This is a genomic window from Flavimarina sp. Hel_I_48 (genome assembly GCF_000733945.1).
Taxonomy (GTDB): Bacteria; Bacteroidota; Bacteroidia; order Flavobacteriales; family Flavobacteriaceae; genus Leeuwenhoekiella.
Map to the genome: position 1 here is coordinate 288,357 of NZ_JPOL01000003.1, position 57,671 is coordinate 346,027.

The 57,671-nt window shown below is 40.2% G+C and carries 53 protein-coding genes (2 of these 53 cut by a window edge); 30 read left to right on the forward strand and 23 right to left on the reverse strand.

Annotation, left to right across the window (positions count from 1 at the left end):
• From corA to P162_RS17145, 3 genes are all read right to left on the reverse strand, one after another.
• Window positions 1-466, reverse strand: partial view of a magnesium/cobalt transporter CorA gene (corA, locus tag P162_RS17135; protein WP_031429173.1) — the 5' portion only. The gene continues 641 nt to the left of window position 1, outside the view; the window shows 466 of its 1,107 coding nt (coding positions 1-466); the start codon lies at window positions 464-466; its stop codon lies beyond the left edge, outside the window.
• A 243-nt stretch (window positions 467-709) separates the two neighbouring features.
• Complete coding sequence (locus tag P162_RS17140; protein ID WP_031429174.1) at window positions 710-1,258, reverse strand: type 1 glutamine amidotransferase domain-containing protein; 549 nt, start codon at window positions 1,256-1,258, stop codon at window positions 710-712.
• A gap of 167 nt (window positions 1,259-1,425) precedes the next feature.
• Entirely contained in the window at window positions 1,426-2,211 is a 786-nt protein-coding gene (locus P162_RS17145; protein WP_031429175.1) for a tRNA pseudouridine synthase A, read from the reverse strand.
• A gap of 247 nt (window positions 2,212-2,458) precedes the next feature.
• On the opposite strand from P162_RS17145, the gene epsC reads away from it, so the two are divergent.
• From epsC to P162_RS17165, 4 genes are all read left to right on the forward strand, one after another.
• Entirely contained in the window at window positions 2,459-3,250 is a 792-nt protein-coding gene (gene epsC / locus P162_RS17150) for a serine O-acetyltransferase EpsC (RefSeq protein WP_031429176.1), read from the forward strand.
• Window positions 3,251-3,283: 33 nt separating this feature from the next.
• On the forward strand, window positions 3,284-4,168 hold the full coding sequence (gene cysM / locus P162_RS17155; protein ID WP_031429178.1) for a cysteine synthase CysM: 885 nt from the start codon (window positions 3,284-3,286) through the stop codon (window positions 4,166-4,168).
• A 20-nt stretch (window positions 4,169-4,188) separates the two neighbouring features.
• Window positions 4,189-5,031, forward strand: coding sequence for a DUF1853 family protein (locus P162_RS17160; protein ID WP_031429179.1), 843 nt, complete (start codon window positions 4,189-4,191; stop codon window positions 5,029-5,031).
• A 179-nt stretch (window positions 5,032-5,210) separates the two neighbouring features.
• Window positions 5,211-5,720, forward strand: coding sequence for a peroxiredoxin-like family protein (locus P162_RS17165; protein ID WP_031429180.1), 510 nt, complete (start codon window positions 5,211-5,213; stop codon window positions 5,718-5,720).
• 84 nt (window positions 5,721-5,804) lie between these two features.
• Here P162_RS17165 and P162_RS17170 read toward each other — a convergent pair whose 3' ends face one another.
• Together P162_RS17170 and gyrA are read right to left on the reverse strand one after the other, a co-directional pair.
• Window positions 5,805-7,079 carry a tetratricopeptide repeat protein gene (locus P162_RS17170; RefSeq protein ID WP_031429181.1) on the reverse strand — a complete coding sequence of 425 codons (1,275 nt, stop codon included), beginning with the start codon at window positions 7,077-7,079 and terminating at the stop codon, window positions 5,805-5,807.
• A 27-nt stretch (window positions 7,080-7,106) separates the two neighbouring features.
• Window positions 7,107-9,644 (reverse strand): DNA gyrase subunit A, encoded by a 2,538-nt coding sequence (gene gyrA, locus P162_RS17175; protein ID WP_031429182.1) that lies wholly within the window; start codon window positions 9,642-9,644, stop codon window positions 7,107-7,109.
• Between the two features lie 240 nt (window positions 9,645-9,884).
• Between gyrA and P162_RS17180 the strand changes: the two genes are divergently transcribed.
• The 3 genes from P162_RS17180 to P162_RS17190 all read left to right on the forward strand — a co-directional run bounded on the left by P162_RS17180 (window position 9,885) and on the right by P162_RS17190 (window position 13,966).
• The gene (locus P162_RS17180) at window positions 9,885-12,431 is read left to right on the forward strand and encodes an ATP-dependent Clp protease ATP-binding subunit (RefSeq protein ID WP_031429184.1); all 2,547 of its coding nucleotides are present in this window, start codon (window positions 9,885-9,887) and stop codon (window positions 12,429-12,431) included.
• Window positions 12,432-12,748: 317 nt separating this feature from the next.
• Entirely contained in the window at window positions 12,749-13,777 is a 1,029-nt protein-coding gene (locus P162_RS17185; RefSeq protein WP_031429185.1) for a hypothetical protein, read from the forward strand.
• A gap of 36 nt (window positions 13,778-13,813) precedes the next feature.
• Window positions 13,814-13,966, forward strand: coding sequence for a YqaE/Pmp3 family membrane protein (locus P162_RS17190; protein WP_031429186.1), 153 nt, complete (start codon window positions 13,814-13,816; stop codon window positions 13,964-13,966).
• A gap of 72 nt (window positions 13,967-14,038) precedes the next feature.
• Here the strand turns inward: P162_RS17190 and P162_RS17195 are convergent, their stop codons facing one another.
• The 9 genes from P162_RS17195 to P162_RS17240 all read right to left on the reverse strand — a co-directional run bounded on the left by P162_RS17195 (window position 14,039) and on the right by P162_RS17240 (window position 27,013).
• On the reverse strand, window positions 14,039-15,793 hold the full coding sequence (locus tag P162_RS17195) for a hypothetical protein (protein WP_031429187.1): 1,755 nt from the start codon (window positions 15,791-15,793) through the stop codon (window positions 14,039-14,041).
• A complete protein-coding gene (locus P162_RS17200; RefSeq protein WP_031429189.1) occupies window positions 15,786-17,945 on the reverse strand; it encodes a hypothetical protein in 2,160 nt (719 codons plus the stop codon). The genes P162_RS17195 and P162_RS17200 overlap by 8 nt, the downstream gene beginning before the upstream one ends.
• Window positions 17,942-19,222, reverse strand: a complete 1,281-nt coding sequence (locus P162_RS17205) for a BatA domain-containing protein (protein ID WP_031429191.1) — start codon at window positions 19,220-19,222, stop codon at window positions 17,942-17,944. Before P162_RS17205 ends, P162_RS17200 begins: the two co-directional genes overlap by 4 nt.
• Window positions 19,219-20,115: a DUF58 domain-containing protein gene (locus P162_RS17210; protein ID WP_031429192.1), complete on the reverse strand. Its 897-nt coding sequence runs from the start codon at window positions 20,113-20,115 to the stop codon at window positions 19,219-19,221. The genes P162_RS17205 and P162_RS17210 overlap by 4 nt, the downstream gene beginning before the upstream one ends.
• Window positions 20,116-20,126: 11 nt before the next feature.
• Window positions 20,127-21,128: an AAA family ATPase gene (locus P162_RS17215; RefSeq protein ID WP_031429194.1), complete on the reverse strand. Its 1,002-nt coding sequence runs from the start codon at window positions 21,126-21,128 to the stop codon at window positions 20,127-20,129.
• Window positions 21,129-21,137: 9 nt separating this feature from the next.
• Complete coding sequence (locus P162_RS17220) at window positions 21,138-21,758, reverse strand: DUF4159 domain-containing protein (RefSeq protein ID WP_031429196.1); 621 nt, start codon at window positions 21,756-21,758, stop codon at window positions 21,138-21,140.
• A 298-nt stretch (window positions 21,759-22,056) separates the two neighbouring features.
• Complete coding sequence (locus P162_RS17230; protein ID WP_031429200.1) at window positions 22,057-23,376, reverse strand: TldD/PmbA family protein; 1,320 nt, start codon at window positions 23,374-23,376, stop codon at window positions 22,057-22,059.
• A 29-nt stretch (window positions 23,377-23,405) separates the two neighbouring features.
• Window positions 23,406-25,046, reverse strand: coding sequence for a TldD/PmbA family protein (locus P162_RS17235; RefSeq protein WP_031429202.1), 1,641 nt, complete (start codon window positions 25,044-25,046; stop codon window positions 23,406-23,408).
• A 248-nt stretch (window positions 25,047-25,294) separates the two neighbouring features.
• Complete coding sequence (locus P162_RS17240) at window positions 25,295-27,013, reverse strand: kelch repeat-containing protein (protein WP_164076285.1); 1,719 nt, start codon at window positions 27,011-27,013, stop codon at window positions 25,295-25,297.
• A gap of 204 nt (window positions 27,014-27,217) precedes the next feature.
• Here P162_RS17240 and P162_RS17245 point away from each other — a divergent pair, with 204 nt between their 5' ends.
• The 3 genes from P162_RS17245 (at window position 27,218) to P162_RS17255 (ending at window position 29,462) form a co-directional block, all read left to right on the forward strand.
• Window positions 27,218-28,438 (forward strand): sulfite oxidase, encoded by a 1,221-nt coding sequence (locus P162_RS17245; protein WP_031429205.1) that lies wholly within the window; start codon window positions 27,218-27,220, stop codon window positions 28,436-28,438.
• Window positions 28,438-28,917 (forward strand): hypothetical protein, encoded by a 480-nt coding sequence (locus tag P162_RS17250; RefSeq protein ID WP_035917604.1) that lies wholly within the window; start codon window positions 28,438-28,440, stop codon window positions 28,915-28,917. Before P162_RS17245 ends, P162_RS17250 begins: the two co-directional genes overlap by 1 nt.
• A gap of 179 nt (window positions 28,918-29,096) precedes the next feature.
• Window positions 29,097-29,462, forward strand: a complete 366-nt coding sequence (locus tag P162_RS17255; protein ID WP_051908155.1) for a hypothetical protein — start codon at window positions 29,097-29,099, stop codon at window positions 29,460-29,462.
• Between the two features lie 121 nt (window positions 29,463-29,583).
• On the opposite strand, the gene P162_RS17260 is transcribed toward P162_RS17255, so the two are convergent.
• Both P162_RS17260 and P162_RS17265 read right to left on the reverse strand, forming a co-directional pair.
• Complete coding sequence (locus tag P162_RS17260) at window positions 29,584-30,303, reverse strand: DUF3307 domain-containing protein (protein WP_031429211.1); 720 nt, start codon at window positions 30,301-30,303, stop codon at window positions 29,584-29,586.
• Window positions 30,300-30,899, reverse strand: coding sequence for a SatD family protein (locus P162_RS17265; protein ID WP_031429213.1), 600 nt, complete (start codon window positions 30,897-30,899; stop codon window positions 30,300-30,302). Before P162_RS17265 ends, P162_RS17260 begins: the two co-directional genes overlap by 4 nt.
• Window positions 30,900-31,270: 371 nt before the next feature.
• Here P162_RS17265 and udk point away from each other — a divergent pair, with 371 nt between their 5' ends.
• The 4 genes from udk (at window position 31,271) to scpA (ending at window position 35,982) form a co-directional block, all read left to right on the forward strand.
• Complete coding sequence (gene udk, locus P162_RS17270) at window positions 31,271-31,879, forward strand: uridine kinase (RefSeq protein ID WP_031429214.1); 609 nt, start codon at window positions 31,271-31,273, stop codon at window positions 31,877-31,879.
• Window positions 31,880-31,987: 108 nt separating this feature from the next.
• Window positions 31,988-32,263 carry an FtsB family cell division protein gene (locus P162_RS17275; RefSeq protein ID WP_051908170.1) on the forward strand — a complete coding sequence of 92 codons (276 nt, stop codon included), beginning with the start codon at window positions 31,988-31,990 and terminating at the stop codon, window positions 32,261-32,263.
• Entirely contained in the window at window positions 32,256-33,629 is a 1,374-nt protein-coding gene (locus P162_RS17280) for a methylmalonyl-CoA mutase subunit beta (protein WP_031429217.1), read from the forward strand. Before P162_RS17275 ends, P162_RS17280 begins: the two co-directional genes overlap by 8 nt.
• Before the next feature lie 199 nt (window positions 33,630-33,828).
• Window positions 33,829-35,982 (forward strand): methylmalonyl-CoA mutase, encoded by a 2,154-nt coding sequence (gene scpA / locus P162_RS17285; protein WP_031429218.1) that lies wholly within the window; start codon window positions 33,829-33,831, stop codon window positions 35,980-35,982.
• 32 nt (window positions 35,983-36,014) lie between these two features.
• Here scpA and P162_RS17290 read toward each other — a convergent pair whose 3' ends face one another.
• Window positions 36,015-37,157, reverse strand: coding sequence for a polysaccharide pyruvyl transferase family protein (locus tag P162_RS17290; RefSeq protein ID WP_031429219.1), 1,143 nt, complete (start codon window positions 37,155-37,157; stop codon window positions 36,015-36,017).
• Window positions 37,158-37,570: 413 nt separating this feature from the next.
• Between P162_RS17290 and P162_RS17295 the strand changes: the two genes are divergently transcribed.
• The 6 genes from P162_RS17295 to lepB all read left to right on the forward strand — a co-directional run bounded on the left by P162_RS17295 (window position 37,571) and on the right by lepB (window position 43,753).
• The gene (locus P162_RS17295) at window positions 37,571-38,479 is read left to right on the forward strand and encodes an SDR family oxidoreductase (RefSeq protein WP_031429220.1); all 909 of its coding nucleotides are present in this window, start codon (window positions 37,571-37,573) and stop codon (window positions 38,477-38,479) included.
• Between the two features lie 287 nt (window positions 38,480-38,766).
• Entirely contained in the window at window positions 38,767-39,534 is a 768-nt protein-coding gene (locus P162_RS17300) for a ParA family protein (RefSeq protein ID WP_031429222.1), read from the forward strand.
• Window positions 39,534-40,436, forward strand: coding sequence for a ParB/RepB/Spo0J family partition protein (locus tag P162_RS17305; RefSeq protein WP_031429224.1), 903 nt, complete (start codon window positions 39,534-39,536; stop codon window positions 40,434-40,436). The genes P162_RS17300 and P162_RS17305 overlap by 1 nt, the downstream gene beginning before the upstream one ends.
• Window positions 40,437-40,449: 13 nt before the next feature.
• Window positions 40,450-41,025, forward strand: coding sequence for a DUF5683 domain-containing protein (locus P162_RS17310; RefSeq protein ID WP_031429225.1), 576 nt, complete (start codon window positions 40,450-40,452; stop codon window positions 41,023-41,025).
• Window position 41,026: 1 nt separating this feature from the next.
• Window positions 41,027-41,722: a 4-hydroxy-tetrahydrodipicolinate reductase gene (gene dapB, locus P162_RS17315; RefSeq protein WP_031429227.1), complete on the forward strand. Its 696-nt coding sequence runs from the start codon at window positions 41,027-41,029 to the stop codon at window positions 41,720-41,722.
• Window positions 41,723-42,181: 459 nt separating this feature from the next.
• Window positions 42,182-43,753 (forward strand): signal peptidase I, encoded by a 1,572-nt coding sequence (gene lepB / locus P162_RS17325; protein WP_031429231.1) that lies wholly within the window; start codon window positions 42,182-42,184, stop codon window positions 43,751-43,753.
• A 77-nt stretch (window positions 43,754-43,830) separates the two neighbouring features.
• On the opposite strand, the gene P162_RS17330 is transcribed toward lepB, so the two are convergent.
• The 3 genes from P162_RS17330 to msrA all read right to left on the reverse strand — a co-directional run bounded on the left by P162_RS17330 (window position 43,831) and on the right by msrA (window position 45,335).
• Window positions 43,831-44,085, reverse strand: coding sequence for a hypothetical protein (locus P162_RS17330; RefSeq protein WP_051908171.1), 255 nt, complete (start codon window positions 44,083-44,085; stop codon window positions 43,831-43,833).
• 97 nt (window positions 44,086-44,182) lie between these two features.
• A complete protein-coding gene (gene folE / locus P162_RS17335; RefSeq protein ID WP_031429234.1) occupies window positions 44,183-44,779 on the reverse strand; it encodes a GTP cyclohydrolase I FolE in 597 nt (198 codons plus the stop codon).
• Between the two features lies 1 nt (window position 44,780).
• Window positions 44,781-45,335: a peptide-methionine (S)-S-oxide reductase MsrA gene (gene msrA / locus P162_RS17340; RefSeq protein ID WP_031429235.1), complete on the reverse strand. Its 555-nt coding sequence runs from the start codon at window positions 45,333-45,335 to the stop codon at window positions 44,781-44,783.
• A 311-nt stretch (window positions 45,336-45,646) separates the two neighbouring features.
• On the opposite strand from msrA, the gene P162_RS17345 reads away from it, so the two are divergent.
• The 7 genes from P162_RS17345 to P162_RS17375 all read left to right on the forward strand — a co-directional run bounded on the left by P162_RS17345 (window position 45,647) and on the right by P162_RS17375 (window position 53,023).
• Entirely contained in the window at window positions 45,647-46,318 is a 672-nt protein-coding gene (locus tag P162_RS17345) for an ABC transporter ATP-binding protein (protein ID WP_031429237.1), read from the forward strand.
• Window positions 46,311-47,081 (forward strand): TIGR02757 family protein, encoded by a 771-nt coding sequence (locus P162_RS17350; RefSeq protein ID WP_031429238.1) that lies wholly within the window; start codon window positions 46,311-46,313, stop codon window positions 47,079-47,081. The genes P162_RS17345 and P162_RS17350 overlap by 8 nt, the downstream gene beginning before the upstream one ends.
• Before the next feature lie 232 nt (window positions 47,082-47,313).
• The gene (locus P162_RS17355; protein WP_241077820.1) at window positions 47,314-48,552 is read left to right on the forward strand and encodes a sensor histidine kinase; all 1,239 of its coding nucleotides are present in this window, start codon (window positions 47,314-47,316) and stop codon (window positions 48,550-48,552) included.
• Between the two features lie 225 nt (window positions 48,553-48,777).
• On the forward strand, window positions 48,778-50,691 hold the full coding sequence (locus P162_RS17360; RefSeq protein WP_031429242.1) for a BatA domain-containing protein: 1,914 nt from the start codon (window positions 48,778-48,780) through the stop codon (window positions 50,689-50,691).
• On the forward strand, window positions 50,688-51,941 hold the full coding sequence (locus P162_RS17365) for a dihydroorotase (RefSeq protein ID WP_031429244.1): 1,254 nt from the start codon (window positions 50,688-50,690) through the stop codon (window positions 51,939-51,941). Before P162_RS17360 ends, P162_RS17365 begins: the two co-directional genes overlap by 4 nt.
• A gap of 4 nt (window positions 51,942-51,945) precedes the next feature.
• Complete coding sequence (locus P162_RS17370) at window positions 51,946-52,275, forward strand: membrane protein (protein WP_031429245.1); 330 nt, start codon at window positions 51,946-51,948, stop codon at window positions 52,273-52,275.
• A gap of 85 nt (window positions 52,276-52,360) precedes the next feature.
• Complete coding sequence (locus P162_RS17375) at window positions 52,361-53,023, forward strand: alpha/beta hydrolase (protein WP_031429246.1); 663 nt, start codon at window positions 52,361-52,363, stop codon at window positions 53,021-53,023.
• On the opposite strand, the gene P162_RS17380 is transcribed toward P162_RS17375, so the two are convergent.
• The gene (locus P162_RS17380) at window positions 53,020-53,517 is read right to left on the reverse strand and encodes a hypothetical protein (protein ID WP_031429248.1); all 498 of its coding nucleotides are present in this window, start codon (window positions 53,515-53,517) and stop codon (window positions 53,020-53,022) included. The genes P162_RS17375 and P162_RS17380 overlap by 4 nt on opposite strands.
• Window positions 53,518-53,557: 40 nt before the next feature.
• Window positions 53,558-54,325: an MBL fold metallo-hydrolase gene (locus tag P162_RS17385; protein WP_031429250.1), complete on the reverse strand. Its 768-nt coding sequence runs from the start codon at window positions 54,323-54,325 to the stop codon at window positions 53,558-53,560.
• 104 nt (window positions 54,326-54,429) lie between these two features.
• On the opposite strand from P162_RS17385, the gene P162_RS17390 reads away from it, so the two are divergent.
• Entirely contained in the window at window positions 54,430-55,878 is a 1,449-nt protein-coding gene (locus P162_RS17390) for a nicotinate-nucleotide adenylyltransferase (protein ID WP_031429252.1), read from the forward strand.
• A gap of 475 nt (window positions 55,879-56,353) precedes the next feature.
• Here the strand turns inward: P162_RS17390 and P162_RS17395 are convergent, their stop codons facing one another.
• On the reverse strand, window positions 56,354-56,608 hold the full coding sequence (locus tag P162_RS17395; RefSeq protein ID WP_031429254.1) for a type B 50S ribosomal protein L31: 255 nt from the start codon (window positions 56,606-56,608) through the stop codon (window positions 56,354-56,356).
• 167 nt (window positions 56,609-56,775) lie between these two features.
• Between P162_RS17395 and P162_RS17400 the strand changes: the two genes are divergently transcribed.
• Together P162_RS17400 and P162_RS17405 are read left to right on the forward strand one after the other, a co-directional pair.
• Window positions 56,776-57,306, forward strand: coding sequence for a DUF4199 domain-containing protein (locus tag P162_RS17400; RefSeq protein WP_031429255.1), 531 nt, complete (start codon window positions 56,776-56,778; stop codon window positions 57,304-57,306).
• A 7-nt stretch (window positions 57,307-57,313) separates the two neighbouring features.
• On the forward strand, window positions 57,314-57,671 hold the beginning of the coding sequence (locus P162_RS17405) for a glycosyltransferase family 2 protein (protein WP_031429257.1). It continues 599 nt past the right edge of the window; 358 of the gene's 957 nt are visible here — the first part of the coding sequence; the start codon lies at window positions 57,314-57,316; its stop codon lies beyond the right edge, outside the window.

Sequence of the window (57,671 nt, forward strand, 5' to 3'; positions counted from 1 at the left end):
GAAAGGTTATTACATAATCTTTGCCCAGTACCAGACTGATATGCTCATTGACAAAATTGCCTTCTTTATCAAAATACAGCATTTTAAAAACGACGAAAAGATAGTCAGGATATTCATCAATTTTAGGGCGCTGGTTCGTGTCAACGATATCTTCCAGAATAAGCGGATGCAGCCGGAAATTCTTTCCAAGTTTCTCGATCTGGTCTATGTGACTAAGTCCATTTGCGTTGATCCAGGTAACCCCGTTTATTCTGGGCTTTTGCATCGCTTCGTCAACAGAATTGCTCTTGGAACTCTTATGGCTGGTAGGGGAATATTCAATAATCTCTACATGAATATCCTTTTGCTCTTTTGTCCCGGTATAGGTAAGTGTGCCCGGTATGTCATTTTTTAATCGTTTTTCAACCCTGCTGATCAAAGGGATCTTTGGCATTCTGGGTTTCTTCAATTTGATTTTCCTACGCATAGCTTTGCTTTATCCATTCAAATATAATACAGACGTTATATATTCTAAGAAGAATGCCGACAAATGACATCTAAAGATTTACAATGCAAACAGCAAGTCTTTTTTAAACATAACATTTTACATTCAGAGACGTAAATTAAAAACCTGCTGGAAATGAAACATAAAAAAAGCCCGCTTAAAGCAGGCTTTTTTTGAAAATTTCAAATGCATATCATTAAAAAATCATGATATTACAGTAACTATTTAAGCATGTTGACGCTCGTGCTTACCTTCTCTGATTTCTTCTACTAATTTTGCATTAAAGGCAGGCAAGTCATTAGGATTACGGCTGGTTACAAATCCCTGATCAACTACTACTTCGCTATCTTCCCATTTTGCACCTGCATTGATTAAATCTTGTTTGATTGATTTAAAGGAAGTCAATTTACGTCCTTCTACAACGCCTGCATTAATTAACATTTGCGGTGCGTGGCAGATTGCTGCAACTGGTTTCTTAGTGTTAAAGAAATCCCTTATAAAGCTTAGGGCATCTTCATTTACCCTTAGTGTATCTGGATTGATAACACCACCAGGTAGCATTAATGCATTGTAATCTTCAGCATTTACCTCATCAATGGTTTTATCTACGTCATATTCTTCAGACCAGTGATCTGTGTCCCAAGCTTTGATTTTACCTTTTTTATCGCTTACTATATGTACGTCGAAACCAGCATTTTTCATGGCTTCTAATGGAGAAGTAAGTTCTACTTCTTCAAATCCGTCTGTTGCTAATATTGCTATCGTCTTATTCATAATATATCTACTTTTTTAATTCAGTACAAATATAGGCAGCAACAGTGTTTATTTGGGTTAAATAAGGGTTAATCCTAGTGTCAGTAAGGGTTAAAGCTTGTTAATACTCGGTGTTTTTTGTTAATTTACCATAGTTTTTAAGACTTTTCATTAAGTTTTTCTGCTCATTACTCTTCTAAAGTTGAACTGTGCAGGATCAATCCCGAAGCTGGAGCAATATGGGTAAGTTTAATGTGTTCCTTTGCTTCAAGAACCTGCTGAAAATACTCCCAGTCCATTTCCCCTTTTCCAAGATCAATAAGCGCGCCCATCATGAGACGTATTTGATGCCTTTTAAACCCGCTTCCTTTTACACGCAAGAGAAAACTTTCCTTCGGAAAAAAATTTGCAGTGTAAACAGTGTTTTGCACAATCTCACAGCATGTGATGGTAACCACGGTTTGCGTTTCCGGCTTAGGTTTAAACGTGAAATTTATAAAATCATGTGTTCCCTCCATACATTTCGCAGCGTTTTGCATTAAACTGATATCTAAGCTTTCAAGTATATTCACCATAAATGGCGCACAAAATGGATGGTTTTTTTCTCCGAACGAAAAAAGGAATAGATATTCTTTCTCCTTGGGATGTTGAATAATATTAAAGTCCGCTGTGGTTTCATTAATGGAAAGAGCACGTATATCTGGCGGTAGGTTTTGATTCAGTACCGGTAAAAATGCTTCGACATCAATAGTGTCATTGTCTATAAAAAGTTCAACAAAGGTCTCATTCACCGAAACTTTCGCATCGGTACGGCCTGCCGCCAGCAACTTGAAATTGCTATGTTGCAGCACATATTGTAACGTGCGCTGCATCATACGCTCTACCGTAAGCACTTCAGGTTGTTTTTGCCAGCCGTGATACCTAAAACCCAGGTATTGTATTTTAAGTAAATAATAATAGCGTTTTCTGATCATGAGGTAAAATTAGCCATTTATGCCTTGAAATAGCCGTATTTACTCTGTTTCGAAGCCATTTTAAACAGATTTCGATCTCTGTTACTCCATATCAATTATAAAGAGAAGTTTGATACCAAGACTTTTGAGATGTATTGTGAAAATGGAATTTATGGATCAGTACTATTAAGAAGCCTTCAATTTTAAAAGCCTTTAAGACTAAATGAAGTCTTTAATCATTAAATTTGACCCTTCAAATATATTTCCCTTGGAGAAAGATAGGATTATAGACCAGATTAAGGAGCACAAACAATTATCGCACCTTAATTATAAACTCAAAGAAGACGCTCAGCGCTTTACAGATACGCTTTTCTATACGCTATTTGATTACGCGACAGATCTTGAGAAAAATCTGGGTATCCTGGAAGGACTTTTTACAGAACTGGTAGATCTTGCGTGCTGGGAAACAGATAAGCGCTGCTCAAAAGTTTGGGAAGATTATGTAGAAGGCCTGCCTAAAATCCTACGCACACTCAATCTTGATGCCGCGGCTATTTTTAAAAACGATCCCGCAGCACGTTCCCTTGAAGAAGTTTATCTCGCTTATCCCGGTTTTTATGCCATTGCTATTTTTAGGTTAAGTCACGAGCTGCATATCAAAGGATTTCCCATCGTCCCCCGACTAATGACTGAATATGCGCATCAAATTACCGGCGTGGATATTAATCCTGGCGCACAGATAGGAGAACATTTTTTTATGGATCATGCCACGGGTATCGTCATTGGTGAAACTGCGGTCATCAAAGATCACGTTAAGCTGTATCAGGGGGTGACGCTGGGAGCCCTAAGTGTAGATAAAGACATGCGGGATATCAAACGCCACCCCACGATTGAAAATGGTGTTACCATTTATGCAAACGCAACAATACTTGGCGGAAATACTGTCATAGGTGAGAACAGTACCATAGGTGGGAATGTCTGGCTTACAAGTTCTGTACCCGCTTATTCCCTTGTCACACACCGTCCAGATATTCACATTAAAGAGCTCAAAAAACGGTAAAAAAGGCCGTTTTTTTATGTAAAATACCCATTTATGAACTATAATTTAGAACGGCTAATTGGCAATACGCCTTTAGTGGAATCAAAAGTGCTACAGCAAAACCCCAATGTAAAACTCCTCTTTAAATTGGAAGGTGACAATCCTGGTGGTAGTGTTAAAGATCGCGCGGCTTTCAATATGATCACAAGCGCGCTTGAACGCGGTGCTATTGATAAAAACTCAAAACTGATAGAAGCCACCAGCGGTAATACCGGTATTGCCCTGGCGATGATCGCGAGTATTTATGGCCTGGACCTGGAAATCGTTATGCCAGAAAATGCTACTAAAGAACGTGTACAAACCATGCGGGCCTATGGCGCGAAAGTAACATTGACTTCAAAAGATATAGGAATAGAAGGCGCCCGGGATTTTGCTGAAAACAAAGTGAAGCAAGAAGGTTTTTATATGTTTGATCAATTCTCTAATCCAGACAACTGGAAAGCGCATTATAAAACCACCGGACCAGAAATTTGGCGTGATACAGAGCACAAAGTAACGCATTTTGTTTCTTCCATGGGAACAACCGGCACCATCATGGGAACCTCTACTTTTCTCAAAGAGCAAAATAAAGACATACAGATTGTGGGGGTTCAACCTACAGATGAAAGCAGTATTCCAGGAATACGTAAATGGCCAGAAGAGTACCTGCCTAAAATCTTTGACGCAAGCAGGGTAGACCAGATCATTGAAGTTAGCGAAGATGAAGCCCGTGTCATGGCAAAAGAACTGGCTCGTAAAGAAGGTATTTTCTCGGGTATGAGTAGCGGTGGGGCTACCGTCGCGGCCTTAAAACTCTGTGAACAGTTGGATCAAGGTGTAGTTGTATCAATTATTTGCGATAGGGGCGATCGCTACCTTTCCTCAGATCTTTTTGATTAGAAGATCATTTATAAAAAACGATGAACCGCTCCCATAAATATATTTTACAGCAGCAATATGAAGGATTTCTGAATACGGAGGTTTTGTTTAAAAATACATTTGACGGAGTTGATTTTTTTGAGCTGAACAAAGCCAAAATAATGTCCGGGCAACTTCCGGAAGATTTTGAGATGCCCCAGAATATACGCTTGGGACAACGTATGGAATATTTTATGGAAGTAGCGCTCAAGCGTTCCTCTTATGAAATTTTGGCCAAAAACCTTCAGATTATACATGAGAAAACCACAATAGGGGAACTGGATTTTATTGTAAAAAATCCGGTTGATACGACCCTGTTCCATCTGGAAATGGTCTATAAATTCTACCTTTTTGATCCTGCGGTTGAAGGGGATTGGACAGCGCAGTGGATAGGCGGTAACAGGCGGGACAGTCTAAATTTAAAACTTCAGAAGCTAAAAAATAAACAACTACCGCTGCTATTTGCTCCAGAAACTGCCCAATATTTAGCCCAATTGGAGCTAAAAAGTACCGAAATTAACCAGAAAATATGCTTTTTAGGCCAATTATTCCTTCCCTACGGTCAAAAATTACCTATTGATCAGAATATAAATTCTGCTGCAATAAAAGGGTTTTGGCTCAATATAACGCAGTTGGAATCAATAAGCGTAACTGTGAATAGCTTGCTAATACCTCCTAAAAATGACTGGGTGACCGTACCTGCTATAGACGATTTGAACTGGAAAAGTTATAAGGAGCAAATTCCGTTATTCGAATCTTTTACGGAAAAAAAACAAAGTTCGCTGTTTTGGATTATAGATCAGGACGGAAAACTACACCGTTTTTTCTTTGTGTGGTGGAGCTAAGAAGAAAACAACTTTTACGTTGATTTACGCTAAATAGTAATTTTTTTGTTTTAAGACATATTAAAGCGTATCTAATGTGTCATTCATAAATATTTCATATTTAGGCAATTTAATTGTTTTGGCACATTGTTAATATAGTACCGTCCAGATGTTTTTTACCTTTATTAAAAATTGAAACTATGATAAAACCAACAGAAAAAGTACCAAATCTTGAACTGGATCTCATCAATGATACCAAGTGGGATCTAAGCAAACAAAACGCAGAACAATTTACACTGGTAGTATTTTACCGTGGCCTGCACTGCCCCGTTTGTAAAAAATACCTTGAAGATTTAAAAACTAAGTTAGAGGATTTTGAAGAGCGTGGTGTAAATGTTATCGCTGTAAGTATGGATACGGAAGAACGTGCCAAGAAAACAGGAGATAAATGGGCAATTGAATCCCTTCCCATAGGATATGATCTTACGGAAGATGCAGCCAGGGAATGGGGTCTTTACATTTCTAACGCCATTAAGGATACAGAACCGGATGTCTTTTCAGAACCTGGATTGTTTTTGATAAAACCCGACGGAACGTTGTACTGTTCTGCCGTACAGAGTATGCCCTTTGCACGTCCTGATTTTAAGGCTTTATTAAAGGCAATAGATTTTATACAGGAAGAAGACTACCCTGCACGCGGTAAAGCTTAATTTGTAAATTCCTCAAAATGAATAAGCATAAAAAAAGCCTGATCAATTGATCAGGCTTTTTGTGTTTATATTATGGGCGAAATATTATTTTCCGCTTGCTCCTTCTAAACTATCCAGCTTTTCTTTGAAAGTGGCCGCTTTTTCAGTATTACCCAATTGACTGTGGATATTGAAAAGTGTACGTGTAACTTCTAAGTTATCAGGATCACTCTCTGCTGCTTTTTCTAAATAGGGTATTGCATCTTTATAAACATCCATACGTTCCTTTTTAAAGGCTTCGTATTTTTTATTGTCTGCTGCAGATGTTCCCAGGCTGTTCATTTGATCAACGAGTTCTTTATCTTTAGCTAAAAGTGCAACAGCGGTATTCAGGTTGGCAATTGCATTAGATGGATCTATTTCTAAAGCTTTCTTGTAATATTCCATTGCTTTTTCAGGATTCCCAGCATTGTTTGCGCTGATTCCCAGATTTACCAAAAGATCAGGATTATTAGGATCTTTAGCGATGATTTTGTCCATTGCTGCCTCGTATTCAGCAGTCATATCCAGCTTGCGGTAAAGTTCAGCCTCATTTTTCATCAAATCCACATTATCAGGATTTTGCTCGCGGGCATCAGCCATAGCGTCAAGCGCTTTCTGGTCTTCACCTTTTTGCATGTAGATCAATGCAATTTTTTCTGTAATCTCTGGACTTTTTGCAGGAGTGGTTTCCATTTTGGGATCTTCATGTGATCCTGCTTTTACCATAAGGTCACGCTGAGCTTCTGAACCAAAGTTTTCTACTTCACCGCTCTCTTTGTTAAGGGCAGTATATTTAGTTTCAACACCTTCGTATCCTAAATCTTTAAGTTGATTGTAATATTCTAAAGCCGTGTCAAAATCCTGACCGTTTACTGCATTAGAAGCTGCGTAATACAGATAAATGGTATCTTTAGGGCTAAGGTTATAAAGTTTGTTCAACTTTGAAGCAGCAGCATCATAGCGCTCTGCATTCTGATCTTCAACAGCACTGTTAATGGTTTTGTTCATAGCTTGTTGCTTTAATTCTGCAACCTCGTCGCCATAATCATCACCATCATTCGTTTTTGAAGCCATGTCCAACGCTTCTAAAGCAGTATCAAGACCAGAAAAATCATCTTCTTTACCTAAATAAGCCTTCGCTTTATAGTAATAGAACTCTTCTTTATCGTCCTCATCCATTTCTCCCATCATACCTTCCAGTGTACTGATGTCAGTCTTCGCTTGCGCATACTCCTCATCTTCTACGGAGCTCTTTAAATTTCTAAGTTCCTTGCGCTGTGCAGAAACTATGGCCGTTATTGAAAGGGCGGCGCCCACTATAAATAATTTGGTTTTCATTTTAATTACTATTTAAATTTAACTTGGTTATTCCTCTTCGTCAGAGGTGTTATCGTTGGTTTTTTTATCTTCTATAGGTTTCTTGGGTACTTCTTCCGTGGTGTCTTCCAGATCATCAATAGCATCGTCGTCATGTTTAACTTTGGTGACTGCTGCAATTGAATCATTGTTTTTTAGATTGATCAATTTCACACCCTGTGTAGCCCTTCCCATTACCCTAAGATCTGCAACTGCCATACGTATGGCAATCCCAGATTTGTTGATAATCATCAGATCATCGCTATCGGTAACGTTGTTAATGGCTACAAGACCACCGGTCTTTTTAGTAACGGAGATTGTTTTAACACCTTTACCACCACGGTTTGTAATTCTGTAATCTTCCACAAGGCTACGTTTACCATAACCATTTTCCGAAACGACAAGAATATTGGACTCTGAATCATTCACAGCAACCATTCCTATAACTTCATCCATATCATCTGCAAGTTTTATGCCACGAACACCAGAAGCTCCACGCCCCATTGGTCTGGTTTTACTTTCTTCAAAGCGAATCGCCTTACCGGATTTAACGGCAAGCATGACCTCGCTCTCCCCATTTGTAAGCTTGGCAGCTAGAAGTTCATCACCATCCTTAATGGTAATGGCGTTAATACCGTTACTTCTTGGCCTGCTGTATTGCTCGAGTGAAGTTTTCTTGACCTGACCTTTTTTAGTAGCCATAATCACAAAATGACTGTTGATATATTCCTCATCTTTGAGGTCATTTGTACAGATGAATGCCATTATCTTATCCTCTGGCTCAATGCTTATAAGATTTTGGATCGCTCTTCCTTTAGAAGTCTTACTTCCTTCCGGTATTTCAAAAACGCGCATCCAAAAACATTTACCATTTTGGGTAAAGAAAATAAGGTATTGGTGATTCGTTCCTATGAACAGGTGTTCCAGAAAATCTTCATTACGGGTAGTAGATCCTTTTTGACCTACACCTCCCCTATTCTGGGTTTTGTATTCATCCAGTGAAGTACGTTTGATGTAACCGGCATGAGATATAGTTATAACAACTTTCTCATCAGGGATCAAATCAGTGATATCCATATCACCACCAGCATATTCTATATTCGTCCTGCGCTCATCGCCATACTTTTCCCTAATTTCTATAAGTTCGTCATGGATGATCTGCATCCTACGTTCCTTTTTAGCGAGAATATCTTTCAGATCTTCAATTGTAGCGAGTAAATCATCATATTCCGCCCTTAATTTATCCTGCTCCAGACCGGTAAGTTGGCGTAATCGCATTTCAACGATAGCTTTCGCCTGGATTTCGGTAAGTTTAAAACGCTCCATGAGTTTCTCACGGGCTTCATCTGCGTTAGAACTTGCACGAATCAAAGCGATCACCTCGTCAATATTATCTGATGCGATAATAAGTCCTTCAAGGATGTGTGCGCGGTCTTCCGCTTTCTTCAGTTCATATTCCGTTCGTCGCACCACAACCTCATGACGATGCTCCACAAAATAATGAATCATGTCTTTAAGGTTCAGCATCTGTGGCCTACCATTGACCAGTGCAATATTGTTTACACTGAATGATGATTGGAGGGCGGTATATTTGTAAAGCGTATTGAGTACGATATTAGGGATCGCGTCACGTTTTAAAATATAAACGATACGCATACCGTTACGGTCAGATTCATCCCGAATGGCCGAAATGCCTTCAATCTTTTTATCATTGACAAGATCAGCGGTTTTCTTGATCATATCGGCCTTATTTACCTGATATGGAATTTCGCTGACCACGATACATTCTTTACCTTTTATTTCTTCAATCCGTGCCTTGGCCCGCAAAACAACACGTCCACGACCTGTTTTAAAAGCTTCCCGAACGCCTTCGTAGCCATAAATGGTTCCACCGGTAGGAAAATCAGGTGCACTCACATGTTCTATGAGTTCATCGATTTCTATATCGTTGTTATCTATATACGCTATAATACCGTTAACGACCTCGGTAAGGTTGTGTGGGGGCATATTGGTAGCCATTCCCACTGCGATACCAGATGCACCATTAACGAGCAATCCCGGGATACGTGTGGGAAGGACTTTCGGCTCTTTTAAGGTATCATCAAAATTCAATTGATGGTCTACCGTATCCTTATCGATATCCGCAAGCATTTCTTCGGAAATCTTCCGCATACGGGCCTCCGTATAACGCATTGCTGCCGGACTATCACCATCTACGGAACCAAAGTTTCCCTGGCCATCCACGAGCATATAGCGCAGGCTCCATTCCTGGGCCATACGTACCATCGCATCATAAACCGAAGTATCACCGTGCGGGTGGTACTTTCCTAACACCTCTCCCACGATTCTTGCAGATTTTTTATGGGAGCTGTTGGCGCGAACACCTAATTCATGCATACCAAATAAAACACGCCTGTGCACCGGCTTTAAACCGTCCCTCACATCTGGCAGGGCGCGTGACACAATGACTGACATTGAATAATCAATGTAAGCCGACTTCATCTCATCTTCAATATTTATGGAAATTAGCTTTTCACCTTCTGCCATTTGTAAATATCTTAGTTATTGAATTAATAAACACTAACGTGCAAGATACACAATTTGTCAGTGTTTCGTAGCAAATACAAGGCTTTTAAGCGTTTTTTTATTAACAAAGATTAACAGTGGATATTAATAAGTATCCTTAACTTCTCTTGTGATAATCAAAGATATTTCGTCATTTTACTCAAAGCACAGATGAACGGAATGATTTTTGACTATTTTTATAGTAAATTGAGATAAGATTTTATGGATGATAATTTTTCCCCAAGAGTAAAAGATGTAATCGCTTACAGTAAGGAAGAGGCGTTGCGTCTAGGGCACGAATATATAGGTACTGAACATTTATTGCTCGGTTTGCTACGGGATGGTAGCGGCAAGGCAATTGAGATTTTGCATAAATTAAGCATTGATCTGAGTCATTTGAGGCGCAAGGTCGAAATCCTTAGTCCTGCATCACCTAATTATTCCGTAGGTAACAACGATAAACGTAACCTGCATCTTACCAGACAGGCAGAGCGGGCCTTAAAGACCACTTTTTTAGAAGCCAAACTTTTTCAAAGCACTTCTATAAATACTGCGCACTTGCTTTTGTGTGTTTTGCGTAATGAAAATGATCCCACGACCAAGCTGCTCAACAAGCTTAAAGTGGATTATGATAATGTAAAAGATCAATTCAAGCTTATGATGACTAACGATGATGATTATATAGAAACAATCAAAGCGGAATCTTTTAGTGAAGATGATGCTGATTCTTCTGCAAAAGAAAACCCCTTCAACACTACAGGCAACAACAAAACCAATAAAAAATCAAAAACCCCGGTTCTTGATAATTTTGGAAGGGATTTAACAGCAATGGCGGAAGAAGATAAACTCGATCCCGTTGTGGGCCGTGCAAAAGAAATTGAGCGCGTTTCGCAAATTTTGAGCAGAAGGAAAAAGAACAACCCCCTACTTATAGGTGAACCAGGTGTAGGTAAATCTGCCATCGCGGAAGGACTGGCTTTGCGTATAGTAAAGCGTAAGGTTTCCCGTATCCTTTTTAACAAGCGCGTAGTAACACTGGATCTTGCAAGCCTGGTTGCCGGTACAAAATATCGTGGGCAGTTTGAAGAGCGAATGAAAGCTGTTATGAACGAACTTGAGAAAAATAGTGATATCATTCTTTTTATTGATGAGATACACACTATTGTGGGTGCTGGTGGAGCAACTGGTTCATTAGATGCAAGCAATATGTTCAAACCTGCATTGGCTCGTGGTGAGATTCAATGTATAGGTGCCACTACCCTTGATGAGTACCGTCAATATATTGAAAAAGATGGTGCACTGGAGAGACGTTTTCAAAAGGTAATTGTTGAACCAACAACTATAGCAGAAACAATAGAAATTCTTGAGAACATTAAGGATAAATATGAGGATCACCATAACGTACAATATACTAAAGAAGCTATTGAAGCCTGTGTAACGCTTACAAGCCGTTATATGACAGATCGTTTCTTACCAGATAAAGCTATTGATGCTTTAGATGAAGCAGGTTCTAGGGTGCACATTACGAATATTGATGTTCCTAAAAAGATCATTGATCTTGAACGTCGTCTTGAAGAGGTTCGCGAGAAGAAAAATTCTGTTGTTAAAAAGCAGAAATATGAGGAGGCTGCCAAGCTTAGGGATGATGAAAAAAATATAGAAAAAGAACTTGCGGTTGCTCAGGAGCGCTGGGAAGAGGATTCTAAACAACATAAAGAAACCGTTAGCGAAGACAATGTGGCAGATGTCGTTTCCATGATGTCTGGTATACCAGTGAACAGAATAGCAAAAACCGAAAGTAACAAACTTGCTGAACTTCCCGCTTCTATCAGGAATAAAGTGATAGGTCAGGACGAAGCCGTTGCTAAAGTTGCAAAAGCTATTCAGAGAAACCGCGCCGGACTAAAAGATCCACAAAAACCGATTGGATCCTTTATTTTCCTAGGGCAAACCGGTGTTGGTAAAACCCAACTCGCAAAAGTCTTGGCTACTGAACTTTTCGACAATCAGGATACACTCATACGCATTGACATGAGTGAGTATATGGAGAAATTTGCGGTATCCAGACTCGTGGGAGCGCCTCCGGGATACGTAGGTTATGAAGAAGGTGGTCAATTGACGGAAAAAGTACGTCGTAAGCCTTATGCGGTCCTTTTACTTGATGAAATCGAAAAAGCACACCCAGATGTTTTCAACATGTTGCTTCAAGTACTGGATGATGGTTACCTTACAGATTCCTTGGGTAGAAAAATAGATTTCCGGAATACCGTTATTATTATGACTTCTAATATAGGTGCCCGTAAATTAAAGGATTTTGGTCAGGGTGTAGGTTTTGGAACTTCTGCAAGAAAAAATCAGGAGGAGGAAAATACACGTAGTGTAATTCAAAGTGCGCTCAAGAAAACTTTTGCTCCAGAATTCCTAAACCGTGTTGATGACGTGGTAATCTTTAACGCGCTTGATAGAGCTGAGATTCACAAAATCATCGATATTGAACTGGCTAAATTGTATTCAAGAATCAAAGATCTTGGATATGCCCTGAAATTAACGGATAAGGCCAAGGATTTCATAAGTGATAAAGGATTTGATAAGGAGTATGGGGCACGTCCACTTAAGCGTGCAATTCAGAAATATATTGAAGATGCCCTTGCAGAAGAAATCATTACTTCAAAACTTGAAGAAGGTGATAAGATCACAATGGATATTGAGGAAGGTAAAGAAGAGCTCAGTATTTCAATAGAAAAGCCTGAAAATAGTACTCAGTCTTAATTTGAATAAAAATTTCTTGTTATTAAAAAGCCATCCCTTGGGATGGCTTTTTCTATTTGTATATATGGGATTATCATTTAAAACGGATTTCCGGAAAATATAGGCTGAACTATTTTACTTAATATGTCACATTATTACCCATAATAATCTCTTGAATAAAGCTAAATAAGGTAAACATGCAATTCTAAAGCGGCACTTTGTTGATTTATACTAGGTCTCTGTTAAAGTAAAAATAAATAAATGCTAAGGGCAGCCCAATTTTCAATCTAAGACACATGCTAATATTATTTTTGAAAATAATTAACCAACATTAAATTATGAAAAGACAAATTACAAATTTATCAAATTCCATCAATAAAGTTTCCCGGGTATCCTGGGCAGCTATATTTGCTGGTGCCGTTACTGCCGTTTCGGTTTCATTTATGCTTAATATCCTCGGTCTTGGTATTGGTCTTACTAGTATAGATCCTATGACAGACCAAAATACCTTAGATGGTCTGGGAACAGGAACCTTAATCTGGTGGGGCGTTTCTAACCTTGCCGCTTTGTTTGTAGGTGGTCTCGTTGCCGGTAGAATGTCAGGTTTTCCTTCTAATTCTGATGGTGGCTTGCATGGTTTTCTATCATGGGCTCTTTACACTTTACTTTCAATTTATATATTAACTTCAACAATAGGTGGGGTTTTTAGTGGGGTTACCGGCGCTATTTCATCCGTATTCAGTAGTTCTGATGCTTCTTCTATCGCAGAGCAGATCACTAAGGCACAGGAAAAAGGTCAGTCTGAAACCACAGCATCATTTGACAAGATTAAAAAAGAAGCTTTCCAATTGATCAATAAAGCGGAAGATTATAATATCGTTTCTGAAGACGCTTCTCAGGAAGCGCGTCAAACAATGAAAGATGTAAAGGGCGATTCTAAAGATTTACTCAAGAACCTTAATCTTGAAGACAATGTTGATGAATTTTTCAATGAGCTATCCTTTGATCTTGATGATAACGGAGATTTGAATATTTCTGTTGAAGGCGGAAAGGATATTGTAAACAAAGAAGAGATCAAAAATTACTTAACGGAAAATACAGAACTTTCTGATGAGGAAATCAATGGTGTCATTACTAAATGGGATGAACGTATCAACACCGCAGTAGATAAAGCTGAAAAACTTTACGCGGAAGCAAAAGCAAAAGTGGCCAAGTATACTGAAAAGGCAACTGATGTTGCTGGAACCATGAGCATAATTGCATTCTTTATATTCCTATTGGGTGCTGGTGCAGCGTTCTTTGGTGGAGCCACAGGCTCTCCTGAATATACAGTTGATGAAGAGCAATTGTGTGATGAGCGCATTTAAGCAGATTAAATTTACTAACCTTTAAATATCATTATTATGTCAATACTAACAATTATTTTAAACATTCTATTTCCACCTATCGCTGTCTTTATGAAGCATGGACTGGGAAGTACTTTTCTTATCAATGTTCTACTTACACTCGTAGGTTGGATTCCAGGAGTTATACATGCGTTTATTGTAAATGATTAAGTAAATACTTCTTAGGAATAAAAAAAGCTGCCCCATCGGGCAGCTTTTTTTTATTTATACTATCCAAATCCGTCAATTTTTAATAAATAGTTTTGGTTCTAGCCACATGTAACCAATAGTCAATAAAAAAATGCCATAAAACCACCACAAATTGATCGGTTCTATATATTCCCTTTCTGTTACAGAACTTTTATTTCTTTTGAAATAATTCTTGTTTGCTTCCATTTTTTTGTAATTGGATAGCGGTTTCCAATCCATAGCGTCAAGAACGAAATAATTTAAAATTTCCGTAGTATCGCCTTCTACTTGTAATTGCTGCCAGCCTTTTGAATTGGGATAAGTCCTTCCCTCCCATTTTTCCGGAAGATCGAAATTTTGTTTTAAAGCAATGGGATTGCCGTTCTTATCCCTAACTTCAGGATCATTTTCTGTTGTATGTAGCTGAAAAAGCAAAGGTTCATCAACGTGCAGGGGTTCCTGCGCCACAGCCCACTCCGCAAGATCTGTCTGAGGCTTAGCTAACGGACTCAATATCTGAGTCCATAACCTGTCATAACTATCCTTTTTTCCATTTAAAAGTAGTTGGTAACTAGTTTCCAATACGGTAGTTCCCAGCCTGCCGATTCCGTTTCTTTTGTAAGCCGATAGTATTTTAGTATCTGAAGTATGTATTATTTCGAGATCAAAGGATTTTTTAAAAATAAACGGACTCTTAGCCAGTATCGTTCGTGGAAAATCCGTGAGGCGAACGCTGGTTTGAATATCATTATCAAAATTTAGCTGGGGGAATACTTTTGAACTTCGGAAAAAAGAAGCGTCCGCTTGAACAAAAACGCCCAAACCGTCCTCAAAAACTGCCCTTTGTAGTCCGTTTTTAGCCGAATTTGATAGGTTTTTCAAACTTAAATAATCGATAATCAATAGATCGAAATCTTCAAGCATAGGTTGTGACAGATCGGCAAATGAAATCTGATCCCTATTTAGATATTCATATTTATAGCGTCCTTTGGTTATTTTAGAACGTATTAGGACTTTATGACCATTTTCGGCTAAGAAGTTTTTGAGATATTTGGTTTCAAAAGAAGGAAAATCATTCAATACAAGAACGTTAAGTACCACTTTAGGAATTATGTTTAGCGGCAAAGGATTATCATGTAGCACACTCCCAGTTGAGTCTTTTTCCACTAACCGATATACCAGTTTTCCAGTTGCTTTTAATATGGTCTGAAGATTAAATTCAGATTGACCCGCGTTCACATCTGTAGAATCCAGTGCCGTTCCTCCTGGATCTTGTAATACCACTCTATTCTTCACTTTGACAGAATGATACACACCGTCAACACTAAATTTATCACCTATGCTTGCTTCTTTCGGGTAGTTAAGTTTGATGATTCCATTTGGGAGTTGCCCAGGTAAAAACTGGACGCCAATGGAATCAAATTGCCATAAATCATAGGATTTTACCCCACTTCCTAAAATTGTAATTTCCGTCAACGAATCCAATGCCTCGCTTAAATTTAAATCTTTACTATAATCCAGAACGACCAAATCCCGTATCGCCTTTTTTAGACTGTCTAGTTGATTTTCGGAATATCCCTGTGTCAACAAAACTCCAGTTTCCCCATCTCGTGTGCTGATAGTTGCAGGTTTCATTGCAATAAGCACTAGCGCACTTATTGCAATTGATCCGGTTATAATTTTTAGTGGAAATCCTTTTTTTCTACCAGAAAACCAACTTGTTCCTATAAGAATGATCCACATTAAAAGACCTAAACTTATAATAGGCCAGAACCATTTTTCATTTAAAAAAATTATGTTTTCAATCATTTTGCTGTAGTTCTTTCAGGACTAACAAGTTTAGTCTGCTTATCGATCCTTTGCCACCTTTAGGAGCTACGTTTGGATTATTTAGTGCCTGTAATAAACCGCTTTGAAGTGTTCGCAGTTTTTCTTCATCAGGCTTTTCCTCGCGTTCACCCACCCATTTTAATTGCTGTAAAAGAGATAAATACTTCCCTGGATTTTCAATGGCTTTTTGCGCAAGCTCGCTTCCTGCTTTATTGAAAACCGACTTATTATCATCAGAAATTGGGCTATTTTGTGTGAGGATTTGTTCAATAAGCACAACGGATTTTCTAATATTTTCTTCAGTTTCGGGATTTTCAAGATTCTCGGTTTTCCTGTAATTATCAACTTCTTTGATGTCGCCGGTAAGCCGTGCATTCTCTTTGATGGGCGGTGGGTCAAAACCTGTTCTGTGTACATAAATACGCGCGCTGTTTTTGATTTCCTGTAAAAGGTTGAGCGCCCTGTTTTGATAAGGTAAAGATTGACTGGGTTCATTGATGCGCAAATGACGTTCTGAACTCCACATTTCATTGAGTGCCTCGCGCATTTTACTGTGTAATGATTGGGTGAATTGATCTGGTTTTCCTGTAGATGTGGTATCTTTTTTCGCTTGTTCACCATCATTTTCGACCAGATTGTGCTCATTGCTGCCGTCGTGATCGTGCATATAATCTGCTAATGGATTTTCTGTACCGTCGTGATCATGATCTTCTGCGCCTGTGTTCTCATCGCCCATAAATTTGCCGTACTTCAGGCGTAGCGCGCTCTGTTCTGCTCCCAGTTCGTTGCTTTTTTTATTAAATTCTGCTTCGGAAAGATTTGACCTGCTTTTGATCAGTTTTTCGGTGTCAATGATTAACTGCCGCTGGCTACGGAAACAATCTGGCATGCGATCAACACCAAGCGTTCCTTCCACTGCAAATTCATAGGAAACGGTATCTTTGATTACGGCAAAAAAAGTTTCACTGCGCGAGATATTAGGCTTTGGCGTTTTTAAATCACTTGTTTCAACATAGAAATACAGTTCATCCCCCGGCTCCATTTTTAAGGAATCCAGATTGATTTTCTTTTCAATGTTCCACATTTTTTCACCAGGCTTTCCCGGATTAGCAAAACCTATTTGCTCCTCCCTAAACTTTACGGATTCTCCTGTTCCGCGACTTACGGTCGCATTGATATATGCGCTTCCAATACCAAAATCATCTGTTAGCACTGCGGAAAAATCCAATTGTTTTTTTTGATCAAACGTGAAGGAAACAAAGGGCTGCAAACCGTTCAGGGAAATTACCGGTGGTTGATCGCGTATGATTTCCACGCTATGTAAGTCAGAAATATAGGCCGCGCCAAGGGTGTCTTTAAACCTGAAATTATAGAATTCCGCATTATCCACCTTTTTGAAAAAGGAATATGTACTGCTTTGTAATTTCATGGGGAAACGCGTTCCGGAAAACTCAATGGAAACCCTGTCCACCTTTTGATCAAATTCAAGATTCCAACGCACTTGCGAACCTTCCAGCGCCTTGATTTCCATAGATGAAGATGAAAATGGGGCTGTGTTTGTATATGCCGGATAGCTTATAATTATCTTTTGGCTTTCCAATATAGGCGGTATGCTTTCTACTGAAGAGGAATCTATAGGTTTAAAACTGATTTTATTGACTATTGGCGCCAAACACGGTTCAGTAGAAAATACCTGAGAAAAACCAAATTGGTATGCAACTACGGATAGTAAAATGAACGTAAAAAGGGTAAAAACGGGCTTTAAAAAGCCAATTTTTGGTCGAATTGTACCTATTTTCGTTAATAAAACTTCGGCCACACGTTGTTGCTGTACTTGTGCCAGGCCTGAGAGATCAATGGTTTTTAGAAGAAGTCCACTACTAAAAGCGACGGCACTTAATTTCTCGTCCACATAAGCACTTACACTATTCAAAGAAAGGTTCCACGGTTTGTGATATGCGAGCTGGGCACCTATTCCAAATACAAAAATGCTTAGGGAAATGTAAAAATTGCTGCTCAGCACAAATGTAAAAATTGCTGGTCCCAGCGCATAAAGGACATATTTTAATACCAGCAAAAACTGCCAGCGATGCTGAAAACGTACCAATGCCTGTTTTGCTTTTACAATCATTGTTTTCGATAATAGGCGGTGATACGTTCCGTTATAAAAGCCAGTATAAAAATCAGCCAAAACCAGGGTGAAAGATCCATGGTTTTTACAATATAATCCGCCTTTTTAGGGGCTTTTGAATGCGGCTGGAGTATGTTTTTGGCAAGGCTTGTTTTATCAAAAGGTTTTGAAAGCTTCTCAATAGTGGGATAAAGATTCAAAAACGATAGTACTTGTTCTGGAAATTTTTGAGAGACTATATTTTCTGAATTCAACCGACCCGTCAACTCAAAAACCGCCGGATTTTTTGTGGAAACCACCAAATTTTCAGCAAATTTATTTGCTTTATATCGTATGATTTTGCCCTTAAATTCTGGAATTGTATCATTTTTCAGCCAAATCACTATTTCAGTCTTAGGATTTATAGAACCGTTGATTTCACTTATTTCAAATAGAATTTCGGTGTAATTAGATACTGCCCGCAAAGAAGCTTCAATGTATTTTTTTTCCGCTTTTAAGGAATCCACAGAAGCAATCTGGATATATAACGTATCACGAGTAAACAACGGTAGCCTATGTTTTTGCCCATTGCGCATGATGGCAATACTATCCCTACTGTTATTCATTTCAACCGAACTTCTTGAAACCTTTTCCCTTTCATATTCCAGTTGATCACTAGCACTATTCACCGAAATAAGGGTAATACTATCACTAGTTTGAATTGAAGCTAGGAGTTGGTCTTCCACTGTTTCCGGAGTCAAAATTATCCAATTTATAGTTGAATTTACCGTGGGCCTTTTTCCTTTGAATCCCTGAAGCAAGCCACGGGTAAAAACCACAATACTATCAGCGTGCAGGCTTTCCATTTCCTGTGCAAGTTGCCAGTAATTTGGGGTTTTGTTCAGAATATTTACATTCTCATCCCGTTTCCACTTCGGAAAATCATTTTGAAGCAAGAATGTTTTTTCTTCTGGTAAAGAATCCACCATCTCACGGATATCGTTGTTATCCAGAAGTGCAGGTTCTATGAGGTAAACCACGTCTGCTGTTTTTGTCTTTTTTTTAGCTTGGGGGGAAGCCAGAATACACACGAGGATCCCCAGCAATATTAACCGCAAAAAAAGCAAGAACAATTCATTGAGTTGTATGCTGCTGGCCTGTTTGGGATCTGTCTGCGCAAGCAATTGAATGCTGCCTATTTTTATGGTTTTTCCCTCCTTTTTACTCCACAAATGTATAGCCAGCGGTACCGCAAGCCCCAGCAATCCCCATAAGTACATTGGGTTTAAAAATGTCATTGCAGGTTGTTACGTTTTTTGATAAATGTTTGCAAGGCCTCACCCAAAGGTCTATCAAGCTGAAAACGCTCATAACGAATCCCGTGGGATAACAACTCATTTTTTAAAGTTTCAAAATAGTTTTGAAGGTTTTTTAAATAGTTACTTTTAGCATCCTTTGCATTGACCTTTACACGGGTTCCCTGCTCCAGATCTTCAAAGGTAATAGTGCCTTTATAATCAAATTCAATTTCTTTTTGACCTGTAACATGGAGTAAAACGACTTCATTTCGGGAGGTTTTTAAACGCTTTACCACATTGGTTAATTCGTGGTTTTTCTCATAAAGATCTGTTATAAAAAAAATGAGTTCTTTCTGGCTTCTTTCATGTAGTTTCTCCAGTTCTACAGTATTTTCAGGCCATGTACCCGCGCTTTTAATATTTAAGAGCTCCAGTAATAAACGGTTTAAATGTTGCTTTTGCGTTTTGGTATAAAGCGTTTGCAACTGCTGGTCATTCAGGGCAAAAAGTCCCACGGCATCGCCCTGTTGAATGCTCAAATGAGCCAAAGTCGCTACCAGGACGCGTACATATTCCGTTTTTGAAAGTCCGTCTTCCCTATGTTCCATAGAATTGCTGGCGTCCACGATAAACTTTACGGAAACATGGGTATTGATTTCGGCCTGTTTTATATAGTAACGGCCTGAGCGCGCAAGCATTTTCCAATCAAGCAAACGCAGGTCATCTCCCGGTTCATAACCACGGTACTGACTAAATTCCATCCCCTGCCTTACTCGTTTGCTTTTGTGCAGACCAGCCAATTGCCCATCAACAATTACCCTTGCGATCAGGGAAAGCCCTGACACACTATTGATAACTTCCGGTTTAAGCAAATCCTGATAATCCTGCTTCAAAATGACTGTTTTTAAGTGGAAATTGGCGTGTTTTTCAATAATTCCCGCGTCACATCATCAGATGTTATACCTTCTGCTTCTGCCCTGAAATTTACTATAATACGATGGCGAAGGACAGGATATGCCATCGTTTTTAGATCATCTGGCGTAACTGATAGTCGGCCTTGTGCGAGTGCCCGTGCTTTTGCGGTAAGTATCATGGCCTGACCAGCCCGCGGTCCCGCGCCCCAGCCTACCCATTCTTTGACGTAAGCGTTTGTTGAAGTTTCCGGTCGTGTAGCGCGTACAACCTTGCTCACAAAACCTACCAGGGCATCACTGATGGGAACTTCACGTACAAGTTCCTGCAGCCGCACGATCTCTTTACCCGTAAGTACTGGGTTGATCTTGCTATTTTCACTTCCGGTGGTATTTTTTAGGATGTGGGTTTCTTCTGCTTCGGTAGGGTAACCGATTTTTATATAGAGTAAAAAACGATCCTGCTGAGCTTCCGGCAATGGGAATGTTCCAGATTGCTCAATTGGATTTTGCGTGGCTAGAATAAAAAAGGGCTTATCAAGCGCATAGGTTTTGCCTGAATAGGTCACCTCAAATTCCTGCATTGCTTCCAGCAAAGCGGCCTGTGTCTTGGGTGGAGTTCGGTTGATCTCATCCGCCAGAATAATATTGGCAAAAATGGGACCTTTATTAAACTCAAAGAACTTTTTCCCTGTGGTATGGTCTTCTTCAAGGATTTCGGTACCTATAATATCTGAAGGCATGAGATCTGGAGTAAACTGAATGCGCCTAAAATCAAGATCAACAGCCTGGGATAACGTACGGATCATGAGCGTTTTTGCCAGACCAGGAACGCCTTCCAGCAGCGCATGGCCACGGGCAAGAAAGGTAATGAGCAGCTGCTCTATGGTATCTTCCTGGCCTATGATCACCTTGGCAATTTCCTGTCGCAAAGCTTCAAGCTTTCCAGTAAGTACATCAACTTCCTGTTCCAGTTCTTTTAATTGGGTATTCATGAATTTTATTTATGAGGTAAGTGCGTACATGACAATATTTACAGCAAAACGGGTATTGTCTTTTTTGTAAAAACGTTTATTCCTGAAGTCGTAATCCCACTCGCAACCGTAATCTTTATTGCTGTAAAGGACTCCTATACGATCCTTGATCATAATGGCTTTTAAATAATCGTGCACAAGATCATCCCCCCAGCCATTCAACTCTTGTGATGTTGTGGGCGGGCCATCTTCAAAATCAAAAAAAATAGAATAAAGTTCGTGATCATTGGGGATTTTCTGAAGTGCCTTTGCACCAAACAATTCTTCCATTTGATTTTCAAAAGACTTGGCAAAAAGTCCGTCAATGTCATGATTGCAATCATCTGCAAAGACAAAACCGCCGTTTTCGACGTATTTTTTGAAGTTTTCACGCTCTTTTTGACTGAATTGAACCAATTTATGACCGGTTATATAACAAAATGGTGAAGCAAAAATATCCTCACTGCTTAAGGTAATGATATGTTCCTGTTTGTCAACCGCCAGTGTGGTATATTCCACAAGTGAATTGAGCAGATTAGACGGCATGCGCTGATCGACATCCCAGTCGCCGGACTCATATTGTAAGCGGGTAAAAAAGAATTCGTTGTTCAATTTATATTATTCTATTTCCTTAATAAGAAGAACTTTTGAAAAGTCTCAGTTCCGTTAGTTTAAACGCTTTTACTCCGTTCTTGGGCGTTTCCCCGCGGGCTGGGCTTTACATGGCAATCTTTATAAATAAAGCTTTTCCAAAGTTTGAAACTTTGGAAAAGCTAATATGTACTGTAAATAGCAACTTTTCGATACATTTTAATTCCGCTAACGCTACATTTAAAAACACTCTAAATGACAAATTTATAACAAACTGTCAATTCGAGTGCGCGACGTCAGGAGTGCTTATCGAGAACCTTTAAACCGCGTCAGATAAACTGGTAAAACTAAAGTCCCTGATTTTCATATACGGAATGAGATTTCCACCCACGCGAACTTGTTTCCCAAGTTCTTCCAGGTTGTTGAGCATGATAATAGGGCTTTCGTTAAAACGGAAGTTTTTAATAGGATAGCGAATTTCACCATTCTCGATATAAAAAGTCCCATCACGGGTAAGACCTGTAAAAAGTAAACTTTGTGGATCTACAGAGCGAATGTACCAGAAACGGGTTACCAAAATCCCTTTTTTCGTGTTCTTGATCATTTCCTCAAGGGAAGAATCCCCACCGGCCATGATAAAATTACCGGGATAAGGCACCGCTTCTTTTCCCTGTTTTTCGGCCCAATATCGACTATAAGCGAGATTTTTTACGATTCCATTTTCAATCCAGTCCATTTTTTTGAGTGGAAGTCCCTCGCCGTCCCAGGTTGCCGTAGGAACTTCTGTATTGCGGGGATCTGACCAAATATGTACGCGATCGTCTACAATTTTCTGACCCATTTTAGTGCCTTCCCCATCTTTAGAAGACATGAAACTACGGCCTTCATCTGCGGTACGCGCATCAAAAGCGCCAAACATCCTGCCTAGTAATTCTTCTCCCGCAGCCGGTTCAAGAATTACCGTGTAGCGGCCTGGCTCAATAGCCTTGGCCTCGCGCGACATTACCGCTTTGTCTACGGCGGTTTTTGCCGCTTCATCAGGATCAAATTTTGTGATATCGTTGAAATCACGTGTTACCCAGCCCGAACCGGTACCATCATTCGTGCGCATGGTAATTGTAAAATCTACATCGGTACTCTTATTGTAGGCAAAAAGTCCGTTACTATTTAATAGTGCCCTAAATCCTGTAGAATCATCTAAAAATCCGGCTGCGGTAACATCGTTTTGACTTGCGGGGGTAATACTGCTTTCAGCGACTTTTGCGCGGAATTCCGGCGTTACGTCTGCGGTTGCCTGAACAAAAGTTACCGCGTCATCGTAGGTCTGTGAACCCAAGGGCTGCATAAATTCCGGATTTTCCGGGGAAAGTTGGGCAAGTTCTTCCGCCCTGCGCACCACCTTTTCAAGGGATGCATCATCAAATTCATCAATGGTTGCTGATCCTGATTTTTTTCCGAAACTGGATTGCACGCCCAGCGACTGGTTGGAGCGATGTCCAGATGTGGAAACGCTATTTCGCGCATAGCGGATATTTCCGCTTTCACTGCCAGTTAAACTTATTGAGCAGGAGTCTGCCTTAGAAAAGCTAAGCGCTTTTTCCATGATCTTCCTGGCTTCTTCTTCTGTATATATTGCCATTGTCTTTTGCTGATTTTTATGATAGAAAGTTAGACGTTGCGACCGGTATTGATCACGTTAACATCGTTGAAACGGGCGGTAGAACTGCCGTGGGAAACCGCGCTCACCTGCGACGGCTGACCTTTACCGTCAAAGAAGGAACCAAAAAGGCGATAATCATCCTTATCGCACACTTTTACACAGCTGTTCCAGAATTCTTGGGTATTGGACTGGTAGGCCACATCATTGAGCATACCCACGATCTCTCCATCCTTGATTTCGTAAAAAACCGTTCCTCCAAATTGGAAATTGTACCGTTGCTGATCTATGGAATACGAGCCGCGACCGGCGATATAAATTCCTTTTTCTACATCTTTGATCATTTCAGCGGCAGACAGTTTTTCTTTTCCAGGTTCCAGGGATACATTTGGCATCCTTTGAAATTGAACATCATTCCAACTTTCAGCATAACAACATCCATTGGACTCGTCTTCATTGAGCATGTGCGCCTGATCGCGTATCGCCTGATAGTTCACCAGTACACCATCGCGAATAAGGTCCCATTGTTTTGTTTTAACCCCTTCATCATCCCAACCTACATTGCCCAGTGTGTTGGGCTGTGTTTTATCTGCAACGATACTTACCTTCTCGCTTCCATATTTAAAATCGCCAGATTTCCACTTATCCAACGTTGCAAAACTGGTTCCTGCATAATTCGCTTCATAGCCTAAAACGCGATCCAGTTCTAAGGGATGCCCTACAGATTCATGTATGGTCAGGCCAAGGTGGTTAGGTTCAAGAACCAAATCATATTTACCGGGATCAACTGATTTTGCAGTAAGCATTTCTTTGGCCTGTTGCGCAGCGATCGTGGCATCTTCAACCATATCGTAGCTGTTTTTATACAACTTAAGCGTACCGGGACCGTCCAGTTTTTCTGAATCGAGACCATCAAGATATTCATAGCCCATACCCACGGGAGCGCTTAGCGCCTGTCGGGATTTAAAAGTATTTGTAGCGCGATCTATGGCCGTAACATCAAATGTGGGCCAGATGCGATAGATATCCTGATCAATATAAGAACCTTCGGTAGAGGCAAAATATTTCTGCTCATTGACCATGAACATAGAAGAATTCACAAAATCAGCCCCATTGTCCATTGCAGCTTTATTTGCGCTAAGCAATAGATCCACTTTTTCTGAAACGGGAACTTCCTTAAAGTCTTTTTTAATGGGTGTTTTCCAGGAAACTTCGCCAAAAGAACCTACGGGCGCCAGTTGCACCGGTTCCTTCTGAATACGCGCATTTGCTTTTGCGATCGCCACGGCCTGATCAGTGGCTTTTTTGATGCCATCTTCGGTGACGCTGTTTGTGGATGCAAAACCCCATGTACCGTCAGCGATCACGCGAATACCGATACCGAAGGATTCTGTATTCACCACGTTTTGCACTTTATCCTCACGGGTAAAGACATACTGGTTGAGGTAGCGGCCTATACGTGCATCTGCGTAGGTTGCGCCCAGTGATTTTGCCGTATTCAAGGCTACATCAGCCATTTTTTTCTTTAAAACAAGATCCATCCCAGGATCAAGCAGCGCTTCCGCGGAAATGGAATTACCCATCATGCCAGACGGTAGCATCAATGCTCCCGCACCAAGGCCTGCGAGTTGTACAAAATTTCTTCTTTTCATGTAGTTGTGGTTTTTAGGATGAATAAAGTAGCTGTATACTGTATTTTGTGGTTTAGAGTGTTATTCCGGAAAAAGGTTTAATCAGATATTTTCTAATATTCTCAAACTTTATCGAAAATAGCAAAGAAAAGCTCAAACATAATAAGAATATAAGTACTATTCTAAGTCTTTTCGATTCGGAAAATTATAATTGAATAATTACAGATTTGTTGGGCTTCAAATTATATATCCATAACAGAATGGAGATTTTATTGAATTAATAGCCGTTTAGTAATAATAGCGCCACTGGTGGTTGTAAGTTTCAACATATAAAATCCGGCAGAAAACTGAGAAATCGGTAACTGATAGTTGTATTCAGCGCGGTTACGTTCTATAGCAAAGTCCTCCAGCTTTTTTCCATTCATATCATAAATGGCAATTGCAGAAAGTTCCAAATCCCGGTCTTTTCTTGAAATAAAAAGGCTGTTTTTAGCAGGATTTGGGTAGATTTTAATGCTTTCTGGGCCGTTTTTTCGGCCATTTTGAACATTTTCCAAACCTAAAATTGATTCTGGTAAGGCAGCTAAATAGGTTGTACGCGAATTATTTCCTCCGGAAGCATAAAGTTTTCCATCAATTCCCCCTCCTACGATCGAGAAGCGCCTGGCCGGTAGATCTGTAAATTGCTTCCAGGTATTGGTTTCTGGATGGTAGGCATAAACCGAAGCATAGGGCGTTGCATTGTGCACAATCTGCCCGCCGATGGAATAAATATAATCCCCGTAAACAAATACGGAAGCATGGATGTGATTTAAAGGTTGGGGCATATCAGAAAGTTGCGTCCAGGTGTTGGTTTCAGGATCGTAGCGGTGCACATCATCCTGAGGAACAAGTTCTTCATCATGTTCCTTTTGCCCACCAAAAACATAAAGCTGACCATTAAAAACCGCCGAACCAATATGGTTTCTGGGGTTTGGCATAGCCGAAAGATAGCTCCAGCCCGAGCTTAAATCATTGAGATCAAGCACCAGCAGATCGCCCTGATCTTCCGTGCGTGCCCTGTTAGTACCGGCCACATAATACAACTTATCCGCAATAAATTCCAACGCCCCGGCAGAACGGTCTATGGGCAACGAGGGAAGTTCTTCATAACGATCTTCGGCAACTATATATTTGTAAACCCGGCGCGCACCAAATTGCTGTGCGTTCCCGCTGGCATCTGCAGCATAACCGGCAGCGATATAAATATCTGTTCCGTCATCTGTCCAACCCATATGTGTAGCCCCTCCCCCACCTGAATTGCTCGCCATGGGCGGCATATCAGCCAGGCGTGACCAGGAATTTGCATTGGCATCAAGCGTAAAAACGGATGCTTTAGGGGCGAATTTGGATGTAAAACCGCCAAAAACGAACAACTTTTCATTTATTACCCCGCCCGTTGCTTCACTATGTCCCTGGGGATGATTTGCGACAGTTTCCCAATCCAGCGCTAAAGTTTCGGTAATGGTAACTTCCATTTCCGTGATATTTATCGTTATGGAAGATGATGCTTTTTCTCCGCTTGCGTCAGTAATTTCAACTTCTAAGACGATAGGTCCAAGACCGGAAAGCAGGTATTTAGGATTGTCAACGCTGAGAAGGCCTGTTTCCGCATTCAGTGAAAAAACGCTCATAGCGTTGTATTCGGGATCTTGAAAAGAGTCTCCCCTGGGAGGATTGGAGTCTTTATAAAACGTAGCACTAAGAATGGAATAATCGGTTATTCCCCCTTCCGCAGTAGCGGAAATAGTTCCTACATTTGTTCCACTTGCGCTCCCTTCTACTATGCTAAAACTTTGATCTTCTACAACGGGGGCAACCACCGCATTTAGATACATACTACGAGGACTTTCGGTTCCTGCAAATCCGGGTACAGGGCTAAAAAGTCCTATAAACAGGCAAAATAGAAGATAATGGCTGTCGTTTTTAAAGAAGTAAATCTGTTTCATAAAATTGGTTGAAGGTTGGTTCTTTTCCAAAAATAAAGAATGTTTCTTTGAATTTTGAATATTAATTCACTTTAGGTTTTTTAAAAATCTTATTATTAAACCTTAAGAATGCATTGAAGTTCTTTTTATCTTTCGATAAACCGCTAATTCACGGTTTATAGCTTAAATCGCCAATTAATTTCAGTTGAGCATACCGTAAATCCTATGAAAAGACGTCGCTTCGTACAAAAGAGTACTTTGGTTTACCTTTCTACCTTGCTAGGGACAGATATCGTTTTTGGTAAAATAATGCCGGCGGACTATACTCCGGTAGCGCTGCAGGATCCAGATCCTTTCAAGATGTTCAATAAAGATTCTGAAATGGAAATCCTCAACGATAAACCCTGGAACATAGAGTCAAAAGCGCATTTATTAAACGATGCGGTAACACCGAATAAATACATGTTTATTCGGAATAATGGGCGTATTCCGGAAGAAATTGACGAGGACAAATGGAAAGTGCATTTTGATGGGGAATCCATTATGGAGGAAACCACATTTACCCTGAAGGAACTAAAAGAAAATTTTAAGCACCATACCTATCAACTTACGTTAGAATGCGGCGGAAATGGGCGCAGCGAGTTCAATCCACCAGCGAAGGGCAATCAATGGTCTACGGGCGCGGTTTCCTGCGCTACCTGGACGGGAATTAGATTAAGGGATGTGCTGAAACATGTGGGCGTGAAAGAAGATGCAGTTTATCTAGGCTACCATGCGGCAGATACGCATTTAAGCGGCGATCCCTCTAAAGAGCCCATCTCACGGGGTGTGCCCATGCAAAAAGCCTATCAGGAAGAAACCTTACTTGCCTTTAAAATGAACGGTGATAAAATTCCTCTGGCACATGGATTTCCCATACGACTGGTCGCCGGGGGCTGGCCGGCTTCCGCTTCCGGGAAATGGATCAACCGCATCAGTATACGCAACATCGTACACGATGGGGCAAAAATGGGTGGCGATTCTTATCGCGTGCCCCGTAATCCTGTTGAACCTGGCGCTGTGGTTGAGGATAAAGATATGCGCATTATTGAGTCCATGCCGGTAAAATCATTGATTACGTATCCAAAATCTGGTGCGATATTAACTTTAGGCCAAACCTTAAATATTTCCGGACACGCATGGGCAGGCGAACTTGAAGTGAGCGCGATGGAATATTCAATTGATTTTGGCGCAACATGGACTAAAGCACAACTGCAAAAACCAGTAAACCGTCTGGCCTGGCAGCAATTTTCGGCTAAAGTCAGTTTTCCGAAAAAAGGATATTATGAAGTCTGGGCAAAAGCGACAGATGCGAACGGAAATAGCCAACCCATGGTCGTCCCCGGATGGAATCCCAAAGGATATTTAAACAATGCCTGCCACAGGATAGCGGTAAAAATAAGCTGATGGAAAGTCGTAAACAGAATAAACCGTTTTATAAGAACACTAAAATACTATTTCTTCTGGGAGGCTTGATTACGGTAGTAGTCCTACTCTTTTTTCTTTCAGGTGATGATGGGTCGCATTTTTTTAAAATCACGACTACACAAGATTCAACTTCTGTCAAAAAAGATAACGCTTCGCCAGATGAGTATAATAAAATCGTAGATGGGATTCATTTAAGAACTGGGCTGGTCGAAGCTGATGGTCTTATGACCGTGGTAAATAACTGTACCAATTGCCATTCTTCAAAACTTATCGTTCAAAACAGAATGGATGAAGAACGATGGAAAGCGACCATAAAATGGATGCAGGAAACTCAAAATCTATGGGATCTGGGCGAAAATGAGCAAATTATTATTGATTATCTGGTTACCAATTATCCGCCAGAAGAAAAAGGAAGGCGACCAAATCTTGAAAATATTGAATGGTATCAACTTAACTAAACAATACCACTTCGGTTTTATAGCTATTTAAAGTTGTATTAAGCGATCACTACTTATTCCATCATTTATGTTTTCGAGAAGAAAAACCATGTTAGCCTTAACTTTTTCTTATAACATTTAGTGTCAAATTCTGTTATTTTTGTAAAATAACAACCTTTCAACTACTAAAACATCAATTTATGGCACTTAAAACTTATTTTATCGCAATATTAGGTTTATTTTCAGTCTTTTCGAATTATGATGAACATGAGGTTAAAAACATTGATTTAGAGATGATTGCACAAACCATGGAATACCATTTGGTTTTACCAGATTCAGGTGTTTTTAAAAGCATAGACGTCCCAAAAAAGAACTTTATTATCAAACGTGGCGGCATCGCAGATATGGATACGCTTCACGGGGTTCACGTTATCATAAAAGAAGAAAAAAAGGATGGTAAAGTCACTTTGGCAAGAAAAGATGGCAAGCACTTTTTTAATGCATTTCCTGTACTTCATGCAGATCTTGAAAGTGCTTTAGCTACGGGAGAACTCGTAAAGAAATAGGAAACAGAACCTTTTAAGTTTAGATTTTCTTATTTATAAAATAAGCCGTGGGCTGCAATGTGATTTACCGCATCAAGCCCACGGCCTTTTTTATGTTCTTTTTAAGCACGTTTTATACTATTTAAATATAATTGAGCAGATATTTATAAAACAAGGCCGTTAAGATGGCAAGGCCAAAACTCATAAGCGTTCCTATTAAGATATATTCGGTGAGTTTCCTGTCTTTTGCGCGGTTGAGGTCGCTGAACCTAAAAACCGATTTTGCTGTAATCAGCAGTCCTATTGCGCTCCATTGATTGAGTATAATAAACCCAAAGACAAACAAACGTTCCAGCATTCCTATATATTTCCCTGCATTTTTCAGCGATCCTTCCGCAGGGTTTTCTTCGGTTACTTCCCACCTGCTCAATACTATTTTCATCAAAATTGCCGACACGTACGAGGTGAAGAGAATTGCGAGCGCCAGCAACAATACTTCCGCAGAATATAGTTTTTGCAGCGTTAGTGTATAGGGATGAAGAATATAGACCACGAGCGCAATCACGAGCAAATGTGCTATTTGATCCAGGGCAAAAAGCATCCTTGAATTCAACTTAGCGTTCAGATTTAGCTTCACGAGATCAATAAGGAGATGACTGAGTACGATGAGCAATATATACGGCCAGTAGGAAAAATCAAATTCAAGCACCACCAGAAGTGCCACTAAATGTACAAGCCCGTGCAGGTAAAAATACCTGGATTTGTGTTTATGATCTCTTTTTCCCGCTACCCAGTGATCTGGCTGAAATACAAAATCACCTACTATATGCGCGATCAACAATTTTACGGCTAGAAGAATCATAGTTGGGCAATTTGCGCTTTATAATAATCATTTAAGCTCATTATTTCTTCAAAACCACCTCTTTTTAAGGCTTCGCTTATATTGCTTTGGGATTTATCAAGCATTTTCGCAATGGTTTTCTGGTTCTTTTTTGGGTTTTCTATCGTGGTTTTAATTACTTCGGCCACTGTGCCGCTCCAGTGATCTGCAACAAGCAACGCGAGGCCAAGCATAATATTTACCGGTTTATCCATATGTTCCTGATCTGATCGTATCGCAAGGGTTTGTTTTTTCAAGGTTTCAAAACATTCACCAGACCTAACGTACGCAGACCCATTAGCCTCCGTGATTTTCATAGGGCTATATGCTTCCTCACCTATACCAATGGCTATCCTTACATCTTGAGATTTAGTCTGCTTGATCGCCGCTTTGATGTGCATGGCTGCCACTAACGCATTTTCAGGATCTAGGGCCAGTTGAAAACTGTCTCCCCTGTATAATTCCCAGTCTGTAGGTTCTGTACCGTATTGATCAAGGGTTTCTTTAAGATAATTGATCCACGCTCCTACCTCGCCCTCCCTGGAATTAATAATATCACCGGTTAAAATCGCTCTCATAATGAAATTCTATATCTGCTCTATAGCAGATATGTAAATATATCTGTTTAAAAGCAGATATCATCAATTATCTGTAAAAAAGCAGATATTTGTGAATATCGTATAATAAGCAGATATTCCTATTTTAATGTTCAAACACAAATTAAAATAACGTGCAGAAAAACATACAAAAAACAATCCTTCAAAATTGAAATGGAAAACTAAAGATAATGGAATTATATAAATACAAACGCTATCAGATATTAATACTTTTAACTTCCTTTCTAAAGAAAACCAATTGCAGTTGCCTGTTCGTAAAAAGCGAGTGATAAACCTCTTTTCGCGTACGCGGAACACTTAGGTTTATTAAATTTGCCGTCAAACAACACACTATGCTCATAATTGGGATCGCAGGCGGCACCGGAAGTGGAAAGACCACCGTGGTCAATCAAATCGTAGATGAACTACCGGAAGGTGAGGTCACCGTGATCTCGCAGGATTCCTACTATAAGGAAACCTCGCATTTATCCTACGAGGAGCGGGTAAAGATCAACTTTGACCACCCACGGGCAATAGACTTTGCATTGCTCTGCAAGCATCTGGAACAACTGCGCGCCGGCGAAGCCATACAACAGCCCGTGTATTCTTTTGTAAAGCACAACCGCACCAGCGATGTGGTCATCACGCAACCTCGCAAAGTGGTTATTGTAGAGGGGATTTTAATACTTACACATCCTGAAATACGCGAACTTTTTGATATCAAAATCTTTGTTCATGCTGATTCTGACGAGCGTCTCATTCGCCGTTTAAAACGCGATATCGCAGAGCGTGGCAGGGATCTTGAAGAAGTTCTGGGCCGCTACCAGAATACCCTCAAACCCATGCACCAGCAGTTTATAGAACCTACTAAGGAGTTCGCAGACCTTATAATCCCGAACAACCGCTTTAACAATGTGGCCATAGAAATTGTACGAACGATTATAAATCAGCGTTTAGTATAATAAAATCAGTTAAAAAGCCTATCTTTTTGACCTCAAAACCCCCAAATCTTGACATTCTATAAAAAATTACGACAAAAAAAATGGTTCCGCATCTTTGGCAATACCTACATGCTGATTTTGCTCATTTTTGGAATCTGGATGCTTTTTTTTGATGCAAATTCGTGGCTTATCCATGACGAACTTGATAAGGAAATAGACAAACTAGAAGGTAATAAAGCTTATTTTCAGAAAGAAATCCAGAGTGACCGCAACCAGATTACCAAGTTAGAAAACAGCGAGGAGCTGGAACGTTTTGCGCGGGAAGAATACTTAATGAAGAAAGACGGCGAAGAGATATTCATTATAGAATATGAAGATAGCCTGCAAACAAAAAACGATGAGTAAATCCTTATTTTCTGAGTTTGAACCCGTTTCGGCTAAGGCTTTTAAACAAAAAATACAGGTTGATTTAAATGGTGAGGACTATAACGATAGCGTAATCTGGCATTCTCCCGAAGGGATCGATGTAAAACCTTTTTATCATCGCGAAGACCTGAAGGAATTTCCCGCAATTCCCGGCCAACCTTCAACCTGGAACATTGCCGAAGAAATTTTTGTACTTGATCCTAAAATTTCGGCAAAAACGGCAAATGATTCCGTAGAAAAAGGCGCCAGCGCACTACTATTTAAAGCCGAAAAAACCTTCAAAATCACCGATTTATTGACTAAAATCGATAATAAATCGATTCCTGTTTATTTAAACCTTTCCTTCCTGGATGTTGAATTTTATGCCGATTTAATGAAGGCTGCACAACAAAATGGGCAGAATCTTTATTTAAATATAGATATTATAGGCAATCTCGCCATTACAGGAAACTGGTTTGAAAATTTGGAGAAAGACTTTAAAAATGTTGGTCAACTCCTTACTTTTTCAAATAATAATAGAAATAATACCATTCTAAGTATAAACTCAGGATTATATCAAAATGCCGGGACAACGATTGTTCAGGAACTTGCTTACGCCCTGGCGCACGCCAATGAATATTTGAATCACTTTAGTGAAAATCTGAAAAGTAGCACGCTTACTTTTCAAATAGCCGTGGGCGGAAATTATTTTTTTGAAATTGCAAAAATCCGTGCCCTGCGGCTGCTTTATGCGACGCTCGCAGCAGAATATGACCTCCCAAAAACCTGCCACATTATCGCCACGCCTTCCCGCCGTAACAAGGTGATTTATGACTACAATACAAATATGTTGCGCACCACTACAGAATGTATGAGTGCGGTGCTGGGTGGTGCCAATACGGTTTTGAAGATGCCCTACGACGCGCTATATCACAAAACCAATACGTTTGGACAACGCATTTCACGCAATCAATTGCTGATTTTAAAGGAAGAAAGTTATTTTGATGTTACCGGAAACCCCGCAGATGGGACCTATTATATAGAATCCCTCACAAAGCAATTGGCTGAAAAAAGCCTGGACCTTTTCAAAGAAATAGAACGCGGCGACGGATTTCTAAAACAATTAAAATCTGGTCAAATACAGCAGAAAATCAGGGAAAGTGCTCAAAAAGAACAGGAGCTGTTTGATAGGAATGAAAAAACACTTTTGGGTACGAACAAACATCCCAATCCTGAAGATAAGATGAAACACAATCTTGAACTGTACCCATTTATAAAACAAAATCCCAGAAAAACACTCATTGCGCCCATAATTGCAAGAAGATTGGCTGAAAAATTGGAGCAGGAAAGACTGCAAAAAGAATAATCCCCCTAACCCCAAAAGGGGGAACTCGTTTCTTGCGGGAACGACCTGCAAGGTATTCCGCGAGGAACGAGCGGTTCCTTGTAGGTCTTAGCAGAGTTGAAAGTAATCGGAAGTTCAATATTACAGCGCATGGTCTTTTGATGCGATCCCGAGCTGTTTCGGGATGAAGTAAAGACGGTATTTGATTTTAAAGAAATTCATGAAGAAAAGAAAAGACATATCGAATTTAAAAATTCAGCAAAAATCATTTTCTGAAACAGATAGTTTTGATACGCACCATTCCGAATCCAATAAGAACGCTGAAGAAATTGATATCAAAAGAAAGTATTCCGCAGAAGATATTTCAGATTTTGAACATTTGGATTTTGCCGCCGGTATTCCACCTTATTTGCGCGGTCCCTACAGCACAATGTATGTACGACGCCCGTGGACAATACGCCAATACGCTGGTTTTTCTACCGCGGAAGACAGCAATGCCTTTTACCGCCGCAATTTAAAAGCGGGTCAAAAAGGGCTTTCCGTAGCTTTTGACCTTGCCACACACCGCGGTTACGACAGTGATCACGAGCGTGTGGAAGGCGATGTGGGCAAGGCCGGTGTGGCGATAGATACGGTTGAGGATATGAAAATCCTTTTTGACCAGATCCCGCTGGAAAAGATGTCGGTTTCCATGACCATGAACGGCGCGGTATTGCCCATCATGGCCTTTTATATCGTAGCCGCAGAAGAACAGGGGGTCAATCCTGAGCAGCTGCAAGGCACGATTCAGAATGATATTTTAAAGGAATTTATGGTTCGGAATACTTATATCTATCCGCCAGAACCTTCCATGCGCATCATTTCGGATATATTTGAATACGCTTCGGAAAAAATGCCAAGTTTTAATTCTATTTCTATTTCCGGCTATCACATGCAGGAAGCTGGTGCCACGGCAGATATTGAATTGGCCTACACCCTCGCTGACGGACTCGAATACATCAAAACCGGGATTGCCGCAGGAATGAAAATTGATGATTTTGCGCCTCGTCTTTCCTTTTTCTGGGGCATTGGCATGAACCATTTCATGGAAATCGCAAAAATGCGTGCTGCACGCATGTTGTGGGCAAAATTAGTAAGTAGATTTAATCCGAAAAGTAAAAAATCCCTTTCCCTGCGCACACATTGCCAGACCAGCGGCTGGAGTCTTACGGAGCAAGATCCTTTTAACAACGTGGCGCGGACCACCATAGAAGCGGCCGCAGCTGTTTTTGGTGGAACCCAAAGCCTGCACACCAATGCGCTGGATGAAGCCATTGCCCTGCCTACCGATTTTTCGGCAAGGATTGCCAGGAATACGCAGATCTATCTTCAGGATGAAACCGCCATTACAAAGACAGTAGATCCCTGGGCGGGTAGTTATTATGTGGAAAACCTTACCCATGAGATTGCACAAAAAGCATGGACACTCATTGAAGAAGTAGAAGCACTAGGCGGAATGACCAAAGCGATAGAAAAAGGAATTCCAAAACTGCGTATTGAGGAAGCCGCTGCGCGCAAGCAAGCCCGCATTGACAGCGGTCAGGACGTCATTGTGGGGATCAACAAATACCGACTGGAAAAAGAAGATGATCTTCAAATTCTGGAAGTCGATAACGCCGCGGTCAGGAAATCGCAACTAGAACGCCTCAAATCTGTTAAGGAAAACCGGGACGATAAAGCAGTCAAAAAGGCTTTAAAACAGCTTATTGAAGGTGCAAAATCAAATGAAAATCTATTAAATCTTGCCGTGAATGCAGCCCGAAAAAGGGCTACTTTAGGAGAGATTTCTACCGCTCTGGAAGAAGTTTTTGGTAGGTATAAAGCAGAAATTAAATCTTTTAGCGGAGTTTATAGTAAAGAGATGAAACAAGATCCCACATTTGCCAAAGCGCGCGAACTCGCCAATAATTTCGCCGAACTAGAAGGCCGTCGTCCCCGTATTATGATTGCAAAAATGGGTCAGGATGGCCACGATCGCGGTGCAAAAGTCGTCGCCACCGGCTACGCAGATGTTGGCTTTGACGTTGATATTGGTCCGCTATTTCAAACACCAAAAGAAGCGGCACAACAAGCGGTGGAAAACGATGTCCATGTGCTGGGCATTTCCTCGTTGGCCGGAGGTCATAAAACGCTGGTTCCCCAAGTGATCCAAAAGCTTAAGGAACTGGATCGCGAGGACATTATGGTCATCGTGGGCGGCGTAATCCCGCAACAAGATTACGATTATCTTTTTGATGCTGGTGCGGTTGCGGTTTTTGGCCCGGGGACCAAGATCAGCGAAGCTGCTATCGGGATTTTAGAGGTTTTGATGAGCAGCTTTGATTCTCAGGGATAAATGACAAAATATATTAAAATACTAATTAGGAGCTAGCTTTCGATTATCGAAAACACTTCGTCCCACATGGCATTTGTGCTTTCTGAAAGGGATTTTTTTTCAGTTATCAAATGCGTGCGCATACTTTCATTGCTTTGTTTATCGAGAAGCCCCCTTATCTTATTTTTGAGTACTTCCATAGAACTATCCATATCCAGGATCATATCCTGAAGGTCATAATCTTTAAAAAGCATTTCATATTTGTGATTCCAGCTGGTAGAAAGACAAGGCACCGCCTGACTAAGTGCGCTTGCCACGCCATGATACCGGGAAGAAATAACCATATAAGCGCATCCTATAACCCCTTTGACTTCTTTTGCATTCAGTCCTGAAACCACGTGAAGTTTAGTGTCAAATCCTGAATTAATCTGATCACAAATTTTCAAGTCACCCGGTCCTTCATGATTCAACAGAAAAACTTCATGACCTTGCTTCTGTATAAATTCTATGAGTGAGACCATAAGATTCAAATAAGACTTCGTATCGCCCTTGGCATGGGTAATCATTTTTTTGTTAGGTATGATACAAACCCTCCCTTTTAACGATTCCAGGGATGACGGTAATTTACCACTAACGCTTAAGGTAAAATCAGGATATATTTTCACTTTTTCAGGATCTACTCCAGCCTCTATAATGTAATCGTAAGAAACCTGCTCCCTTGCAATAATGAGATGGGCATATCTGTTAATCGTAGCCAATGTACGCTGTGCGTTTTCGGTTTTGAAAGGGCCAAAAGCCTGCGGTAGAAAAATAAGTTTAGTATTCTGTTTTTGTAAATTTCTGTAATAATCCTCTAATAATTGTACATAATGATCTGGATAACCCCATTGATCTGAGAAGTGAAATCCGCCAGCATCCAGAACGGCATCAATACTTTTAGACGCATACTTGGCAGTAAAGAAAGAACGAGGCATTTTTAAACGCCGCAAAATAGCCTCCGGATATCGTCCATAATTCAGCATTTTTCTTTCTTTAAATCGAAAAGATTCTGAATAGTCAAATTCCTTCCCTGGCATATTTGGGTTAAAGATTATATCTGCATCGGGGAATTTCTTTTCTAAACGGTCCAGGACAGCAGTGAGCATCAATTCTGCGCCTTTATTTACGGTATTGGTACCATCAATTTGAATTTTCATTTAGGATAATTTATTAGGGGGTTGGATAATTCTGTTGTCAAATTTGGTACTATATGTCGGCTTTTAATAAATCAATAAAAATATATAGTTTTGAATCTGCGCCAATTAGGTACTTACGTAATTTCCTCACCTTTGGTTTTTTATAATAAAACTATTTATAACCGCATGACTAATATGTGCTATAAAAAAGAACAAATAAGTATGAATTTATAAGCATTTTCTATATCAATCAGCATTAGAGAATATTGATATACAAATGTTAGTTTCCTTATATATTTGATTTTTTATAGAACATCAAATACATTACAAATTCAAAATAATTGAATTTTATAGCTCGGGATTCAGTATATTATTCCTTACGCGCACTATAATAAGAGAAGATTTAAAATTCATAAAGTCCTAAAATAAATAATATGTCCTACACTGATAAAATGCTGCGCGATGACGCGTTAAAAGGAAAATCAATCGTGGTCACCGGTGGCGGCAGCGGACTGGGAAAAGCGATGACCAAATATTTTCTGGAGCTCGGCGCGCAGGTAGCCATTACCTCTCGCGATCTTGAAAAACTAAAAGGCACCGCTAACGAACTAGAAAAAGAAACGGGTGGAACCTGTCTTCCCGTGCAATGTGATGTACGTGATTACGAGCAGGTGGAAGCGATGCGTGATCAATGTATTAAAGAATTTGGCCAAATTGATGTTTTGCTCAATAACGCAGCCGGCAACTTTATTTCCCCTACCGAACGGCTTTCGGCGCATGCTTTTGATGTGATCATTGATATTGTTCTCAAAGGAAGTAAAAATTGTACGCTCGCCTTTGGAAAACATTGGATAGACACAAAACAAGAAAAATCCACTATTCTGAATATCGTGACCACTTACGCCTGGACGGGCTCTGCTTATGTAGTACCTAGTGCCACGGCAAAGGCCGGCGTACTTGCCATGACGCGTTCACTTGCGGTAGAATGGGCAAAATATGGCATACGCAGCAATGCGATTGCACCCGGTCCCTTCCCTACTAAAGGTGCATGGGATCGCTTATTACCGGGCGATCTAAAAGATAAGTTTGACCTTTCTAAAAAAATACCGCTACGCCGTGTGGGCGAACTTCAGGAACTTGCCAATTTAGCCGCGTACCTTGTTTCTGATTTTTCTGCATATGTAAATGGTGAAGTGGTTACCATTGATGGAGGCGAGTGGCTAGAAGGTGCCGGACAATTCAATATTTTACAGGATATTCCTGAAGAACTCTGGGATCAGTTGGAAGAAATGATCAAAGGCAAGAAAAATCGTGATCGGGTTTGCCTGAACGCTCTCAGCTGAAGTAAATTCTTCCGTGGATATAACTGTTTTTTTTAGAAATTTCTACCATAAAAAACAACTTTTTCGGGTTGAAATGGGTTGAAATGGGTTGAAAATCAGCCTAAAATGGTTGTTTTCCATACAAAATTGAATAAAATTCACCAAAGGTCATTTTCGATCCATTCAGTGCTATATAATCTATGAATTGCGTAGGTCGCGAGCCGTTTAGTTAAGTCTGTTAACAATTCCCTTTTTAAAAGCATATTATAAATTGTATTTTTGGTGCTCAACAACCGAGTCAAGTAACTATGGGTAAAATTATCGCAGTGGCCAATCAGAAAGGTGGAGTGGGCAAAACCACAACCGCTGTAAATCTTGCAGCATCCCTGGGTGTTCTGGAAAAAAAGGTGCTTCTCATAGATGCTGATCCACAGGCGAACGCAACCTCTGGCTTGGGTATTGATGTAGAAGGTGTTGAAGTGGGAACGTATCAATTGTTTGATCAAAGTGTTAAGCCCGGTGATGCGATTATTGCTACAGATTCACCCAACCTCTCCCTAATTCCCGCACATATTGATCTGGTTGCCATCGAGATTGAATTGGTAGATATGGAGCAGCGGGAATATATGCTGCGCATGGCGATCAATCAGATCAAAGATGACTTCGATTATATTTTTATAGATTGCGCTCCTTCACTGGGTCTATTGACCCTTAATGCACTTTCTGCTGCAGATTCCGTCATAATTCCTATTCAATGTGAATATTTTGCCCTTGAAGGTTTGGGAAAACTGCTTAATACCATTAAAAGCGTTCAAAAAATCCATAATGCGGAACTTGATATCGAAGGGCTTTTGCTAACGATGTTCGATTCTCGTTTGCGTCTTTCTAACCAGGTGGTCGAAGAAGTACAAAAGCACTTTAACGAGATGGTTTTTGAGACAATTATACAGCGCAACGTGCGTTTAAGTGAAGCTCCCAGCTATGGGGAGAGTATCATAAACTACGATGCGGCCAGTAAAGGAGCTACCAATTATCTAAGCCTGGCGCAGGAAATCATCAAGAAAAACGAAGCATAATGGCGAAGGCTACAAAAAAACAGGCACTGGGCCGCGGACTTTCCGCTTTGCTCAATGATCCTGAAAATGATATAAAATCTGCCGGTGACAAAGGCGCGGATAAAGTAGTGGGCAATATTGTTGAGCTTGAACTTACCGCAATTGAGGTCAACCCTTTTCAGCCGCGCAGCAGCTTTAATGAAGAAGCACTAAAAGAACTCGCCAGCTCCATACGGGAATTGGGCGTTATACAGCCTATCACGGTTAGAAAGTTGAGCTTCGGGAAATATCAGCTGGTTTCCGGGGAACGACGTTTTAGGGCCTCAAAGATTGTGGGACTTGAAAAAATCCCGGCTTACATTCGTATTGCCAATGATCAGGAATCGCTTGAAATGGCCCTGGTCGAAAACATTCAGCGCGAAGATCTGGATCCTATTGAGATCGCCCTCTCCTACCAGCGACTTATTGATGAAATCAACCTTACGCAGGAGCAAATGAGTGATCGCGTGGGCAAAAATAGATCTACAATTGCAAATTACCTGCGTTTGTTAAAACTTGATCCCATCATTCAAACCGGGATGCGGGATGGTTTTCTTTCCATGGGTCACGGCAGGGCTTTGATAAATATCGAAAATACAGGTGACCAACTCGATATTTACGAGAAAATCATAGGAAACTCCCTTTCTGTACGTGCAACGGAAGCACTTGTGAAAAATTACAAAGCCGATGGAAATACCTCTGTAACTCCTGTTAAACCTAAAATGCCCGATTTTATGAAAAAAGGCAAAAAAGAAATTGCAAGTTACTTTGGCGCTAAAGTGGACGTAAAAGTTGCTAAAAAAGGAAATGGTAGGTTAATTATACCATTTTCTTCGGAAGAGGATTTTAAACGTATTCAAAAATTGATTCAAGGTGCGGACTAATAGCTACATATTAATGCTGGGCCTATTCCTGTATTGCTTTTCTATGCAGGCGCAGGTTACCGCGACAGGTGAAGAAGTGGCTGCCGTAAAAGCACAGGATAGCATTATAGAAGATGATTACAGGCCTTTAAAACCTGCGCAGGTCGCTTTTTATTCGGCGGTTCTTCCCGGTCTGGGTCAGGCTTATAACAAAGATTACTGGAAAGTACCCATAGTATATGCTGCCCTGGGCACTGGCGTGGGGATTGCGGTTTACAACCAGAAGGAATTTCAACGCTATCGTACGGCCTATAAAGACCGTATTGCAGGTCGCATTGATGAATTTACCCTTGTTGCAGAAGATGGAACTCTTAACGAAGTATTTACCGCAGACGCACTTTTGCGCGCACAAACCCAGTTTAGGCGCAACAAGGAACTTGCAATATTGATTTCTGCCGGAATTTATGTGCTCCAGATCGTCGAAGCGAATGTACGCGCCCACCTTTCCCAGTTTAATGTGGATGACACCCTAACCTTAAATCCCTATTTCAAAAGGGACGAATTTAGCCCTATCAATACCTTTGGCGCACGTTTAACCTACTCTTTCTAAAATGAACATAGCACTTCTAGGCTACGGCCGCATGGGACAGACCATCGAAAAAATCGCCGAGGATCGTGGTCACAAAATCATCCTGAAAGTAGATAAAAACCAGGAATTTACACTTAAAAATGTAGATGTTGCGATAGATTTCAGTATTCCTGAGGCCGCGGTCAATAATATTTCCACGTGCATTAACAATAAAGTCCCCGTGGTTTCAGGCACTACCGGTTGGCTGGATCAGTATGAAAAAATGACTGAATTATGCAGGAATAATGAAGGTGCTTTTTTGTACGCCTCTAATTTCAGCGTAGGGGTCAATATCTTTTTTGAGCTCAACAAGCAGTTGGCCAAAATGATGCAACATGTCAATGGTTATAACGTCTCTATGGAAGAGATTCATCACATTCATAAGTTGGACGCTCCCAGTGGAACCGCTATCACCCTTGCGGAAGGCATTCTTGAACACAGTACTAAAAAAGGTTGGTCACTTGATGCTGCCGATGATCAGAAAATCAAAATCAACGCAATCCGTGAAGGAGAAGTTCCCGGTACACATAGTATCAACTACACCAGTGAAGTTGATGAGATTAAAATAGAACATAAGGCACATTCCAGACAGGGTTTTGCATTAGGTGCTGTGCTCGCTGCGGAATGGTTGCATGATAAAACCGGTATTTATAGCATGAAAGATGTTCTTGGTCTTTAAAGCATTTTAAATTTTGAAAGACCGATTTTGAATTCAAGATAAAAAATATAATGCGGAAAACGCTTTTTAAAATTAATGGTCACGAGATTATTTTTTCTAAGGGATTCTTTGGTAAGGAATGCGTTTATGTAAGCGATAGAAAAATTTCCAGAAAATTTTGCTCAGGCGGAACAACACATACCTTTTATATTGAAAATGAAAAATTTCAATTGAAATCAATCTATAAATCCTTTGGTTTGAGGAACATTCAATTTGAACTAAGCAAAGATGGAAATCGATTGGATTTTGTAACAGTTGCAATGAAAAAGCAACTAATAGCCCAAATGATAGCGGGCCTCTGTTTAGGAATTGCTTCTTATCAGTTGGTAAATTTCTTAATGCAATATCTTTAGCAACTCTAGATAAATAAAATTTATAATCCCACATTCTGATTAAATCTTCAGAATAAAAGAAGAAGATATGACAATAACACAATGGTTTTTATTTTTTCTGGCTGTACAGGTCATTCATTTTCTGGGCACCTGGAAGCTTTATATAAAAGCTGGCAGAAAAGCCTGGGAAGCTGCCGTACCTGTTTATAATGCGGTTGTACTCATGCAGATTATCAACAGGCCCCGCTGGTGGACGATCCTGCTTTTTATCCCTATTGTGAACCTGATAATGTTTCCCGTGATCTGGGTAGAAACCATACGCAGCTTCGGAAAAAATAGCCTGAAGGACACGATTTTAGTCATTGTCACCCTCGGTTTTTACATCTATTATGTAAATTATGTTGACGCTGGTCCCTATATCGAAAATCGTTCGCTTATTCCTAAAAGCGGTTCTGGAGAATGGATAAGCTCAGTACTTTTTGCGGTAGTTGCAGCAACAATTGTGCACACTTACGTCATGCAACCTTTTACAATCCCCACGGCTTCCCTTGAAAAAACATTGTTGGTTGGGGATTTCCTATTTGTGAGTAAATTTCATTATGGTGCCAGAACGCCCATGACCACAGTGAGCTTTCCCATGGTACATGATACGATCCCTATTCTTAAAACCAAGTCGTATAGCAAGTGGCCACAACTCCCCTACTTTCGCCTTCCCGGTTTTGAAGATGTAGAGCGGGCGGATATTGTTGTTTTTAGTTGGCCGGTAGATACCGTAAACCGTTTTTATGGTCTGGATGATGGTAAATATTATGATAAGCCCATTGATAAAAAATCCAATTATGTAAAGCGTTGTGTAGGACTTCCCGGGGACAGCCTTAAGATTGTGGATGGCAAAGTTTTTGCCAATGGACAACCCATAAACCTACCAGACCGCGCCAGGCCTCAGTATAGTTATACAGGCACCGCGACCGGAGGCTTTAATGCACAAAATCTTTACGAAAGATACGACCTCACAGATGGGATGCGCTTTACAAGTGGAAACGATTTTATTGTCTTCTCCCTGACCGATGAAAGCGCGGCCAGTTTCAAAAACCATCCCAATGTAAGTGCATTGGAACGCAACATAATGACCCCTGACCGTATTGACCCAACAATCTTTCCCAAGGGAAAGGCTAGTTTGGGAAACAGGGATCAAATGAAATCTTTTTATATTCCGAAAAAAGGAACGACAACACCTATTAATGCGGAAACACTTCCGTTTTATAAAAGGCTCATTGAAGTTTATGAAGGTGACGAAATGGGTATCAATAACAGCCTGACCCAAAACGGTTCACAGATCTTATTGAATGGCAATCCCATCACAGAATATACTTTTAAACAGGATTATTACTGGATGATGGGCGACAACCGCCATAATTCCGAAGATAGCCGTTTCTGGGGCTATGTTCCAGAAAACCATGTTGTAGGTAAGCCTGTATTGGTTTTTATGAGTTGGGATAGTAACGCTACCGGATTTGACAAAATACGCTGGGAGCGTTTATTTACAACTGTAGGTGGCGAAGGAGAACCCGTTTCTTACCTTTGGTATGTTATTATAGCACTCATTGGTTATTTTGTAGTAGTCAAAATCATCAAGATACAGCGGGCACGAAAGGAGTAAAAAATAGCTCTAAAACACAAAAAACCAGGCAAATTGCCTGGTTTTTTGTGTTTATAGTTGAGTTTTCTAGATACTTTTTATCGAACCATTTCTGCTTCAAATACCACATTTTCGACCGGCTTGTTAGCGCTGCTGAAAACGAATGTGTACAACCACATCAAGGTAAAAGAAGGAACAATATCAGTAAAGGGTAAAATCTCTTCTATAAAGACCAGTATGGATGCGAGCTTTCCTTTTTTACCAGGATACATTTTGCTCATACTCTTGGCAGCATAGGGTGCCCATGCCAGATCTAAAAAAGGACCTACAACAGGGATTGCCATAGTCGCCATACCCACGAGGTCATAAATCAAACCTTTAACCAGTAACTTTTTTTATTTGCGATCATAATTATTGATTTTAATTATAATATACAATAAAAGTGCCAGATTAGCTTAAATCTGAACTAATAAGTTTTAAAAACTCGTTGCGCGTTTCTATTTTCTCAAATTGTCCACGGAACCCAGAAGTTGTGGTAGTGGAATTCTGTTTTTGTACACCTCGCATCATCATGCACATATGTGATGCTTCGATAACTACGGCTACGCCCTGTGGTTTTAGTGTGTCATTGATACATTCTAAAATATCATGTGTCAAGCGCTCCTGCACCTGCAGCCTGCGTGCAAAAACATCTACAACACGTGGCAGTTTGCTAAGTCCTACAATATGACCATCTGGAATATATGCAATATGTGCTTTTCCAAAAAATGGAAGCATATGATGCTCACAAAGTGAATAAAGCTCAATGTTCTTAACAATTACCATTTCATTGTAATCTTCGGCAAACATGGCGCTTTTCAATATTTCCGCAGCATTCATCGTATAACCCTGTGTGAGGTACATCATAGCTTTAGCGGCGCGTTCTGGCGTTTTCTGGATGCCCTCCCGGTTCACATCTTCCCCCAGACCTGTAATAATAGATGAAAAACTATCTTTTATACCACCGGTTTGTTCCGCATCGTATTCTGCAAATTCTTTATAAGACATATTATTGGGTATATTCTTCTTTCAATTTATGCTGGTAATGCTTTCTTATTTTATCGATCTTCGGGTTGATGATATATTGACAATACCCCATTTCTTTATTTCGATTGTAGAACACATGGTGTTCTTCTTCTGCCCTGTAAAAAGCATCAAGCGGCTTTAATTCTGTCACGATAGGCTCATCAAACACTTTATTTTCGGTAAGCCAGGCAATATATTCTTCCGCAGTTTCTTTCTGCTCTTGAGAATCATAATAAATGGCACTTCTATATTGTGTTCCCACATCGTTTCCCTGCTTGTTTAAGGTTGTGGGATCGTGTGTGGTAAAAAATACCTCAAGAAGTTCTTTATATGTGATTACTGTGGGGTCGTACTCAAACTGAATCGCTTCGGCGTGACCGGTGAGCCCCATGGAAACTTCACGGTAGGCCGGGTTTTTGATCTTTCCGCCGGTATAACCGCTATAGACTTTATCAATTCCTTTAAAACGCTGAAATACTGCTTCCGTACACCAGAAACAGCCATTCGCGAAGGTTGCTGTTTTACTTTTCTCTTGCATAGTTGAACAAAGATACTTAAGGATTATTTTTAAAAATTTGGTTTAACGTTTAGTTCACAGAACCGTAAAACCACTACTATTATGGTCGTTATTTTTTGGCATTTCTTACCGAAAATTGGCTTTTATAGGGCAATATTTTTATCAAATTTCCCTATTTCTGAAAGTTTAAGGCCTTTACAAAGACAAACGCGTTCACCTGTGGCGCAAATAGTATATTTGTGCTTCTAAAGCATTTTATATTTTGTTGTGGCCAAAGAATGGTTATTTAAATTTCCTACGGAAGGAACCACAGCTAAAAAGAAACACGATACATGATAGAAGTACAACAGGTTTTAAAGTCATACGGTGATGTTCATGTGCTCAAAGGTGTGGATCTCAGCATCGCAAAGGGCGAGGTAGTTTCAATCGTAGGGGCGAGCGGCGCTGGTAAGACCACCTTGCTACAGATACTGGGAACACTTGACCGTGCAGACAAAAACCCTTTCACAGTACTTAATATAAATGGGGCAAGCGTTGCGGAATTATCAGATAAAGAACTAAGCAGATTTAGAAACCAGAATATTGGTTTCATCTTTCAGTTTCATCAATTATTACCTGAATTTACTGCGCTAGAGAATGTATGTATCCCTGGGTTTATCGCAAAAACCGAAAAAAGCAAAGTGGAAGCTAAAGCGAAGGAACTTCTGGGCTTCCTGGGATTATCACATCGCGAAAACCACAAACCCAACCAGCTATCTGGCGGCGAACAGCAACGCGTTGCCGTGGCCCGATCGCTTATAAACGATCCCGCCCTTATCCTTGCCGATGAGCCCTCAGGGAATTTGGATAGCGAGTCGGCAGAGCATCTGCACCACCTCTTTTTTAAACTACGCGATGAATTCAACCAGACCTTTGTAATCGTAACCCACAACGAAGATCTTGCAAATATGGCTGATAGAAAACTGACCATGGTAGATGGCAAAATCGTCGCCAAGGATGAATAAAAAAGATTTAAAGGATTTTCTCGATGAAAAAGCAGCGCTCTATGAGCAGCCTAAATTTATAGGTACAGATCCTATCCAGATCCCACATCAATTTTCAGGTAAAGAAGACCGGGAAATTGCGGGATTCCTCACTGCTACTATTGCCTGGGGCAACCGCAAAAGCATCATCAACAATGCTACGCAAATGATGCAGTTGATGGAGCAGGAACCTTATAATTTTGTGATGCACCATCAGGAACAGGATTTAAAATCCCTAAATCATTTTGTTCACAGAACCTTCAATGGCACCGATTTTGGCACTTTTATACGTGGTTTAAGGCATATTTATAACAATTATGCCGGTATGGAAGCCATTTTTAAAAGCAATGCAGAAACCAAATCGCTACAAACTGCCATTCACACCTTTAAAAAGCATTTTTTTGAGATAGAACACTTGAAGCGAAGCCAAAAGCACGTAAGTGACCCTTTGAAAAAGTCAGCTGCAAAACGTATAAACATGTTTTTAAGGTGGATGATACGTTCAGATGGTAAGAATGTGGATTTTGGCCTCTGGGATTCACTGAGTCCGGCACAGCTTTCCTGTCCGTTAGATGTACATTCCGGTAGGGTCGCCAGGCAACTAGGTTTACTAAAAAGGAAGCAAAACGATGCTACCGCGGTCGCTGAACTTGACAAGGCGTTGAGAAAATTAGATCCGCAGGATCCTGTTAAATATGATTTTGCCCTATTTGGAATGAGCGCCTTTGAAAAAAACAGTTTCTAAGGACTAAAATGAAAAAATCACCCTTATTTTTTTTTGAAAAAGCGGCAATTCCACAAGTGAAAAATTAAGGATTTTTTATAAAAAATTATTCACAATACTTTTCAAAACTTTCTGAAAGTATTATCTTTAATTTAGAAATGATCAATTAAGTACGCATTCAAATTCAGTATGTTAGGCTGAATATTTTTTTAAATTTTAAACCTATTGATCTCATTTTATGACGCTAGAAAAAATGAAAGAAAAATTACGTCAAAACGCTTTAGATTCATACAAGCTGGTAGATACCCTACCAGAGCAAAGTTATGACAATATAACTCAGATTGCCGCATACATATGTAATACGCCCATATCGCTTATTACCATGTTAGATTATAACCGAAATTTTTTAAAATCCCACTATGGTGTGGACTTTAATGAGTCTCCACGGGAAATATCCTTTTGTACCCATGCAATAAAAAATGAAGAAGCTATATTTATTGTAGAAGATGCACGGGAAGATCCCAGATTTAAGGACAATCCCCTTGTTACGGGAGATACGAAGACTATTTTCTATGCCGGTGTGCCACTTATTGATAAGAAAGGACATGCGCTTGGGACGTTGTGCGTATTTGATCACCAACCCAGGAAGCTGGATGAAAATCAAATCAGGACACTCATAGCATTGGCCAATCAGGTTGTAAGCCTATTTGAACTTCACAAACAGCACCTGGAAAATAAAAACCTTCAGGAAAATCTGATCAAAAAAAATGAGTTGCTTAAGGATTTTGCCGGTGTTGTTTCCCATGACATGAAAATGCCCCTGGCAAATATCATTACCACTACAGATCTGTTGAAGGCAAAGTACAAACAATTCCTTGATGAAAAAGGGCTTGATTATCTCAATTATCTCAAAAGTTCTTCATTCTCTTTGAGCGAATATATCAATGGTATTTTGCAACATTATGAGAGTGATAATTTAAGCATCAATCAGCGTGAAATGTTTGATCTGCACCACCTTCTTGAGGAAATTGAAGAAATGGTAAACAGCGACTATGCCACCGTTATCCAGATGCCAGAAGAAAACGTGATGGTCAACTGTAATCGCGCAGCGTTGTATCAGATTTTTATTAACCTTATTGGCAACAGTATAAAATACAATGATAAAGAACATCCATTAATAAAAATCTCATTTGAGGAGATTGAGGATTATTATAGGTTTACTATTGAAGATAACGGTATAGGGATTTCTAAGGAGAAGATCGTAAACATTTTTGACCTGTTTAGCGTAGCTATAGAAAAGGACAAAAATGGTAACCGCGGTAATGGTATTGGTTTGTCTACTGTAAAGAAACTAATAACCAATTTAGGCGGAACCATTGAAGTTGAATCTACTTTGGGCGTTGGGACAAACTTTACATTCACAGCGAGAAAGGATGATGTACCGCTTCAGGTTGTGCCTGGAAATGCCATTTGCGAACTTGAGAACAAGTAATTCTTATAAATTATAAAAACTAATTTGCCGGTAAACTTCAAGTCTACCGGCATTTTTTTTGCTATTTGTTTTATATCACTGGTCACAAAAATTTCAATAGGTAATTTTCAAATAATTGCTTATTTACCTATAAAACGAGAGCAGATCCAGACTCAAAAATAATGTTGAAAATGCCCTATTTCTCTTATAAATCGAGTATTTTCGTGCGAGTAACTTCACGTGCACATGCAGTTTAAGAATCCAGACATACTCTATGCCCTTTTCTTACTGCTTATTCCTATAATCGTTCACCTGTTCCAGCTGCGTCGTTTTAAAAAAGTTCCTTTTACGAATGTCGCTTTTCTGGAAGCCGTTGTAAAAAACACCAGAAAAAGTTCCGTAATAAAAAAATGGCTCATTCTTGTAACACGGCTTTTTGCCCTTACTGCGGCCATTTTAGCCTTTGCACAACCTTTTATACCTAACGGCGAAAACGCAACGCGCAAAAAGGATACCGTTATCTATCTCGACAATTCATTTAGCATGCAGGCCAAAGGCGCCAAAGGCCCATTACTTACCGAAGCTATACAGCAGCTTGTGGAGCATACTTCGGAAAACTTTACCGTACTGACGAATGATCAAATCTATAAAGATATCAATCCGGTAACTGATCTCAACACCCTTTTAAGTATTGGATACGCTTCGAAAACATTAGAAACGACAGCGCTCAATTTAAAAATTCAGAATGCGTTTAAGGACGACCCGGCGCTAAGCAAAGAATTGATCGTTGTTTCAGACTTTCAATCCCTTGAAACCGCCACGCTGGATTCCCTTAAAAATATCCAGCAGCATTGGGTGAAAATGGAAGCCATTCCCGCACAGAATTTTTATATTGACAGTCTTTCGATAATGCGTTCTAAAAGTGATTATGAACTGGTTGTAAACGTCAAACAAAATACCTTAACAGACCAAAAAGTACCTGTTTCCCTCTACAATGGCGAAAAACTTACCGCTAAAGCAACAGCTTCTTTTGAGGAAAGCAATTCTGGTGAGGTCCATTTTAAAATCCCTACAGATAAACAATTTCTGGGCCGCCTGACTATCAATGACGCCGCGCTTACCTATGATAATACTTTTTATTTCAGTATCACAGACCCAGATCCCCTAAAAATTCTGAGCATTAATAGCGCTCCGGATGCTTATCTCGCTAAAATTTTTAGTTCTGAAGAATATGAATACACCAGTGTTGCTGAAGGTGCTCTTTCCTATAATTTAATCGCAGATCAGCAAGTTGTAATACTCAACGAACTGGAACAGGTTCCGCAGGCGCTTGTAAATATGTTGCTTACCTTTAGGGAAAGTGGCGGTCAGCTTGTGTTGATACCGTCTACCAGTAGCAAATCTAGCGCATATAATGCTTTGTTGAATGCCTATGGCCTTGCCACCTTTGGTCAAAGAAATACCACAAAAAACCAAATTACTTCTATAAATTACGATCACCCACTCTATAAAAATGTTTTTGAACGACGTGCGGACAACTTTCAATACCCCAGCATTCAGGACGGTTTTCAGTACGGTGGGACTTCGGCGATTTTAGGTCTACAAAATGGAAATGCGTTTCTGGGCAACGGCAAAGGCATCTTCGTTTTCAGCGGAAGTTTAAACAAAACCAACAGTAATTTTCAGGAAAGCCTACTCATTGTGCCCACCTTTGAAGAAATAGCAAAAACAGCACTTTCACTACCTAAATCTTTCTATTTTTTAGGTAAAAACAACAGTTTTGATATAAAATCAAGTGCTACTGGCGATGCCGTTTATAGCCTGCGTAAGCAGGAACAGGTTTTTATTCCGTTGCAGGAAAAAAAGGGAACTATAGTCACCTTATCCACTCAGGAAGCTATACAGGATGCTGGTATTTATGAAATACTTTATCAGGATTCCATCGTGGGTCACGTGGCTTTTAATTATGACCGCAAGCAAAGTCAACCGGGAAATGCCAACATAAATCCGCATGGAACTATAACCCTGCATGATTCCCTGTCCAATGCACTAACTGATCTCGCAAAAGCAGCGAGCGTTGATGTACTTTTCAAATGGTTTCTTATTTTTGCCCTGTTTTTTCTCTTTTGTGAAATGCTGCTCTTAAAATTTTTAAAATGAACATACGCATAAACGCTGCAAAACTTATAGCTGAAGGGCATGACCTAAATGGCCGGGAAGTGAGCATTCGTGTAGAAAACGGAACGATCACCGCAATCTCAGAACATCTGGAACCACAGGAAGGCGAAACCGTAATTGCTGAAAAGGGTTTGAAGGTTTCCGCAGGGTGGTTTGACAGCAGTGTCAATCTGGGCGAACCCGGGCATGAGGAACGTGAAACGCTCGCAAATGGCCTGCAGGTCGCCGCCCGAAGTGGCTTTACCGGTATTGCCGTGCAGCCACGAACAGTTCCGGTTATAGACACTAAAGCTTCCGTTCAATATCTAAAGGACAGGGCGGCACATCACGCGGTTGAGCTTTTTCCCATAGGGGCATTGACCCGGGGAAGCAGCGGTGAAGACCTTGCAGAACTTTATGATATGCACCAGGGCGGTGCCGTTGCCTTTGGCGATTATCAGGGGGCGGTTCAAAACCCAAATTTACTCAAACTCGCGCTGCAATATGTTCAGGGATTTGATGGGCTCGTTCTTCCATTTCCGCAGACTAAAGACCTTGTGGGCAAGGGAATGGTAAACGAAGGCGTCGCCGCAACAAACCTGGGCTTAAAAGGAATTCCCGCATTAGCAGAAAGCCTACAAATTGCGCGTGACCTTCATATTCTGGAATATACCGGTGGTAAAATGCATACCCCCACAATTTCCACAAAAACGGCTGTTGCGCTCATTCGTGAAGCAAAAAACAAAGGGCTTGATATTACCTGTAGCGTAGCGGTTTCCCATTTGATCTTTACAGATGAAGCCTTAAACGAATTTGATACGCGCTACAAACTCATGCCGCCATTGCGGACTGAAGAGGATCGCCAGGCGCTTATAGATGGCATCAATGACGGCACAATTGATATGGTTTGCAGTGATCACGATCCCATTGACATAGAGAACAAAAAGCTGGAATTTGACCATGCGATGTATGGTACGATTGCACAGGAAGTTACCTTTAAAGCATTGCTCAACGTTGTTTCTGAAGAGAGGGCCATACATTTGCTCACGGCGGGACGCGAACGTTTTACCGGTAATAATTTGATGATTACGGAAGGAAAACCAGCCAATCTCACCCTTTTTTCAACGGAAGGAAGTTGCGTTTATAGCAAAGATGCGATACTTGCCAAATCAAAGAATTCGGCTTTTATAGGGGAACGTCTTCAGGGAACAGTTTACGGCGTGATAGCCAATAACCAATGGATCAAAGCTTAAGTTTATGACAGAATCAACTCGGGACAACGCAAAATTAATTGCCATAGTTGCGTATGCGACCATTATAGGTACAATAATCGCCATTTTTATGAACCTGGAGCACAAGAATGCTTTTGCACGTTTCCACATTCGCCAGGCCTTTGGCATTTTTGTGCTTTTCTACATTACGGGCGTACTTGTCTCCTATTTTGACAGCTGGATAATTTCAATATCCTTTCTAGTGTTTTTTGCTGTTTTGTGGGGATATGGACTTTTAAATGCCTTTCAAAATGTTACCAAACCCATTCCGCTCGTTGGTGAAAAATTTCAGGAATGGTTCACTTTTATCAAATAAAAGCAACAGAATTTGTTCTTTTAAGCCGAAAAACCACCTTTTTTAGTCAGAAAATAGCCCCAATTACCAAAAAATTAGATTCTTTATGAAAGAAAAACAACTTTCCTTAACCCATATTATTCAAGAGCCAAAATCAAAAACCGGAGATAAATCCCCACTCCTGTTACTACTTCACGGTTATGGCAGCAATGAACAGGATTTATTCTCTTTTGCATCAGAATTACCCGATAATTATTTTGTGATTTCGGTACGTGCGCCCATGCCCATGCAACCCTACGGCAACGCGTGGTACACGATTTACTGGGATGGCAGCGAAGCCAAACGTTCTGATGATGTACAGGCGGCAGAAGCACGGGACCTTGTGGTACAATTTATAGATGAGGCGGTTGATGCTTACGACCTTGATGCAAAAAATGTTACGCTACTGGGCTTTAGTCAGGGAACGATCATTAGTTACGCAGTGGCACTCACCTACCCTGAGAAAGTCAAAAATCTGATAGGGTTGAGTGGTTATATTAATGAGGAGATCACTGCCCCTAAGGAAGATCATTCGGTTTACTATAAATTATCAGTATTTTCCTCTCACGGAAGTCAGGACCAGGTAATCCCGGTCGAAGCGGCTCGAAACACTGTTATGTATCTGGAAAAGCTAGGCATTTCTTCTAAACTTCAGGAATATCCCGTGGGTCACGGAGTCGCCCCACAAAACCTGATAGATTTAAAACAGTGGTTGCAACAACAACCTTAATTTACGGGATAAATAAGTGATTCTAGAAGATGAAGATCTATAGCGCCATTCTCTGCAACGTCATAACCAAGCACTAGTTCGCCCCAGCGTTTACCATCTGTAAAGTCTGCAAGGATCCATTTATGGTTAAGCACTTTAACCTTGTTGACCTTAAAAACGCGTTCGGTATTTTCAAAAGGAATAAGGGAATTGCCCCCAGTGGTGTTTTTACTGATCACGGCATCTTCAATTCTGGCTTCCAGTCCATATACGGAAACACCAAACTTATCAAAATAAGCATAAGCATTCTCATTGCCCTCCAGACCAAAGTAAGAATTTTGATCACCGGTGTTATCAGCTAGCCCAGCAAGACTGTCTTCCGCTTTTATGGCGCGTTCTTCAAGCTTTGCAATCTTGGATTCCTGAGCACCAAAAATTTTCTTTTCGTTAGCATACTGAAAGATGATCCACAGTGCGGCAAAGAAAAAAAGGTACATAAAAATATGTCTTTTCATAACTAATATCTATCTAATGGTTATTGGGAATTGTGTTGATCTAATTGACTTCTATGCTTAGACCATCGTAGGCAAGGTGGACGTTTTGAGGCAATTTACTTTCCACTTCTTCATGAAAGCCCAGTAAATGACTTATATGAGTGAAATACACCTTTTTTGGGTTGATTTCTTTTACGAATTCGAGCGCCTCCTCTAAATTGAAATGAGAATAATGTGGCTCTTCCCGAAGGGCGTTTACCACCAGAACATCAAGGTTTTTAAGCTTTTCCTTTTCCTCAGGTTCAATGGTCTTCACATCGGTGAGATAGGCAAAGTCCCCTATTCTATAGCCAAAGACCTGTAATTTCGCATGGTATACATTTATAGGTATGACCTTTAGGTCATCCAGTTTGAAAGTTGCGTCATTTACTACTTCATGAATGGCCACTCCCGGGGCACCCGGATATTTGTTTTCGGTCTCAAAAATATAATCGAAGCGTCGTTTAAGTTCACCCACCACACGTTTATGTGCATAGACGGGAATATTCCCCTGTCTAAAAAAGAAAGGCCTTATATCATCAAGACCCGCGGTATGATCAGCATGCTCGTGGGTAAAAAGAATACCATCCAGCCTATCCACTTGATTAACTAACATTTGTTGTCTAAAATCTGGCCCACAATCTACTACATAATTGCGCTCTGCGGCTTCTATCAATATAGAAACGCGCAGCCGCTTATCCCTGGGATCGTCGCTATGACAAACGGGATGTTTGCTCCCTATAATGGGTATCCCCTGTGAAGTGCCAGTTCCTAAAAAAGTAATTTTCAAGCTTTATAAATTTGATACAAAAATAGGTATATTTTTTCGTAAGCACGACCGATTTACTACCTTTGGTACATCTTTTGAAAGATGAAAAATTAAAAAAATAAGCTATGCCCATCACAATTGCAGGCGATAAGGAATTTGAAAATATTCCCTCCATTCATAACAAGACGTTGCGTATAAACATGAATGAAAATATTTATGGAACTTTCGCAGAAATAGGTGCCGGGCAGGAGACTGTACGGCATTTTTTTAGGGCTGGTGGTGCCAGCGGTACCATTGCAAAGGCAATGTCTGCCTACGATAAGGATTTTAGTGATGCCGTTTACGGTATTGAGGAAGATAGACGCTATGTGACCGAAGCACGTCTCAAAAAGATGCTTTCCCATGAAACCCAATTACTGGAGAACAGGATATCGCGGGAAAAACACCCCAATAAAATGTACTTTACGTATGCAAATACGGTAGCAACCATAGATTTTGCCAAGAAATACAAAGGACACGGTTGGGTGGGTATCAAATATCAGGTAGAACCGCAGGGAGGGTTCAACGAGATCATCATTCACGTGCGTTTTCATGAAAATGATGCCCGTCTACAGCAGCTAACGCTGGGAACTCTAGGCGTAAACCTCATTTACGGAGCGTATTACAAGTATGATTCCCCGAAAAAATTGCTGCGTTATTTATATGATCACGTAGATAAAGACCAGATCGAAATCGATATGATCAATTTTGAAGGCCCGCAGTTTGAAAAGGTGGATAACCGACTAATGAGCCTTCAACTATTGAAAAATGGCTTTACGGATGCCGTAATGTTTGGTCCTGACGGAAATAATATCCTTGCCGCCAAAATCCTTTATAAAAAGAATATCCTTGCCCTTCGCGGAAGCTTTAGACCCGTGACCAAGGTAAATATGGATATGTATGAGCAGTCCCTCGAATTATTTCTTAATGAAAATAGGGTTCAGAAAGAAAATACAGAAGTCCTTTTTGAAATTACCTTGTCAAACCTGAGGGCTGAGGGCGAGATCGACGAAGAGGATTTTATGGACCGCGCCAGACTTTTGTGTAGTTTAGGACAGACCGTAATGATATCCAACTTTCAGGAATATTATAAACTTGTAGAATATTTTGGTCGCTATACAAAAGAGCGTATGGCGCTCGCGATGGGTGTAAATAACCTTATCGATATTTTTGACGAGCAATATTACAGACATTTGAGCGGCGGGATCCTGGAAGCTTTTGGAAAACTTTTCTTTAAGGATTTAAGAGTTTACCTCTACCCCATGAAAGATCCAGAAACTGGCGAATTCACTACCAGTGAAAATCTTAAGGTACACCCACGTATGAAAGAATTGTACAAATTCTTTAAATACAATGGCCGCGTTGTGGATATTGAAGATTACGATCCAGAAATACTCACTATTTTCTCAAGGGAAGTGCTACGCATGATTTCTCATAACGAAGAAGGCTGGGAGAAAATGCTGCCAGAGGATACAGGCAAACTTATAAAAGAGCAACACTTATTTGATTATAAAAAGCCTGCGGTGGTTAATTAAAACCATTCGGATTTATATAGAATATTGATACAAAACGGGAGTACTATTTAAACATAGTACTTCCGTTTTTTGTTTGGTTACGCCTTCTAAAGAGTGATTAATCGTTTGAAAAACTTCATAAACTGACCGATTATTAAGCACTAGAAGTTGTTTTTTCGAGGTAAAAACGAACTTTTGCGTATTAAATTTTTGTGTATCTGTAAGTAATCCTAAAATTTATATTGATCATATATAGTGCAAACCTAGCATAGCAGAAAAACCTATGTCTTTGAGAAGAATTATGCGTTAGGGATTGCAGTGGAAATCCTTTTTGTAAGGCACGAGCAAAAAGATTGCAACCTAAAGCCCGACCCGCAGGAAAACGCCCCAAACTAAAAATAAAACCAGCTAAAATTCACCAATTAACTTCAGTATAGCGCACAAAAAAGCCTTTAGCTCAGGAAGCTAAAGGCTTTTCAATATTATAAGTCGCTTATTAGTTCTTAGCGAATTTCTTGTATTTGTTCTTGAACTTATCAATACGTCCAGCAGTATCTACAAGTTTAGATTTACCAGTGTAAAATGGATGTGATGTTCTAGAGATTTCCAATTTAACAAGTGGATATTCGGTACCATCCATATCAATGGTCTCCTTTGTGTTTGCTGTAGATTTAGTTAAAAACACTTCGTCGTTAGACATGTCTTTAAATGCTACAATTCTATAATTCTCTGGGTGAATGTCTTTTTTCATGATATCCTATTTAACGGTCTTCTCAATTTTGAAGTGCAAACTTAAAAATAAAAATTGGGTTCGCAAATTGATTTGTAATTAAATACATGTAAAATCGCAAATAGTAGTCTACAAAGACTAACAATTTCCTATTTTTGTCTACTAACTGGCCAAATTATAACTTATTTATGGAAACACAAGCAAGAAAGCAGGCGCTTAATTTAGGATTGTATATGGGATTGACCCTTATACTCGTCACAACCATTTGTTATGTGGTAAATGTAGGTTGGCTTGCCAACTTTTGGGTAGGTCTTCTAAACCTCGTCCTGGTCTTTTCTTTTGCCCTTTTTTCCTGCTATGCTGCCAGAAAAATTTTTAAGTTTCCCAGTTTTAAGGACGTTTTTACCTCTTATACCATAACCGTAGCTCTAGGTTTGATCATAAGCACCCTATTTACTATCATCCTCTTTAATTTTATTGATACAGATGCTGCTGATATTATAAAGGAAAAATCAATCGAAGAAGTACAGGGCATCATGGAACGTTTTAATGCACCACAGGCTGACATTGATAAAGCGGTACAGGAAGCACGTAATGCGGACAATAATTTTTCTGTAGGAAGCCAAATACAGGGTTATTTTATTTTTCTTGCCATTATGCTCTTAATAGGCTTGCTCGCCTCGCTTTTATTTCGCAAAAAAGACCCCACCCTAGCCTAGAGATTTTATGCAACTATCTATAGTAATCCCATTGCTCAATGAACGGGAATCGCTTGATGAATTATATCGCTGGCTGGCCACTACTTTAGAGTCCCATGGTTTTACCTATGAGCTTCTTTTTATAGACGACGGGAGCACAGATGGTTCCTGGGAGGTTATAGCTTCCCTGGCCGATGCGCATCAGGAAGTAAAAGGTATTAGATTTAACCGAAATTATGGAAAAAGCCAGGCATTGCATGCAGGTTTTGATGCTGCCGCCGGAGACGTGATAATTACTATGGATGCCGACTTACAGGACAGTCCGGAAGAAATCCCAGAACTGTACGCCCTGATAAAAAACGAAGGTTACGACCTGGTTTCCGGAT

Coding starts and splice junctions, on each gene's coding strand:
- P162_RS17400 (WP_031429255.1), top strand. CDS start 56,776: ATGGAAACACAAGCAAGAAAGCAGGCGCTTAATTTAGGATTGTATATG.
- P162_RS17180 (WP_031429184.1), top strand. CDS start 9,885: ATGGATGATAATTTTTCCCCAAGAGTAAAAGATGTAATCGCTTACAGT.
- P162_RS17365 (WP_031429244.1), top strand. CDS start 50,688: ATGAACATACGCATAAACGCTGCAAAACTTATAGCTGAAGGGCATGAC.
- P162_RS17140 (WP_031429174.1), bottom strand. CDS start 1,258: ATGAATAAGACGATAGCAATATTAGCAACAGACGGATTTGAAGAAGTA.
- P162_RS17295 (WP_031429220.1), top strand. CDS start 37,571: ATGTCCTACACTGATAAAATGCTGCGCGATGACGCGTTAAAAGGAAAA.
- P162_RS17350 (WP_031429238.1), top strand. CDS start 46,311: ATGAATAAAAAAGATTTAAAGGATTTTCTCGATGAAAAAGCAGCGCTC.
- P162_RS17245 (WP_031429205.1), top strand. CDS start 27,218: ATGAAAAGACGTCGCTTCGTACAAAAGAGTACTTTGGTTTACCTTTCT.
- folE (WP_031429234.1), bottom strand. CDS start 44,779: ATGTCTTATAAAGAATTTGCAGAATACGATGCGGAACAAACCGGTGGT.
- P162_RS17280 (WP_031429217.1), top strand. CDS start 32,256: ATGAGTAAATCCTTATTTTCTGAGTTTGAACCCGTTTCGGCTAAGGCT.
- P162_RS17235 (WP_031429202.1), bottom strand. CDS start 25,046: ATGAAAAGAAGAAATTTTGTACAACTCGCAGGCCTTGGTGCGGGAGCA.
- P162_RS17255 (WP_051908155.1), top strand. CDS start 29,097: ATGGCACTTAAAACTTATTTTATCGCAATATTAGGTTTATTTTCAGTC.
- P162_RS17250 (WP_035917604.1), top strand. CDS start 28,438: ATGGAAAGTCGTAAACAGAATAAACCGTTTTATAAGAACACTAAAATA.
- P162_RS17195 (WP_031429187.1), bottom strand. CDS start 15,793: ATGATTGAAAACATAATTTTTTTAAATGAAAAATGGTTCTGGCCTATT.
- P162_RS17190 (WP_031429186.1), top strand. CDS start 13,814: ATGTCAATACTAACAATTATTTTAAACATTCTATTTCCACCTATCGCT.
- P162_RS17300 (WP_031429222.1), top strand. CDS start 38,767: ATGGGTAAAATTATCGCAGTGGCCAATCAGAAAGGTGGAGTGGGCAAA.
- dapB (WP_031429227.1), top strand. CDS start 41,027: ATGAACATAGCACTTCTAGGCTACGGCCGCATGGGACAGACCATCGAA.
- P162_RS17160 (WP_031429179.1), top strand. CDS start 4,189: ATGAACCGCTCCCATAAATATATTTTACAGCAGCAATATGAAGGATTT.
- P162_RS17355 (WP_241077820.1), top strand. CDS start 47,314: ATGAAAGAAAAATTACGTCAAAACGCTTTAGATTCATACAAGCTGGTA.
- P162_RS17240 (WP_164076285.1), bottom strand. CDS start 27,013: ATGAAACAGATTTACTTCTTTAAAAACGACAGCCATTATCTTCTATTT.
- P162_RS17165 (WP_031429180.1), top strand. CDS start 5,211: ATGATAAAACCAACAGAAAAAGTACCAAATCTTGAACTGGATCTCATC.
- P162_RS17185 (WP_031429185.1), top strand. CDS start 12,749: ATGAAAAGACAAATTACAAATTTATCAAATTCCATCAATAAAGTTTCC.
- P162_RS17345 (WP_031429237.1), top strand. CDS start 45,647: ATGATAGAAGTACAACAGGTTTTAAAGTCATACGGTGATGTTCATGTG.
- scpA (WP_031429218.1), top strand. CDS start 33,829: ATGAAGAAAAGAAAAGACATATCGAATTTAAAAATTCAGCAAAAATCA.
- P162_RS17215 (WP_031429194.1), bottom strand. CDS start 21,128: ATGAATACCCAATTAAAAGAACTGGAACAGGAAGTTGATGTACTTACT.
- P162_RS17265 (WP_031429213.1), bottom strand. CDS start 30,899: ATGAGAGCGATTTTAACCGGTGATATTATTAATTCCAGGGAGGGCGAG.
- gyrA (WP_031429182.1), bottom strand. CDS start 9,644: ATGGCAGAAGGTGAAAAGCTAATTTCCATAAATATTGAAGATGAGATG.
- P162_RS17390 (WP_031429252.1), top strand. CDS start 54,430: ATGCCCATCACAATTGCAGGCGATAAGGAATTTGAAAATATTCCCTCC.
- cysM (WP_031429178.1), top strand. CDS start 3,284: ATGAACTATAATTTAGAACGGCTAATTGGCAATACGCCTTTAGTGGAA.
- P162_RS17290 (WP_031429219.1), bottom strand. CDS start 37,157: ATGAAAATTCAAATTGATGGTACCAATACCGTAAATAAAGGCGCAGAA.
- P162_RS17375 (WP_031429246.1), top strand. CDS start 52,361: ATGAAAGAAAAACAACTTTCCTTAACCCATATTATTCAAGAGCCAAAA.
- P162_RS17200 (WP_031429189.1), bottom strand. CDS start 17,945: ATGATTGTAAAAGCAAAACAGGCATTGGTACGTTTTCAGCATCGCTGG.
- P162_RS17260 (WP_031429211.1), bottom strand. CDS start 30,303: ATGATTCTTCTAGCCGTAAAATTGTTGATCGCGCATATAGTAGGTGAT.
- P162_RS17145 (WP_031429175.1), bottom strand. CDS start 2,211: ATGATCAGAAAACGCTATTATTATTTACTTAAAATACAATACCTGGGT.
- udk (WP_031429214.1), top strand. CDS start 31,271: ATGCTCATAATTGGGATCGCAGGCGGCACCGGAAGTGGAAAGACCACC.
- P162_RS17310 (WP_031429225.1), top strand. CDS start 40,450: ATGCTGGGCCTATTCCTGTATTGCTTTTCTATGCAGGCGCAGGTTACC.
- P162_RS17380 (WP_031429248.1), bottom strand. CDS start 53,517: ATGAAAAGACATATTTTTATGTACCTTTTTTTCTTTGCCGCACTGTGG.
- P162_RS17275 (WP_051908170.1), top strand. CDS start 31,988: ATGCTGATTTTGCTCATTTTTGGAATCTGGATGCTTTTTTTTGATGCA.
- msrA (WP_031429235.1), bottom strand. CDS start 45,335: ATGCAAGAGAAAAGTAAAACAGCAACCTTCGCGAATGGCTGTTTCTGG.
- P162_RS17205 (WP_031429191.1), bottom strand. CDS start 19,222: ATGACATTTTTAAACCCAATGTACTTATGGGGATTGCTGGGGCTTGCG.
- P162_RS17395 (WP_031429254.1), bottom strand. CDS start 56,608: ATGAAAAAAGACATTCACCCAGAGAATTATAGAATTGTAGCATTTAAA.
- P162_RS17360 (WP_031429242.1), top strand. CDS start 48,778: ATGCAGTTTAAGAATCCAGACATACTCTATGCCCTTTTCTTACTGCTT.
- P162_RS17230 (WP_031429200.1), bottom strand. CDS start 23,376: ATGGCAATATATACAGAAGAAGAAGCCAGGAAGATCATGGAAAAAGCG.
- P162_RS17305 (WP_031429224.1), top strand. CDS start 39,534: ATGGCGAAGGCTACAAAAAAACAGGCACTGGGCCGCGGACTTTCCGCT.
- lepB (WP_031429231.1), top strand. CDS start 42,182: ATGACAATAACACAATGGTTTTTATTTTTTCTGGCTGTACAGGTCATT.
- P162_RS17370 (WP_031429245.1), top strand. CDS start 51,946: ATGACAGAATCAACTCGGGACAACGCAAAATTAATTGCCATAGTTGCG.
- P162_RS17330 (WP_051908171.1), bottom strand. CDS start 44,085: ATGGCGACTATGGCAATCCCTGTTGTAGGTCCTTTTTTAGATCTGGCA.
- P162_RS17170 (WP_031429181.1), bottom strand. CDS start 7,079: ATGAAAACCAAATTATTTATAGTGGGCGCCGCCCTTTCAATAACGGCC.